The following is a 57,671-nucleotide window of genomic DNA, read 5'->3' as shown; positions in this document are numbered from 1 at the left end:
CAGGAAGATATTGAACTGCTTTGGGGTCCAACTGTAATCCAAGACCGATTGACAGAGAAATCGCAAAGATCACCATGTTGCGGCGGTTCCAGTTGACATCGGAGAGCATGGAAATACCCGCAGCCACCACCATGCCAAACATGACGATCACGCCACCCCCCAGCACCTCAATAGGAATTGTGCGGATGAGTGCACCAACTTTCGGTACCAGCCCGCACAGGATCAGGAATAGCGCTCCGATCGTCACCACATGACGGCTCATCACACCCGTCATGGCGATTAGGCCAACATTTTGGCTGAAGGATGTATTAGGCAACCCGCCGAAAACACCAGCGACCGCAGTACCAAAACCGTCGGCATAGGTTGCGCCCTGAATTTCCTTGTCCGTTGCCTCACGACCAGCACCACCCTTGGTGATCCCGGAAACATCGCCAACGGTTTCAACCGAACTCACAAACGCCATCAGACAAAAGCCGATCACTGCGGCCAGACTAAACTCAAAGCCGTAGACGAAAGGCATTGGCAGTGCGAAGGAAGCTGAACGGCTCACGCTTGCAGCAATGCTATCCACTGTCACCATTCCAACCATCATGGAATAAAAGTATCCGACCAGAATCCCAATCACCACTGCAGAAACAGCAAGAATTCCACGCGCATAAAACTTAAGAGCAAGCGTGACCAGAACAACAATGAGTGCAGCAGACCAATTGAGTAAGCTGCCATACTCCGGTGTGTTAATGGCAGGAACACCGCCCGCCGCGTACTGAATACCCACCTTGACCAGTGCTAGACCGATCATGGTTACCACGAGCCCGGTCACCAGCGGCGGCAACGCAAAGCGAATTCGGCCAATGAACATGCCAAGAAAGGCATGGAACAAACCGCCAATGAGCACGCCGCCAAACAACGCGGGCAGGGCCTCAACCCCCTTGCCTGCAACAAGGGGAATCATAATCGGAATAAAGGCAAAACTGGTGCCCTGAACAATGGGAAGTCGCGCCCCCACAACGCCCATGCCGATGGTTTGAAAGAGTGTGGCGATCCCGGCAAAGAGCATGGACATCTGGACCATGTAAGTCATATCCGGAAAACCCTGCGCTCCGGCATCAGACCCAAATCCGAACCCCGCAGCACCGGCAATAATGATCGCTGGCGTGACATTCGAGACAAACATGGCAAGTACATGCTGAATGCCAAGCGGAACCGCCTTGTGTAAGGCAGGCATATAGTCGGGATCACGCAGTTGCTCTGCGGTCCCGATGGAATTGCTGGTCATTTAGTCCCCTCCTACTAATGACGCACAGTGTTATTCCGTTATTAGGTAGGCCTCCTTCAGCCAGTGTTCTTCTAGGTTGTTTCCTTCCCCAATCCGATCCACAACGGCAAACAAGCCTGACCCGCTGATCGGGGTCAGAACGCCGTGCCACACATTGCGTTTGATATTGATAGACTGGGGGGCTCGCGCCATAAACGCACGAGGTGTTGAAGGTCGTCCGCCTTCATCCTCTGCGACAATGACGAGATACTCTGATTGATCCATGGGAATGAAGCATTGCGACCCCAAGGGGTGACGCTCAAGCATTGTCAGTATATGCGGAAGGCGGCGCAGCTCAGCCTGAAACAGACTTACGCCAGCACGTCCGCCGATAAATTCGATGCCTGCCAGATCGGAGAAACGCTCACATCTGCCCTCGTTGATCATAATGGGCGATTTGCTGCCAACCTCAAGCAATTCACCGAACGCACTGAAGGCCTCATTTGTGAGTTCTTCAATCCGTATCTGGCGCGTCTCTACAAGCTTCTCACTCATTGCTGGTCACCTCTGGAACGAGCCCAGTCGGGCATGACGGTTCACGTCTTTGTATAGCAAATATCGAAACCGCGTTGGACCACCAGCGTAGCAGGCTTGCGGGCAAAAGGCGCGCAACCACATAAAGTCGCCAGCCTCTACTTCCACCCAGTCAGAATTGAGCCGATAGACTGCTTTGCCTTCCAACACATAAAGCCCGTGTTCCATCACATGGGTTTCTGCAAAGGGAATACAGCCACCCGGCTCAAAGCTGACAATGTTCACATGCATGTCGTGCCGCATATCAGACGGGTCGACAAAGCGTGTGGTCGCCCAGGCCCCATTGGTATCGGGCATGGGTGCGACCACAGCATCTTTCTCGTGGGTGAAGAAGGCCTCTGGCTTGGGAATGCCCTCGACAGCCTCATAACGCTTACGCACCCAATGGAAGACTGCGGGTGCACCGCTCTTGTTACGCACTTCGTAAGCAGCTCCCGCAGGCAGGTAGGCATACCCGCCTTCTGTCAGGCTATGAGATTTCCCACCAAGGTCCACTGTGATTTCGCCTTGAACGACAAAAAACACACCTTCAGCCTCAGGGTCTGGTTCCGGTTTATGGGAACCACCCTCGGGTTGTACTTCCATTATGTATTGCGAGAATGTCTCCGCAAAGCCGGAGAGGGGGCGGGCGAGGATCCAGGCGCGTGTCCCATCCCAGAACGGAAGGTTTGAGGTAACAATATCGCGCATGACGCCTTTGGGAATAACGGCATACGCATCCGTAAACACAGCTCTGTCCGTCATAATCTGAGTTTGCGGCGGCAAGCCTCCACTGGGGGCATAATGGGTAGAAGCGGGCAGGTGTTGCGTACTCATGTGTATGGCCATTCCTGAAAGACATGCCAACTTCCAAAACGCGGCGTGCGCGGAAGCAGGGATGTGCTTAAGTTCCAAATCAGCGGGAGGTGCCTGCGCCGGATTGGGGAACGACGTGGCAGTGTTGAAGCGCTGGCACGGGTGCTGGCATCAACCGCGTTCTGAAAGCTTAGCAGCCGACAGATACACCAAACGCCTCCCATTGATAGCGTAACCTAATAAATGAACCAGATTATCAAAATAATCTTGAAAGTGCTTCTCGGATCTCTAAGGAAACTGAGGCTTCTCGCGGATGTAATGAGCGCTCTTGTCTTTTAAGCGTGCCTTCAACCGTTCACTAATGAACTCGAGAAATAATCGGATTTTAGGATCCTGATATCGCTTATGCGGGAACAGGCAGGCCAATTGCACATCCGTCGGAGGCGTTTCGGCACACACTGCAACGAGTTTCCCGCTCAGTAAATGATCCATCACATCAAACAAAGGCGCATTGATGATGCCGCGATGGTCCAAAGCCCAGTCAACCAGTACATCCCCGTCATCAGAGGTATAAGGTCCCGCAACCTCAAAGCTTTGCAGGCCATTTGGAGTTTGCAATGCCCACCTGTTTTCTGAGGAACCGGGAAACTGAAGCAACAGGCAATCATGCCTGCCGTGCTGCAGGTCAGCACCGTGGCTAGGCTCAGTGCGACGCTCAAGATAAGTCGGGGACGCACACAGCACCCGCGGGCAATCCGCCAGCTTCTTCAATCTCAGGTCCGAGTTTTGCAAATGGCCCAGAACAAAGGCCAGATCTAACCCTTCAATCGCAACATCGACGGGGCGGTCTGACAGTCTAAGCCGTACCAGCACCTCCGGATAAAGCTCGTGAAATACAGGAATCAAAGGTGCGATCAAACGTCGCCCTATCCCAAGCGGCGCAGAGACAAAGATCGAGCCGCGTGGCGTGTTCGTCACTTCGTGAACCGCGGCTTCTGCCTCTTCCATTGCTTCGAGCATTTTCCGGGCGCCGGGATAAAAAATACTACCTTGTTCAGTAGGTTGCATATTGCGGGTGGTGCGGTTGAACAGCCGGATTCCAAGGTGTTTCTCAAGCTCACCGATGCGGGAAGAAGCAACCGCAGGTGATACGTGCATATCTCTGGCCGCAGCAGACATGCTGCCAAGCTCAAACACGCGCACGAACATCCTAACGTTGTTGATGTAAGACATTGCTTTAACTTTGAAATCCCCGTCGCTCAAAGAAGCATACCAGCATCATCGGATTCTGGATAGGTGTATCTCTGCCCGCGGGCATACTCAGGTACACTATGATTTACGCCGAGTTATATCCTAAATTTACTAGTTTCATCATGTTCATCCTATGAGTTGCGCTACCTTTGGGTGCTAGTGCTCCTGAAATTCTAAGTGGATTTCTTTCCTGCTAGGATTCAGGACCAGACACTATGCATTCACTTGAGGGTGTTACACGCTCGGATCAATACAGGGCATTGGGTCTTAGTACCTTTGCTTTCACGATCTGCTTTGCAGTTTGGACCATTTTTTCAATTATCGGCGTGCGTATTAAGGGCGAACTGGGCCTGAACAACACCGAGTTCGGCCTCTTAGTTGCCACGCCAGTCCTAACAGGTTCAATCAGCCGCATCTTTCTGGGAGTATGGACCGAGCAGTTCGGCGGGCGAGTTATGTTCCCGCTGCAAATGCTCCTCACAGCAGTTTGTGTCTGGCTGCTCACGTCCGTGCACACCTACGAAGTATTCTTGTTGGCCGCACTAGGTCTCGGATTGGCTGGTGGCTCTTTTATCATTGGTGTCACCTACGTCTCCCGTTGGTTTGAGAAAGAAAAGCAGGGCACAGCACTGGGCATTTTCGGCGCTGGTAACGTTGGTGCAGCGGTTACGAACTTCGTGGCGCCCTTCCTCGTGGTTGCCGTCGGTTGGGAAGGCACGGCCCGCATCTACGCAGTTGTTTTAGCGCTCACGGCAGTGGTGTTCTTCGTGTTCAGTAAAACTGATCCAGCGCAACAAGAGCGCAAGAAAGAAGGCACCAAAGCGGTTTCTGCGAAAGAGCAACTTGCGCCGCTGAAGAACCTTCAGGTCTGGCGGTTTGCCACCTATTATTTCTTCGTCTTTGGTGCCTTCGTGGCCCTCGCATCCTTCCTCCCACGCTACTACACCGGAGCTTACGGCCTGGAGCTGACAACAGCCGGTGTGCTTGCAGGCCTTTATTCGTTGCCGGGATCTGTTTTCCGGGCTCTGGGCGGGTGGATGTCAGACAAATGGGGCGCACGCTCCGTTATGTACTTCACTTTCATCGTTTCGCTCATCTGCTTGTTCCTGCTCAGCTATCCAGAGGCCTCCTACGTGGTGGATGGCATTGAGGGACCAATAGAATTCAGATTGGGACTCAGCGTCGGTGAATTTGTCGCCATCACCGTTGTGCTTGGGTTCGTCATGAGCCTTGGCAAGGCAGCGGTCTATAAGCACATCCCGGTTTACTACCCCCGCCATGTTGGCGCCGTTGGCGGCCTTGTAGGCATGATTGGCGGCCTTGGTGGTTTCTTTCTTCCCATCGCCTTCGGAGCCCTGCTGGACTTAACTAATGTCTGGACTGCTCCTTTCATGCTTCTCTTCGGAATTGTCGCGATCTCCACCGTATGGATGCACGTTGCCATCCGCCGAATGGAACGTAAACGCTATCCAGAACTACAGGGAGAAAGGGATCTTTCTGACCTTCCTGATGAGCCGGTTGACGGCCCGGACGAACCAGCAATCGCAAACAAATACCCGTAACCGGTGAAGCCTTCTCCAGACCCAGTCTGGCGAGGGCGTACCGCTAAAAGGAAAATCTGTATGCTTGGTGACGATATTCAAAAAGGACACACGCTCATTGTGTGGCGGCCCGATGACCCGGAATTCTGGGAGAAGAAAGGGAAGGCGATTGCGACCCGAAATCTTTGGATCTCAATTCCTGCTCTCTTGCTGGCATTCTCTGTGTGGTTGGTCTGGAGTGTTGTCGTCGCGAGACTTCCGAGCATTGGTTTTGAATATACAACAAACGAGCTTTTCCTGCTGGCGGCATTGCCCGGGCTCTCCGGCGCAACCCTCAGGATTTTCTATTCCTTTATGGTGCCGATCTTCGGCGGTCGCCTTTGGACAACCCTGACCACCGCATCACTCCTCGTTCCGGCGCTCGGCATCGGCTACGCGGTTCAGGACACGGACACCCCGTATTTCATTTTTCTCATACTGGCTCTTCTGTGCGGTCTGGGCGGCGGTAACTTTGCTTCCTCAATGGCGAACATCGCCTACTTCTTTCCCAAGTCGGAGAAGGGCAACGCGCTGGCACTTAACGCCGGACTAGGCAATCTGGGCGTTTCCGTCATGCAGTTCGTGGTGCCGTTTGTTATTACGGTTGGTGTGTTTGGTGCCATTGGCGGAGACCCTCAAATACTTGAGGATGGTAGCCAACTCTGGATCCAGAATGCCGGGTTTGTATGGGTTCCGTTCCTAATCCTCTCTACACTGGCCGCATGGTTCGGAATGAATGACATCGCCCATGCAAAAGCGAGCTTCCAAGAGCAGTCCATCATCTTCAAGAGAAAGCACAACTGGATCATGTGCATTCTTTATACCGGAACGTTTGGCAGTTTCATTGGCTATTCCGCTGGCTTCCCGCTGCTTATAAACACTCAGTTCCCGGAAGTTAACGCATTCACCTATGCTTTCCTCGGCCCGCTTGTCGGAGCGCTGTCCCGCGCAGGTACGGGGTGGGTCTCAGATAAACTTGGCGGCGGTCGTGTGACCTTCTGGACCTTCCTGCTCATGATCCTCGCTGTAATTGGTGTCCTGTTTTTCTTGGATATCAAAACAGAGCCCGGTGCCTTTTGGGGGTTCTTTGCCTGCTTTATGGCGCTGTTCTTCCTGACAGGGGTCGGCAATGCGGCCACGTTCCAGATGATCCCAAGCATTATGCGTCAGCGGATACGCCTCCTCATGCCGCATCTGGATGAAAACGCTCACCAACGCCAGGCAGAACGGGAAGGCGCAGCAATCATCGCCTTTACCTCCGCAATCGCGGCTTACGGGGCCTTCTTTGTTCCCAAAGCCTATGGAACCGCCATCGCGTACACCGGTGATCCTGATTACGCCCTTTGGGCATTCGCGTTCTACTATGTGATCTGTCTGGTGATCACTTGGTACTTCTACACACGTAAGGGCGCCCCCGTCCCGTGCTGACTACAGAAAGTGAAGGGCATTTCAAATGTCTCTACTCCTCGACAAACTTAACTTCTTCGCAAAACAGGACACTGGTACCTTTGCAAACGGGCACGGTGTTACAACAAACGAGAACAGGAATTGGGAAGACAGCTATCGAAAACGATGGCAGTACGACAAAATCGTACGCTCGACCCACGGGGTAAACTGTACAGGGTCCTGTTCCTGGAAAATCTACGTGAAGGGCGGGATCATCACGTGGGAGACCCAACAGACTGATTACCCGCGCACCCGGCCGGACCTGCCCAACCATGAACCGCGTGGTTGCTCCCGTGGTGCCAGTTACAGCTGGTACATCTACTCCGCCAACCGTGTGAAGCACCCCTTGATCCGCTCCCGCCTGCTCAAAGCCTGGCGGAAAGAGCGGGCGACGAAATCACCTGTTGCAGCATGGACTGCCATTCAGGAAGATCCCGAGAAACGCCGCGACTACATCAAAGTTCGAGGACATGGCGGTTTTGTGCGTGCCACATGGGAAGAGGTCAACGAAATCATCGCGGCAGCCAACGCCTACACCACGAAAAAATGGGGCCCCGACCGCGTCACTGGATTTTCGCCAATTCCAGCCATGTCCATGATTTCCTATGCAGCAGGGACCCGCTACCTATCCCTGATCGGTGGCACCTGCATGTCGTTCTATGACTGGTACTGCGATCTTCCTCCCGCTTCCCCGCAAACATGGGGCGAACAAACCGACGTGCCGGAATCCGCTGACTGGTACAATGCTGGCTTCCTGATGTTGTGGGGCTCAAACGTGCCTCAAACCCGCACGCCGGATGCACACTTCTACACCGAGGCGCGCTATAAGGGCACCAAGTCCGTTGTCGTGTCACCGGATTACTCGGAAGCGGCCAAATTCTCCGACCTCTGGCTCCACCCCAAGCAGGGCACAGATGCAGCGCTGGCAATGGCATTGGGCCACGTGATCCTGCGTGAGTTCCACTTGGATAGGAAGGCAAAATACTTCGAAGATTATTGCCGCAAATATTCCGACATGCCTTTGCTCGTCCGCCTCGTCAAAAAAGACGGCAAGTACATACCCGAACGCCTCCTGCGTGCTTCTGAGTTTGATGACAAACTCGGTGAGACCAACAACCCGGAATGGAAGACTGTTGCAGTCGACCGCAAAGCGAAAAAGATTGTGGTCCCACACGGCTCCATCGGCTTCCGCTGGGGCGAAAAAGGCAAGTGGAACTTGGAGGAAAAAGAGGGCACAGGCAACGACACCGAGCTTGCCATGTCCCTCATTGACGAAGCTGATCATGACGAAATCGCTGATGTCGCCTTTCCATATTTCGGCAACCGCGCACATGACCACTTTAGCGGTACGAACCACGAAAGCGTGATGGTGCGTAAGGTCCCTGCCAAGAAGGTCAAACTGGCCGAGGGCGAGGCACTTGTTGCCTCTGTCTTTGATCTCTTCATCGCCAACTATGGTCTGGATCGCGGATTGGATGATCCAAACTCCGCCAAGTCCTACGATGAAGGGCTGCCCTACACCCCCGCATGGGCAGAAAAGATCACCGGTGTTCCAAAGGACCACATCATCACGGTGGCTCGTGAGTTCGCGACCAACGCCGAAAAGACCAACGGACGCTCCATGGTAATCCTCGGCGCTGGTCTGAACCACTGGTACCACATGGATATGAGCTATCGTGGCATCATCAACTTGCTGGTGATGTGCGGCTGTATCGGCCAATCTGGCGGTGGCTGGAGCCATTATGTGGGGCAGGAAAAACTCCGCCCGCAAACCGGCTGGACAGCACTCGCCTTCGCCTTGGATTGGGCACGGCCACCACGCCATATGAACTCAACCTCCTTCTTCTACGCGCACACCGACCAGTGGCGCTACGAAACGCTGAAGGTTGACGAAATCCTGTCGCCCACAGCTCCCGAGGGAGATTGGGACGCATCCCTGATTGACTACAATATCCGTGCAGAACGGATGGGGTGGCTGCCATCGGCTCCGCAATTGCAGACCAACTCTCTTGAGGTGGCCAAGGCGATTGAAGAAAGTGGCAAAGACGCCAAGGACTACGTGGCTCAGGAACTGAAGTCAGGCAATCTCAAGCTGTCCTGTGAAGACCCTGACCATGAAGCCAACTGGCCGCGCAATCTGTTCGTCTGGCGTTCCAACCTGCTGGGCTCCTCCGGCAAAGGCCATGAATACTTCCTCCGCCATTTACTCGGCACCGAACACGGTGTGCTGGGCAAGGATCTGGGCGAGGAAGGGCGCCAGCGGGCCAAGGAAGCTGTCTGGCACGACAAGGCTCCGGAAGGAAAACTGGACCTGCTCGTCACGCTGGACTTCCGCATGTCGACCACCTGCGTCTACTCGGACATCGTGCTGCCCACAGCGACGTGGTACGAGAAGAACGACCTTAATACCTCTGACATGCACCCGTTTATTCACCCGCTCTCCAGCGCAGCAGATCCTGCATGGGAAGCCCGCAGTGACTGGGAAATCTTCAAGGGTATCGCAAAAACATTCTCCGAGGTGTCTCAGGAGGTTCTGGGCAAGGAGAAGGATGCTGTCCTTGTTCCGATCCTGCATGACACCGCAGGTGAAATAGCTCAGCCGTTTGACGTTGAAGACTGGAAGAAGGATGACACCACACCACAACCCGGCAAAACCATGCCGAACGTTGTGGTGATCGAGCGAGACTATCCAAACATCTACAAGCGCTTCACCTCTCTTGGCCCATTGATGGACAAACTCGGCAACGGTGGCAAAGGCATCAGCTGGAACACCGAGCACGAAGTGGAACTCCTCAAAGGCCTCAACGGAAAGGTGCTCGAAGAAGGTCCAACCAAAGGCTTCGCAAAGATCGATACGGATATCGACGCAACCGAAGTTGTTCTGTCTCTTGCACCGGAAACCAATGGTGAAGTGGCCGTCAAAGCATGGGCAGCGCTCTCTGAATTCACAGGCAGAGACCACACCCACCTGGCCTTGCCAAAGGAAGAAGAGAAGATCCGCTTCCGCGATATTGTCGCCCAGCCACGCAAGATCATCTCGTCACCCACATGGTCCGGACTGGAGTCGGAGCACGTCTGTTACAACGCGGGCTACACCAACGTCCACGAGCTGATCCCGTGGCGGACGATCTCCGGTCGTCAGCAGCTTTATCAGGATCACCTCTGGATGCGTGCATTCGGTGAAGGCTTCTGTGTCTATAGGCCTCCTATCGACACCAAGGGTGTGAAACCGGTGATCGATGAGAAGTCAATGGGCAGAAAGCAACTGGTGCTCAACTTTATCACCCCGCACCAGAAGTGGGGCATCCACTCCACCTACACCGACAATCTGCTGATGCTGACGCTCAACCGAGGTGGACCGGTCGTCTGGATCTCCGAGGTGGATGCGAAGAAAGCCAAGATTGAGGACAACGACTGGGTCGAGGTCTTCAACATCAACGGCGCACTTGTCGCCCGTGTAGTGGTTTCTCAGCGCATGAAGGAAGGCACGATCTACATGTATCACGCTCAGGAAAAGATCGTGAATACACCGGGGTCAGAGCTCACCGGACAGCGCGGCGGTATCCATAACTCCGTTACCAGAGCGATCACCAAGCCAACCCACATGATTGGCGGTTATGCGCAGCAATCCTACGGCTTCAATTACTACGGAACAGTTGGCTCAAACCGGGATGAATTCGTTGTGGTTCACAAGCTGGAAGAAGTGAACTGGATGGAAGAACCACTGAAGGACAGTGGTCAGGAGGCAGCAGAATGAAAGTCCGCGCACAAATCGCAAAGGTGCTGAACCTGGATAAATGCATCGGCTGCCACACCTGTTCAGTGACCTGCAAAAACGTTTGGACCAACCGCGAAGGCGTGGAATACGCCTGGTTTAACAACGTGGAAACCAAACCCGGTATTGGCTACCCCAAAGACTGGGAAAACCAGGAGCGTTGGAATGGCGGCTGGGTGCGCAAGCGCAACGGCAAGATCATTCCCAAGATGGGCGCCAAATGGCGGATTCTGGCGAATATCTTTGCCAACCCGGACCTGCCTGAAATCGATGACTACTACGAGCCGTTTGATTTCGATTACGAGCACCTGCAGGGCGCGCCGGAAAGCGCTCAGTTTCCAACCGCCCGACCCAAATCAGCGATCACCGGAGAGCGTATCGAAAAGATTGAGTGGGGTCCGAACTGGGAAGAAATTCTTGGTGGTGAATTCGCCAAGCGGTCCAAGGATTACAACTTCGAAGGTGTCGAAAAGGAAATTTACGGCGAGTTCGAAAACACCTTCATGATGTACCTGCCACGCCTGTGTGAGCACTGCCTCAACCCAACCTGTGTCGCAGCGTGCCCATCGGGTGCAATCTACAAGCGTGAAGATGATGGTATCGTCCTGATCGATCAGGAAAAATGCCGTGGCTGGCGCATGTGTGTGTCTGGTTGCCCCTACAAGAAGATCTACTTCAACTGGTCCTCTGGAAAATCGGAAAAATGCATCTTCTGTTATCCGCGCATTGAAAGCGGGCAGCCAACTGTCTGTTCGGAAACCTGCGTCGGGCGTATCCGCTATCTGGGTGTAATCCTCTATGATGCGGATAAGATTGAAGAAGCAGCCTCCACGCAGGATGAGAAGGATCTTTACGAACAGCAGCTGAAGGTCTTTCTTGATCCCCATGATCCAAAGGTGATCGAGCAGGCCCGCAAAGATGGCGTGCCGGAGGACTGGTTACAGGCCGCGAAAATCTCTCCGGTCTACAAGATGGCTATCGACTGGAAAGTGGCATTCCCGCTCCATCCGGAATATCGCACCCTGCCAATGGTGTGGTACATCCCGCCGCTCTCTCCAATCCAGTCAGCTGCCGAAGCTGGCAAGATCGGGTGGGACGGTGAACTGCCTGATGTCCGTTCCATGCGCATCCCGGTGCGCTATCTCTCAAACCTGCTGACCGCCGGGAAGGACGAACCCATCGTGACCGCTCTGGAGCGGATGCTCGCCATGCGTTCATACATGCGCTCCAAGTCAGTGGATGGTGTCGTCAACGAAGCCATTGCCGAACGTGTTGGCCTGACGGCTGCACTGGTGGAAGACATGTACAAGATCATGGCAATCGCCAACTATGAGGATCGCTTCGTTATCCCAACCACACACCGCGAAGTCTCCGAGGATGCCTACGATGTGCGTGGCTCTTGCGGCTTCTCCTTCGGCAACGGTTGCTCCGGCGGCAGCGATGGTACTGACCTGTTTGGCGGCACCCGCAAGAAGGCCGTCACAACACCAACCGATGTGTTTAAGGAGATGCGCGGATGATCACCTCCTTAAAAATCCTCTCGCTCCTGCTCAACTACCCCACAAGGGAGTTGCTGGATGATCTTCCCGCGTTGAAAGAGGCGGTGAACGCAGACCGTTTGCTGTCCTCAAAAGGCCGGAAGATGATCTGCACTCTGTGTGATGATCTGGCTGGGCTGGACCTCTACGAAGTGCAGGAGCGCTACGTGTTCCTGTTTGATCGCACGCGCTCACATTCTCTGCACTTGTTTGAACATGTGCATGGTGAGAGCAGGGACCGCGGACAGGCCCTCGTTGATCTGCGTGAGATGTACCTGAACAACGGGTTTGCGGCAGAAACCACGGAGCTTCCGGACTACATTCCGCTTTTCCTTGAGTATCTGGCGCACCAGCCCTTCCCCGAGGCCAAGGAACTGCTTCACCAGACAGCTCACATCTTCGAGGCGCTGCGCTTGCGCCTCAAGAAGAAAGGCTCAATCTACGCCGATGCCTTTGCAGCTGTCGCAGAACTCAGCAAGGCCACTCCTTCCAAAGAGCTCCTCTCCAACATTCTTGCAGAGCCGGAAGACGATCCTAATGACCTGGAAGCCATGGACCGGGTTTGGCAGGAAGAGGTCGTCAAGTTTGGCGGCAATGCAGGGGAAGGCAGCTGCGGTCCTGACCGTTTGAGAATGCAAATGAGAGCGGCGGACAGACGCCCGCCCAATGAAACCCCACCGAATATCCAAGGGGATCAATAGCTATGTCTGGATTCTTCAATACGCTGTTCTTCGGAATATATCCGTATATCGCCCTCTCTGTTTTGATTGTAGGAACAATCGTGCGCTACGACAGGGAGCCCTACAGCTGGCGGGCAGGGTCCAGTCAGATGTTGCGCCGAAAGCAATTGGTCTGGGGCTCCATCCTGTTCCACGTGGGTGTACTTGTTGTTTTCCTTGGGCACTTCTTCGGTCTTCTCACTCCGATTGTGATCTTTGAGACAATTGGGATCGGACATGAAGCCAAGCAAATTCTGGCAATTGTTGTCGGAGGCATTGCGGGCCTCGTCGCAATCGTTGGTGCCGCAATGCTCATTCACCGTAGGCTCTACGATTCACGGGTGAGGGCAGCGTCCAGTCCGATGGATACCTTCATCATCTGCCTGCTTGGTTTCCAGCTCCTGTTGGGGCTGGCAACCATCCCGGTCTCCCTTCAGCACATTGAAGGGGAAGAGATGGTGAACTTCATGAACTGGGCACAAGGCATATTCACCTTCAGGCCTGATGTCGCAACGTATGTGGTGGGCTCTTCATGGATCTTCAAACTGCACCTCTTCGTTGGTCTGACGATCCTGCTCATCTTCCCGTTCACACGTCTGGTGCATATGCTCAGCGTCCCGGCAAGATACCTCTGGCGTCCCGGCTACCAGATCGTGCGCGAGCGCAACTCAACCAACTCTCGTAATCCGGCAGAGTGAGGGTAAATGGCCAATCTCTACACCAATCCAAACCTCGACGACGGTGCTTCGGCAGGCATAGACCTGCCAAGCACCAAGGTCCCGCCCAAGAGCCAGCCAGTCATCACAACTGTGTCGGTGAATGGGACGCAAATCAGTGAACAGGACATTCTCTCCGAGGCCCAAAACCACCCAGCCGCCAATCCGGGGCAGGCGGTAAGAGCCGCAGCAAGAGCGCTGGTCGTGCGGGAATTACTGCTACAACAAGCAAAGGCCCTGAACATCAAGGCCACGCCGGAGCAGCTGGAAGACGGCTGCGAGACCGCAGAAGATGCAGCGATCAGAGAGCTCATTGAGCAGGAGGTCGCAATCCCCTCGGCGTCCAGAGACGAGTGCCTGCGCTACTACGAAAACAACAAGGCCCGCTTCAGCTCAGAGCCAATCTATGAGGCCTGCCATATCCTGTTTGCCGCTGGCTCAGACCAACAAACTGCCCGCAGCATCGCCAAAGCCCGCGCCCATGATGTGCTCAAGGTACTTCAGACAAAACCTGAAGCCTTCTCCGATCTGGCATTGGAGTATTCCGCTTGTCCTTCAAAGGAAACCGGCGGCAATCTGGGACAGCTGACAAAGGGCAGCACCGTTCCGGAGTTTGAACAGGCACTCCAGTCCATGCAGGCAGGTGAGCTGTCAGAGCTGCCGGTCGAAACCAAGTTCGGCTATCACATCATCTTCCTGAACCGGAAAATCGAAGGCAACACACTTCCCTTCGAGCATGTTGAGGAAACCATCAAAGCGTGGTTGGAAGCGGCGAGCTGGTCCAAAGCAGTCTCCCAGTACATCACCATTCTGGCAGGTGCCGCAGACATTCAGGGCACAGATCTGTTTGGATCTGATGGCCCTCTCGTGCAGTAGGAGACAGGTTCGCACCCGGGCGAACCTTTCTCTATCGATTAGCTTGGATAAGCAATAAGCGCTTGATCTATGGTGTTTTCTCCTTGCCGGAATATGATTAGGGTTTAGTTTGGAATTCTTCCCGTGATGTTCTCGGGATCCTGTGTTCTGGAGAAAAACAATGTCGAAACTGAACTGGGGCTTTCTGGGAACGAGCTTCATCTCGTTGACTATGGCAGACGCGATTTGCAAGGAAGGATCCATGCGGATTCACTCCATTGCTGGCCGTTCTGAGGTGCCGTTGAAAGTCTTCGCAGAGAAGTACGATATTGAGCACACCTTTGATGACTTCAACGAGCTGATCGAAGATGAAGCCGTCGACATCATCTACATCGCCCTCCCAAATCATGTGCACCATGAATACGTGATCAAAGCAGCGAACGCCGGTAAGGCAATCCTCTGCGAAAAGTCGCTCTCCGTGGATATGGATAGGACGGATCAGGCGTTAAAAGCCGTTGCCGAAAACGGTGTCTTCTTCGCGGAAGGTCTGATGTACCTGAACCACCCTTTCACCGCCGCGATTCAGGAGGTGGTCACATCAGGGGAGCTAGGTGAAATCCAGTCCATCTCGGCCCAGTATTGCGCCTCCATTGCACACCTCGTGAACCCGGACAGCAAGGGTGTGCTCTACAATCTTGGCTGCTATCCGGTCTCACTGGTGCATCTGCTCATGCAAACTGCGTTCCCGAACCCCATCCTTGAAAACTATAAGATCTCGGCAATGGGACGTCGCGGTGCAGACGGGAATATTTGTGAAACCGCCGCTACGCTACGATTGAATAACGGCGTTCTCTGCCAGCTTCACACGGCAGAAGATTATGGCCTGCACGCTAGGTTCTCCGTCCTCGGCTCCAAGGCCAGTCTGGAATTGAACTCCAACCCATGGCTGCCAACAGCTGAGGGAAATACCTTCACAATCACCCCCTACGAGAAACAGGGAGACACGCGCACTGTGACCGCAGAGGGCGACGGGTTCCTTTATCAGGTCAGAGCAATCCGCGAAGCCATTGAAGCTGGAAAGACGGAACTGGAAAGCCCGGCCCCAAGCGCGGAAGACAGCCGTCACATCATGCAAATCCTGACAGACTGGGAAGCCGCAACGGTTATCGCCTGAGCAGAAAACCACGGGTGAGGCAGCAGGCACCCCGCTCTGGCGATCCTCATGTAAAACGCCCACACCAACGACTGCGTGCGCTGCAAGTTACTCCCCAGTGGCGATATGCCAAAGCGGGGACAGAACGGGCATAACCACGTTTGCGTTGAAATGTGCGTTGGTTTGCGTTCTTCACGTTTTTCCTGAGCTCATCCGTCCCGCAACCTACAGCGGGGCGCTTCGGCGCGGAGCAAACAAAGTTATCCCCCTCACCACCAAAGCTGGTTATGATGAACGCCTCTGATCAAGCAGGAGGAATGAGGGTGGAACGCATTCCGGCGCAGAAGTGGTACCGCACCACCAAACTGGCAGATGACATCACGCTGATTGATGAGCCCTACATCAAGCAGTTTTACCGCTGCAACATCTGGCATGTGCGCGGACGCCATAAGGACCTGTTGGTGGATAGTGGCATGGGCGTTGTCAGCCTGCGCAAGCATGTGGCGCTCACCGCCGAAAAGTCCATTATGGCTGTCGCCAGCCACACCCACTTCGATCATATCGGCTGCCAGCACGAGTTCCCGCATCGTTTGGTCCATAAGGCCGAAGCAGACTTGTTGGCTCACCCGACGCGCAAGAACACGCTGGCCGATCCGTACGTAACTGACGATATCTTCGATGCACTTCCGCCCGAGCCCTATCAATCCTCCGAGTATGCCGTCAAACCCGCCCCCGCCAGCCACCTGCTGGAAGATGGCGAAGTGCTCAGCACCGGAGATCGCCATTTTGAGGTGATCCATACACCCGGCCACTCACCGGGCGGTATCGCGCTTTGGGAGAAGGCAACCCAAACCCTGATTGCCGGAGATATCGTCTATGACGGACCACTGGTCACGGACTGCTACCACTCCAACATGGCGGACTATATCGCTAGCATGAAGCGCTTACTGGATATTCCCGTCCGCACAATCCATGGCGGCCATTTCCCAAGCTTCGACGGCAAACGTCTTCACGAGATCATCCATGCTTTCCTGAAGGAGCATGATACCTGAGCGAACCACAATTAGGCTCCGCCTTTGGTTTCTTTGTCAGGCGCGGCTTTAGGCACCCATGAGATGACATAGCGTGGCAGATCAGGAAACGGCCCGCTTCCGCGCTCATCAGGCGAGAGCTGTTCAAATCGTCCGGCTTTGCCAAGCGCGTCACACCCACACTCCCAGTTGGCCAGCCAGATGCCAAGGGCCACCATGGCGTAGTACCGCGAGTGTGTCGTCGCGCAAAAATCCACCCGCTCAATCCTCATATGCTCCGTAACAACAACACCGCGTGTTGGCTGAGCGTTGTAGGAGGAGGGCGACCACTGACACACCTCATAGCATCGCCCAAAAGTCCGATAAGGCCGCGCTTGTGTGTTCAGCGGCTTTTTGAAATCAGTATCCGCATAAAACAGCTCCTGCACATCCAGCCGATACCTCTGGGTTTTCACAATTGAGCGGATCGACAGCGGCATATAACGCGAGCGATACCCAAATGCGCAAACGCAGATGATGTGGTCGCGTTCAGGATCAAACCGCGCCCCCAGATGCTTAATGATGCTCTCATGGTCAGCACCCGGCCCAATCCAGCAGGTTGCCAGACCTTTCCGCGTGGCCTCAATCACCACCTTCTGCAAGCTGCGCCCCACATCCACCACGGCCATTTCATGATACTCGCGCGGTGCAATTGCTACCAGAAATTCTTTCGTCCCAACCGCAGGCCAAACCACCAGTGGTTTATCGATATACTCAAAGCGGATGGGGTGAGGGCTCAGGCAATTCTCCGGCTTGCTGTACTGCTCCGCCAGCGAAAGCACCAGTTCCCGATGCTCTTCGCTCATCAACCGGTCTTGAAAGGAGCGGCACGAAACCCGAGCCCTCATCAGTTCAAAAGCATCCAGATGCTCGTGGCTGGACGGCAGCGCTTCCGCTGGATGGAAGCCATACCGGACACTAAGAACATCGAAGATCAGATTGATAAGCAGCAGTACCGCAAGAAGAAGCGGCAGATCCTGCAAAAGAAAGGGCCACACATCAACCAGTGCGCCCAGACCGGAGAGCACCAGCAACAGCACCACCGCCACCGCATTGGGCAGATACTGCAACCAGCTTGTCCACTGCAGCCACATCTTCACACGCCACCACCATCGGGACTCAAACCAAGCTTCGTTGGGAGTGCGTTTTTCTTCTTGTTTTTTCTCGTTCATTCAGATGTTCCGCAGTCTGGCTGTTTCCAGCAAGGAAGAAACTGCGGAACATTTTAAGCGAGGGGTATTCCCGAAACGTAACCATGCCTCAGGAGTACCAAAGGACTGCGACTAGGTAGCGGCTTGTGCAGCTTTCGCTGGGCGGTAGAGGAACCGGTTAAAGGCATCCTCCGGCATCATCTGGACCAGACGCCCAATGAGCGCCATGGCCGCCACACAGAAGACGAACCGTCCTACCAGTGCACCGGACCAGTGCGCGCCAAAGGCCATCATCACCAGAGGGTCCTCAATCAATCCATGGCAGATGCCCATGAACGAGAGCGAGAGCACCACATCTCGGGACGACATCTTGCCTTCCTGTGCTTCCTTGATGATGAGACCACCACCGTAAGAAAGGCCGAGCAGAACCCCAACCATGGTGATTGGCGTGGCCGCCTTGCTGATGCCCATCAGGCGCAGCAGAGGCGATAGCAACCACCCAATCAGGTCAGTGATCTTTGCCAGCTCAAGCACCTTCAAAAAGATGATCAGCCCCAGAATGATCCAAAACAGGGTGAAGAGTAGGGAGGCGCTGGAGTATGTCCACTCCAGCCATGTTTCTTCAAGGGTCGGGGTAAAGGGCAACCACGAAAGCTCGAGCGGCTGCTGCAGCCAACCGCCAGCCGAATAAATCAGGTTCAGAACCAGCCCGTAACTGACACCCACCACAAACCGAAGGCCGGAGGAAAACACGAAACTAACGCCAGCGCGCCGTGAGATGCTCTGCTCTAGAGGCAGTGCGTGGGCAATAAGAACAACAGAAAGCAGCACGGTCACATCTGCGACGGTGAGCGACTCTACAGGCAACAGTGTAATCATCACGGCTACTGCAGCATACGTGTTGACCAACAAACCAACAGCCAGAACAAGGCCGGTTGCGGCAGGCAGACCCATCAGGCCCATCAGCGGTTCAAGCACCACGCCCAGATAATCAACCAGCCCAAGTTCCATCGCGATGCGCACGAGTATCATTACCGGAACCATGGTCTTTAACATGATCCAGAACAGGCCAACGGAGTCCTTCGCAATCTTCTGAGAAGCAGCGACAAAATTATTCATTCTTCTGACAAACCAATGCTGCGCGCGCTTTTGGGCACAAAAGCGCTGTGTGGAGGGAGGGTAGGAAACCGAAGGGGAGGGCCTTCGCTCTGTTACCAAGCAAAACTACTAGGATATTTCAGCGCTGGAGGAAATAGGGTTTTACTCAACCCCGATGCCTTTATTTCTCAAATGAAGCGTCCCATCTCCCCAAAATCCACTCAGAGCCAGAGGTGGGACCTGACGGACAACACCACAAATGCACTGGCTCATCCAGCACATAACTAGCTGGTAAGTTGCTTTACTAAAAAGTCTCTCGGAATGCTGCGGGCACAAGAAGTTTTAGATGAATAAATCTAATAATATTATTAAATTACAGGGCATCAAAAAGAACATCTGTGTCTACAGGAAATTACTACTAAATATATATGGGGCCTTATTTTCTTGACTATAAATAGTTTTTCTGCGCATATAAGTATCGCATGCATGAAGAGCTAAATTTGGTGCGTGCCAGACTTTCGGTTTGAATGATATAAATACCTGTTGTTGCCGTTTTATTTGCAACATAACTGACCTTATGATCTTCCCGACAATCTGCGAAACCAAAATTGCATGCACAACGTATGCTTGGTTTTGAAACCAAATCATCCTTGCAATAAGTACGGGAAGGACCCCATCTATGCATATTAGCGGTACAGTAAAATTCTTCGACCATTCACGCGGTTTTGGCTTCATCACGCCAGAAGACGGCAGCAAAGATGTGTTTGTTCACATCAGTGCACTTCAAAATGCTGGTATCCAGTCCATTGACGAAGGCGATAAGCTGCGTTTTGTGCCAGTCGATGACCCACGTGGTCGCGGAAAAACCGCTGCAGATCTTCAGACTGTATAAGCATACACCATAAATATTTAGCTCTCTCTGCGGAACTCTCAGAGAGAGCCCCATGTCTTCTTTTGGAAGACACCTAGTTAGAAAGGCTACGAATTTGAACTTAGTAAAATTTGGAACAGTAAAAAGTTTTGACCATTTGTCCGGCAAAGGCTGGATTACCCCTGAGGATGGTGGCCGTGACATTGCGGTAAACCGTGCCGCAGTAAAAAAAGCCCGCCTTGGGCAAATCTGTGAAGGCCAAACCTTGGGCTTCCAGGTGTCTGGTGGAACGCCATCAGCCACTAATCTTTGGGCAACCTGGTCCAACCGATAAATCTTGTACCTGCCGCGACCTTCACCAAAAGAGGGTCAGCACCGGAGAAGGTCGCTTGGATGCCTACCATAATGCATGCTGAATAGGCTCAGCCACCTTCTCTAATACCATCAAGAAAACCATATGTGCCCGCAAGAGCGTGTTCCGTTTGATTGAATTCAATCGAACGCGACATGCTCTAAGGCGAGCCGTGTTGCCAACAAGCGCTTTATTGAACAAAAAAAAAGCGCCTGCTGGGTGGGCAGGCGCTTACAAACCCCGAGCAAAGGGTAAGTTCAAACGAGGCTACTCTTATTCGGCAGCTTGTTTGACCTCTAAAAGACCAAAGAGATTGCGTGGATCAGCTGGTTCGGCAATCATCTCCAGGTCCTGAACAGTTTCGTCCTGCTTCACCAGATCATAGATGTAACGCAGGCCGGAAAAGTCCTCGATGGCAAAGCCAACGGAGTCGAACAGCGTGATGTCACGCTCGCTCGTACGGCCCTCAGTGCCGCCGGCAATCACTTCCCACAGCTCAACAACCGGATGCTCATCATCCAGCTGCTGGATCTCGCCTTCAATGCGGGTCTGCTCCGGATACTCAACGAAGATCTTGGAGCGCAGCAGAATGTCTTTGTGCAGCTCGGTCTTGCCAGGGCAGTCGCCGCCAATCGCGTTGATGTGCGCGCCAGCACCGACCATGTTGTCGGTCAGGATGGTGGCCTTTTGCTTGTCCGCCGTCACAGTGGTGATGATATCCGCACCGGCAACAGCTTCTTCCGAGCTCCGGCAAATGGTGATGTTAAAGCCCTTGCCATCAAGGTTCGCCGCGCACTTCCGGGTCGCTTCCGTATCCGTATCAAACAAACGCAGATTGGTAATGCCCATCACCGCCTTGAACGCCAGCGCCTGAAATTCGGACTGCGCCCCGTTGCCGATGATTGCCATGGTCGCCGAGTTAGGACGCGCCAGATATTTTGCCGCCATAGCCGATGTCGCAGCCGTGCGCAGCGCCGTCAGAACAGTCATCTCCGACAGGAAAAACGGATAGCCGGAATCCACATCAGACAACATACCGAATGCCGTAACCGTCTGCTTGCCTTCCTGCGTGTTCTTCGGATGACCATTGACGTACTTGAAGCTGTACAGCTGCCCGTCACTGGTCGGCATCAGCTCAATCACACCAACTTTGGAGTGGCTGGCAACCCGAGGTGTTTTGTCAAACAACGGCCAGCGGCGGTAATCCTCCTCCACATACTCGGTCATACCTTTCAAGATAGTCTCGACACCGTGTTTGTTGACCAAATCCAAAATTTTGGAAACGCTTACGAACTGGACCATTGGGGAATTCCTGTTTTACTTGTGTTGGGTGAGATCAAGCCCGGTTTGGGTGGTCCAGCACTTGTTTGCCGAACAAGCTGGAAACCAAATCTGTCATCAGGGTTGCTGTACGGCCTCGCACATCAAGGAATGGATTAAGCTCCACCAGATCAACGGAGGTGACCAGCTGGCTGTCACAAAGCATCTCCATGATCAGATGAGCTTCGCGGAAGGTTGCGCCACCCGGAACCGTTGTCCCCACCGCAGGGGCGATATCCGGGTCCAGAAAGTCCACATCAAAGCTCAGGTGCAAACGACCTTTGGCAGCCTTCACACGCTCAAGAAAGTCACTAAGCGGTCTGGCAACACCATTCTCGTCGATCCGGCGCATGTCGTGAGTTTCGATGCCGTTCTTCTGCAGCGCAGAGCGCTCTGCATTGTCCACGGATCGTAACCCCATCATGCAGATGTTCTCTGGCTTAATTGCGGTCTTCAGCTCCGGATAATACCCCTCAAAACCGGAGAGACCGCAAAAGTAAGCCGCTGGCGTACCATGCAAATTGCCGCTCATCGTCGTGCTTAGATTATGGAAGTCGGGATGCGCATCCAGCCACAGCACAAACTGCTCTTCGCCAGCTTCTGCCGCCGCATCGGCAATTCCGCTAACAGTGCCCGCAGCCATGGAGTGATCACCGCCCAAAAATACAGGCAGGTGACCCTGACGCAGTTCTTTCAAAGCAACGTCGTGTAGCGTCTCGGTCCAGCTGATTGTCTCACTCAAATGGTGGACAGCGCTGTTGGAGTGAACCCGGTCAGGGCTTGTCGCCGGCACAATGTTGCCTCGGTCAATAACGGAATAACCCAGTGCTTCTAGAGAATCTTGTAGTCCCGCAGTCCGCAGAGCATCCGGGCCCATAACACAGCCCTGAATATTGGTTCCTGTTTGTACAGGTGCCCCTACGAGCACAACGATATTTTTCATTCCCACGCCCCGAATTTTCCAATATGGGGTATTATCCGTGTACAAGTGGCGGTAAAAAGCCTTCATTGTGATCAAAATGGTGGCCGATACAGCCACTCTGATAAGTAGAGTTACTCACTTTGGATGAAATAGATCAAAAAATTATCGCGATTCTACGTAGAAATGCGCGGGCGAGCGTGTCTGATCTTGCTCTTGAGCTGAAGATCTCCCGCTCAACTGTGCGTGCTCGTATGGAGCGACTAAAATCGGCAGGCGATATTCTCGGCTACACGGTCGTACTGCGTGGGGATGTCTTTGAACAACCTGTTCGTGGCATTATGATGATCAAGATTGAGGGCAAAGGCACTCAGCGCATTGTCGACCACCTTTACAAGATGACCGAGGTCACGGCCCTTCACACCACCAACGGCAAATGGGACCTGATCGTGGAGATGGGAACCGATACGCTGGTCCACTTCGATGATGTCCTGCGCCGCATCCGCCTCATCGATGGCATTTCAGCCAGCGAAACCAACCTGCTGCTCTCCACCAAACGCGCCAGCGAAGCTCGCCGCAATGTCCTGCTGGACTAGGCTTGCACACAAAAAAGAGCCCTGAGCGTGTCTTGAAGACCGCTCAGGGCTCGGTAGTTCACCAGCCTTGGCTTAACGGGGTGAGTGCCTTACGCTTCTAATGGCGTAAGTGCTTGTTGTTGTTGTTTTCTCAGTTTCGCCAAGTGGTAAATATTGATGAACACGCACATGCCGTTGAGCAAGACAACCGGATAAGCATCAACTGCAACACCGTAGATGGTGAACAGGATACAGCCGATCATGTTGATCACACGAAGCCACAGGACGTTGCCCATCAGAAGAGATGTCATCACAGTGATTGAGGCCAGATAGCCCACGAGTTCCATATTCATTATGCTGCAGCCATTTCAGGTGTTGTTGCATATGCAGTTTCCAGAGCCAGTTCCATCATCTGGTTAAAGCTGTTCTGGCGTTCTTCGGAGGTGGTTTCCTCAGCGGTGATCAGGTGGTCGGAAACGGTCAGCACGCACAGCGCTTTCACGCGGAATTCCGCTGCGATTGCAAACAGTGCAGCAGCTTCCATTTCAACAGCCAGAACACCCATCTTCTGCATTGCAGGCAGCAGCGCCGGGTTGGAACCGTAAAACAGGTCGCCGGAAAGGATGTTGCCAAAGCGTGGGGACAGACCCAGCTCACCAGCAGCATCGGAACACGCCTTTAACAGTTCAAAGTCAGGAGCAGCAGCATAATCATAGCCGGCAAAGCGATCACGGATCATGGAGGAGTTGGTGCTGGCACCGGTTGCGACGATCAGGTCGCGCAGTTTCAGCTCTTCATCAACACCACCGCAGCTGCCGACGCGGATCAGTTTTTTTACACCATAAAAGTTGATCAGCTCATGTGCATAGATCGAAATGGACGGCATACCCATACCATGCGCCATAACGGAGACAGGCTTACCCTTGTATTCCCCAGTAAAACCAAGCACATTACGCACGTTTGTAACTTCGCGCACATTTTGCAGATAGGTTTCTGCAATATACTTTGCACGAAGCGGATCACCCGGCATGAGGACTGTTTCGGCAAAGTCTCCAGCCTGAGCGTTGATATGCGGTGTCATCGGTTTCTCCCTATGCATCTTCTTGGGAGGAACCTAGAAATATCGCTGGCCCAAAAACAGGACAAATGTCCGAATATCTGAATTAAATAATGCAAAAATGACAATTAAATCTCTCGCAGAAATTGGACACAGGCAAGTATTAGAATGGATCAAAACTGGTCCGTTTCTTCGGCGCCAAATGAAGCCGGGAGAATACTTACTCAGGCAAGGCCAGAACCTGGAGCACCTCTATTGGATCGAGGATGGTTTCTGCACGGTCAGCTTCACAGCGGCCAATGGCAGGCGCTTCAGTCACGGCAGATTTAGCGTTGAAGATCGCCTGTATGGTGAGATGGAGTTTTTCACCGGCAAACCCATCCAGTTCGATATTCGTTGTGACAGCCCGGTCAGTGTACGGGTGATCCCGAATGCAGATCTGGAAGCATTACTGGTGCAGTACCCGCATGTGGGAATCTGGCTCAGCCAGTCCTTGGCAGATACCTATCAGGAGGTGATGGATCGGATGACCTCTCACTTCATGTACCCGCTGGCCTACAACATCGCCAAGGACCTGCTGCTCCGCGAGCTGGGCAACAAGCCAGCCATCCAGTTTGAGCGTGTCTTTAAAGAAGCCGAGCGTTTCGGGTGTTCGGAGCGTGTCTACCGCCGTGCCGTCAGCCAGCTGATCGAGCAGGGGTTTGCCGAAAAACGGGGCCGCGAGCTCAAAGTCGCCAACAAAGACAAACTGGAACGCTATCTGGCCGAAGAGGAAGAGCGTTAAGCCCGCTCAGTGGCGCAGCGCTTCGCTGAACTTGACGTTGAAGGCGGCCGTGTCCCATGGGTCGAGCAGAATACGTACGATATTAACACCAGTGGGCTCGTCCAGCTTGTCCAGCACCTTGGCCATATCCTTTTCGGTGCGTGCAACAAAGCTCTTGCAGGTCTTACCCTCCACGCCTCCAAAGGCAGAACCCAGTTCCTCGTAGTTCCACAAAGGTGTGTTGTTGTAGGACCGCTCCTTACCGGGGTAAATCTGCCGCTCCGCACCATACCCCTTATTATCCAGAATAAAGACAACACAGTCGGTCTCATATTTGATCAACGTAGAAAGCTCCTGTGCGGTCATATGGAACGCACCGTCACCGGTGATCATGTAGCAACGTCGCCCCGCAGCTTCGTACGTAAAGATCCCGCCACAGAACAGCGCAAAGCCTGCGCCCAGTGATCCATAGTTACCGCAGCCATGGATATCGACACCAGCAGGGTACTCCGCCTGAGCAGCATTGATGTACCCGCCCGTATCTCCGTACATCACGTCTCCGGGCTTTGCATAATTGGCAAGTTGGATGAATAGACGATCGATTGTCAGTTTTGCATCAGTTGGCTTAAAGGCATCGCTTCGTTGAAAATGAAAGAGCCGGGCATCCTTGGGAATATCCAGTGTCCCGACTTGGTCAAGTTCGGCCTCTTTGGCCAGCTCTGGCAAAAAGTCCCGCAGATAGACCTGACCATAGACCTGATTGTTGATGATGACCTGATCAAAATCCATCCAGATGCAATCCTGATTTGCCCCGATCTTGCTGGTAAAGATGCCGGTGTCGAACTCGTTAAGCGTCATGCCAGCTACAATCGCCAGATCGGCTGTCTCAACGATGGTCCTTGTCGCATCACAGCTCATGGCCCCCATATAAAGGCCTGCTGCATTGGGGTGCCCTTCAAACGTAGGAATCTTTCCGACAAACGTTGTCGCAACACTGGCATTGAGGTCATCAATAAGGTTCTCGGTATCTTCAATCAGCTTCTCGCGTTGCAATAGATGGCCTGTTACAACACAGCGGGTTTTTGAGCTGTTGAGAAGACCAACCGCATGGCACAAGGCCTCTTTCAGGTTCACCCGAGAAGACTGCCTCAGCAAAAGATCAAACGGCTCGACTGGCAGGTCCACTTCTGCCAACTGAAGGTCGTAGGGAATCTCAAGATAGACCGGCTTCTTATCTTGCAGCGCAGTGCGAATGAGTTTGTCAATTTCAGCTGGAGCCGTCTCCAAACGTGTCAATCGATGAGAAGCTGCTGTAATTGGACGGAAAGAATCCAGACACGCATTGAAATTGGTATCAAGCACATGGTGCAGTTTGTGTGCGGTGGGCGTGTTCAAAACCTCCACGGTCGGTGTGCCAGCAATCACAATCATGGGCGTGCTGTCCGCGTAGGCGCCACCCACCGCATTTGCTGTGCTTAGCGAACCAACCCCATAGGTCACCGCAACCGCGCCAAATCCGGACATCTTGGAATACCCATCGGCGGCATAAGCGCCATTCAGCTCGTTGCAAACCAGTACATGGTCCACCCCATGGTCCTGATCAATCAGTTCATCAAAGAGCGGCAGAACATAGTCACCCGGAATCCCGAAGACGTGGTGGACACCAATTTCTTTGAGGCGAAGAAAGAGGTAAGTCGAAAGGGATACTTTCGTTGATGGGGATGACATAGAAACGCTCCTTTAAAGCAACCAGCTTCTCGCGTGCATTTAGCGATACGGAGCGTTTCCATCAGCTTTAAAAAAAGCCTGCATTTCTGCTGTCCAAGTAACCTATTCAGCAATCAACATGAGCATTTCATGGGGCGTATGCATAACGCCGTCGTGCTCCTCAAGGCGTTTGGTGATTTCCGCCCGCAGCTGCGCCTGCTGTGCGTCACTGGCCTCATTGCCAGGTGGGTAGGAGGTCAGCGTTGCAAACACAGTCTCCACATCATCAATGGCGTAGATGTCTTGATAGGTCAGCTTGCTCACGGACTGGAACCGCTGCGCAAGCCGTGCCTCAACTTCTTCCGGTGGCGCCATCACGACAGAAGGGGTTATCGGCGAGACATCAAACACGCGGCTGTTTAACTCATAAACCTGCTTCAGATCGGCTGCGCTGTTAAGCGTAATGACCAGCCGCCCACCCGGCTTCAATATACGCCGCATCTCATCCAATGCCTTGTCCGGATCACTGAGGTGGTAAACCATGTGCATTGCTATCACCACATCAAACGAAGCATCCTCAAAAGGCATGGCCTCTGCCTGATTCACATAACCCGCGACCTGCTTGATAGCAGAAAGCTTGCTCAGCGCCGCCTTGGCCTCGGCCACCATCTGTTCCGACTGATCAACGAGCGAAACCTCCAGTCCATCTGGCAACTGATGCTGATTGGAAGCCCAGAACCACCCCGCACCGCAACCGATATCAGCAACCGTACAGCCCTCGCTAAAGCCCATTCGCTCGCCAGCCCAACTAAACCAGCTGGTATTGGCATACCGTCGATGCAGGTTCGCCCGTGTTCTGAGGTTTGAACTGGTTTTATATTGCTTGGCGACATCTACAGACATGGGACCTCCAAATTTTATAAATAGAATTGAAGAAATACGAGCACCACACTATGAAGTGTAAAGGGCAACATCAAGCGCAAAGGGAGGGAAGGTTTGCAGCAAAATCAGACGAACAATCGACAGCCCGGTACCCTCGCGCAAATCTGGCAGCACGCCGGAGCACTCGGCACCTCCGGCCCAATCCTGCCCGATGGCTGCAGAGACCTGATTGTCGCGGAAATAGAGGGCAGGGCGCCTCTATGGCAGGTAACGGATCTGTACGACACGCCTCACCAAACCGGAGGCGCAGTCGTAAACCGCATGATCGGCTTTCGCCTGAAGCCGGGCGTCGAGGTCAACCAACCCGACCTGATCAAAGCACTGGGCACGATCGGCTCGTGGGATGAAACCACCATCTGTAATATTCTGTCTGATCACACAGCCCTCAACCCCAGAGTATCCGAGGCGCTGGGCTGCATCGCGGAGGAGCAACTATCCATCGCTGCCTCCGCTGGAGCGTTGGGGGTGACGCTCAAAACCCTGCAGCGCTTACTGGCGCAACACACCAACCGTGCACCGGTCTACTGGCGCCAGCTCGCCCGCATTCGCAAAACCTCCCGTCACATCGACACTGCCGAAAGCTGGGCCGACTTTGCTCTCGACAACGGCTTCTCGGATCAGGCCCACATGACCCGTGAGTTCCAGCGCTGGTTCGGCGTCTCGCCCATCCAATTCGCGGCAAATCCCGGCCTTAAGCAACAAGCCCAATCCATCGCGTTTGCATAGGCGCCAGCCTCAGGCCGGAGCTGTCACCGGCGAGCAGATCTCAATCAGAAAGCCATTCATGTCCTTCACATAGGACGTCGTCTGACCCCACGCCTCTTCCTTCACATCCTGCACAAGATCAGCCCCCGCAGCCAAAGCTTTTGCAAGTCCGCCAGCCACATCGTCAGTCTCAAACGCAATCTCAAAGCACGGTCGGCTTGCATCCGCACGTGAGGGAGACTTACCAAGGTTTTCCATTAGCTTGAGGGAGGAGAATGACAGTGTCGTCAATCCGGTCTTCACCTCACCATAATCCCCGTCTTCGGTGATAATCCCCGGCTTCAAATCAAACGCCTTGCAGTAAAAGCTGATCGTATCGCGCGGGCTTTCAACATACAGAATAACGTATTTCAAATTCATGGACTTACTCCTGTTTCAGTAAGTAAGACCTTACGGATGCGCTCAGGCCAAGTATTGAAAAAATGCGACAATGGACCATCAAGCAAGAACCCATCATGAGTGATCCTTGGTAGCGTTGGGGAAGGCCAGATTATTCGGGTTTACTGCCGAAAACTTGTGGCATGTTAATTGTCTGGTTGGAGATCGAAGTATCTATGCTCTTGAACATCTGCAGCATTTGTTCGACTACGTTCTCACTCGCAATTTCCTCCTGAATCAAACCGGCCTTGAGCTCGCGGGAAAGGGCCAGGGAAATCATCTTGAAATATTTCTCCTGATCAGGAGTAAAGACGAAATTTTCCGCACGAATATCCTGAAAGCCAATGGAAGCCATGAGGTCAGGTAAATGGCGCCGCGTAAAGAAAGGATGGCCGCCGCCTGAACGCACAATTTGCTCTAACCAAACCACAAATCTTTTCTGCCAAAGCTCATTGGCCGAACCTCGCACCGGCGTATATTCTTCTTCTACAAACAGCCAACCAGAAGGTTTAAGAGCCTTGTATATCTTGGAGACTATCGTGGCTGGATCGCGTAAGTGTATCAAGACGCAGCGGGTATGAATAAGATCATAGTGCTCCTCTGCATAATCGAAGTCAAAAGCATCTGCACAGACAAAACTGATATTCTGGATGCCCCGTTCTTCTGCATTCTTGCGCCCGACGGCCAAAAGTTCCTTGGAAATATCAAAAGCCGTGACATGGCCTTCAGGGCAAACTTCCTGCGCAAAGTAGCAGGCGGTATCACCAATACCGCAACCAACTTCTAATACCTTCATGTCCGCTCGCTGCGGCAAACTGGATATGCCCTGCTGCGTCGCTGGTAGCAAAACATCATTGAAAAGCTCGTAGCGTTCGAAAGAGTTTTCATCGCTACCATGTGTGTAATGGGGGCTACCGACCGATGTATGCATACGTAACTCCTATCCGAGGCTCTAGTTTTGTTATTTTTCTGATTTCGGTAGGTGGTCTTGCTGGAACTTAATATGGCACTATGACCAAAGTCAGCTCCGTTCGCTTTAAGTATCCATCGCTCAGGTAAGGACGCGGAAATCCCCTTGAGTAACTTATCTCCGGCTTAACACAATTAATACAGCGATACTGGATTGAAAGTTGCCAAGGCTACATGCGCGAAATTGATTTTTTACTTTTATATTTGTCAGCAAAGAAATGTACCTGTTGCAAAGTTCTAACGCGATATTTGTTTTGTCAGAACTTAGCTCAACCAGAGACGCAAACCACCGTGAATCTGCTAGGCTCCACCCAGCTCCCTGCAACCGCGAGGCCACATCATGCGTAATTTCCGCAAAGTCTTGTACGTGTTGATCACTTGCTTCCTCAGTGCTTACGGCGCCTACTTTGCTTATTCATCCTTTTATCAAGGCACGCTGTTCAACGTCGTTGCTGGCGTGTTCATTTGTGCAGTCGGCATCATAGGCCTCTACGGCACGTTTCGCGGCAATGGGAAGAAGCTAAAATGATGGGAGAGAATATTGAGCGATCTATCAACCTACAAGGCAAAGTCGGGGCGCTTTGAGCCTGTCTGGACCATCGAAATCCAAACCCTGCCAGAAGATACAGACCGTATATTGGATGCCGTGATGCAGGTGCATCCACTCAGCTTTGGCCGCTACCAGCGCAACGCAAGCATCTCCGCAGTCGGCAAAGAAACAGCTCAGCCCGAACCCAACTCCACCACCACAACCCATATCGAGGGGTTCAAGGCGGGCATGACCGAAACCTACCCCATGGTGGAACTCAAGATCTCCATTGAGCGTGACCTCAAGGTGCTCGAAAAAGTCATTGATGCAATCATCCAGGTCCACCACTACGAAGAACCCGTCATCTTCCTCCGCGAAGATTGGGCCAGCCGCGCCGCCTACAACCCCAACAGCACCAACCCCAACCGCTGGTGGAACAACGGCAAAGGCATGCCGGAGAGGGTAGAGTAACCGCACCCAGCCGAACGACCTTGCAACGCTCACAGCAGAAAGCCCCTGAACCGACTATCGGTCAGGGGCTTTGATCTGCGTAAACTAAGAAAAGTGTTCTCTAAAACTCCACGGGGAAGCTGCCACCGCTTGAGAGGCGGCATTGTCCGGTACCACCTGCTGAAAAGCCTGCGGGCGGACTAGCAAGCGTGACCACACAGCGCATGGTCCGGTCTCCGCTGAACAGAACGCCACGAGCGTAGGGGCTATAGGTGGTTGAGTAGGTCGCGACAAAGCCCGGATCGTCATCAAATCCGTCAAAGTCATCGAAGTCGTCGAAATCATCAAACCCGTATCCACCGAATGGATCTTCTTCAACACCGGTTGTCACCGACCGGGCTGTAATCATCTCTCCGGTGTACACGTCGCCATTAGGCAATGTAGCCGTTGTCTGAGCAGCTCCGTTACCAAAGAAACCCTCGGTTACCTGAAACTCCACAGTCCCGCCACCAAGACGGCCCTGACCGGGTGTTACCGTCTGACATCCAACCAGACCAGCAAGAGCAATCAGGCTCAGGCCTGTTGTAAACATGCGTCTCATTCTGTGTTCCAATCCCGAATTTAAAGGCATCGTATTGGCGCAGGATTACAGACAAATGTTGCAAAACCTATTCAAACACAGCTTGCAACACGCGCTGAAACATCAGCGTTTTCTTGTGTTTTGCTGCTTCAGCAATGCGATCATGAACTTCTGCTCTGCGCAAACGAATGTCTATGATGGTTACTTGCTGTTTGGCTTGCCTTCTCCGGGTATCTCACCTAGTAAAGCCTCGTTATTCGCGAACAAGGCTGCCAGATGTCTCAGAAACAACCCATTATCGTTATCGACCGTGAAACCGGCAAAGAGTTTGAAGAAACGGTTCTGGGGGAGAAGTGGATACGCTGGGCCTATCAGGATTCCAGCTCCGGCCTGATCGAAAAACTGATGTTCCGTTCTGCCGTTCTCAGTAAGGTCATGGGGTGGTTTTTCGATAACTCGCTCTCTAAAGGCCAAATCCAGAAGACCATTGACGAACTGAGCATCGACACTTCCGAGTTTGCAGACCCGCAGGAAAGCTTTGGCTCCTTCAACGAGTTCTTCTACCGACACCTGAAAGACGGCACCCGCCCGTATGATGAGGGCGCGGACACCATCGTCAGCCCGGCAGATGGCCGCGTGCTGGTGTTGCCGCAATTGGATGAAGACACCTTCATTCCGGTCAAGGGGCACCCGTTCTCCATCCGCAAGATGCTGCCCGGCATTGCGGATCGGTTTATCGGCGGAGCGCTTGCCATTGTGCGCCTGTGTCCGGCAGACTATCACCGCTACCACTTCCCATGCGCTGGCGAGATTGTTGATGCAAAAGATATTCCGGGCGCCTACCACTCCGTAAGCCCGATCGCGCTGGGCGCAGGGCCTGATGTGTTTGGCGAAAACAAACGCAGCTACACCCTCGTCAAAACAGAAAATGCAGGCACCATGTGCTACGTGGAAGTGGGCGCTTTTGGTGTAGGCAGCATCGTAAACACCAAAACTTCGGGCCATGTCGAAAAGATGGACGAAAAAGGCTACTTCAAGTTCGGAGGCTCTACCGTTGTCGTCGTGTTTGAGCCGGGTACGGTGAACTTCAGCGAAGACCTTGTTGCCAACAGTGCAGCAGGCAAGGAAACGCTGGTAAAGGTCGGCCAGCCCTTCGCAACGGTTGCCTGAATAAATCTCCCAGCCTCCCGGCATAAGTTGTATTTATCCCGAATAAAACTCGGTCCAGACTGTCAGCTTCGCTAACAGACTGGACGGGACTATGCGATCTTCATTTATCACTCAGGACCACATCGACACCTACCAGCGTGAGGGCGTCGTTCTGATCAAAGGCCTCTTCAAGGATCACGTAGATCAGATCAGGGCAGGGATTGAGCGAAACATGGCGGAGCCGGGTGAATACGCGGCAGAAAACCTGAAGGAAGGCGAGGGCGGTCGCTTCTTCGATGATTATTGCAACTGGCAGCGCATTCCAGAGTTTGTTGAGGTGGTGAACAACTCATCGGCAGCAGAGGCAGCAGCCGATCTGATGCAGTCTCAAACCGTTCAGATGTTCCACGACCATGTGCTGGTCAAGGAACCGGGAACCAACAAAGCCACACCATGGCATCAGGATGGCCCCTACTACTTTGTCGAGGGCAAGCAAACAGTCAGCTTCTGGTCTCCCATGGATCCTGTAACCGATGCCACGTTGCGCTGCGTTGCCGGGTCCCACCTCTGGGAAAAGCCCGTGCTACCAACCCGCTGGCTTTCGGAGCAAAACTTTTACCTTGACAGTGATGCATACATGCCGGTCCCAGATCCGGACGCGGAGGATATGCCGATCCGTGAGTGGGAGATGGAGCCGGGCGATGCGGTCGCATTCAACTACTACGTCCTGCACGGTGCACGCGGCAACACCACTGAAAAGCGCCGCCGCGCATTCTCCCTGCGTTTGCTGGGCGATGATGCCCGCTACATCGAACGACCGGGCCGTACCTCGCCCCCGTTCCCCGGCCACGACATGAAACCCGGACAGATCCTGCGCGAAGACTGGTTCCCGATCATCTACAAACGCTAGGGCCTATTCTCGAAAAATGTGTCCGGTTTTGGGAGAAGAAGACGCGCGAAAGAACCTTTAGAGCGTGGTGCGTGAAGTCACATAAACGCTGCATGCTCTAAATGCGAAAAGGCCCGAGTTCAGCTATTTATGAGGATGAGATCAATGTCTGCTCTGAACATCACGGTTCTTTGGAAGTCGCTTTAGATCTGCTCACCCAGCCGCTCGCCAAGCGTTTGGCTTCGGCCTCCATCATTGTCTCTTCCAATCCCGCCCACGCGAGCTTTCGGGAGAAGACGTCTTGGGTAGCAAAAAAATCAGCCAGATACAGATAGCGTTCTTTGGCGACATCCAGCAGCCTATCTAATTCGGCAAGCGGATCGTCGTGGTCATCCACCCGAATGTCGAGCCAAGGGTAGTCTTGCCCGCGATGGATAACGAGACCGGCCGACTGTCTGCCACGTTTGTCGCCACCAGCTGCCTCTCCTTCTTTCATCGCAGCCAGCATGCGCTCAGCAAAGGGGAGGGCATCAGATTCCTCATAGGTGGAAAAGACAGCCTCCACCACACTTTCTCCTTCCAGCATATTCCCGGCCACAGAATGGTACTTTCCCAAGCGATGCCCAGCCCAAACAACGCATTCGCCGCCCGTATGGCAGGCAAAGTCACCGTTCTTGTCCAGCATATGACACTGGCGCACTGCTTCTCCGGTATCTCTTTTAATGAGGTCTGCGAGGACATCTGCCGCATGCTCGCCGTTCGCAAGACGTGTCCGTCCTTCAACGCCCCAAACAGGATTTACAAAGGCTTGCGAGGCGACCGCAACAGACCGCCCGACATACGGAACAAGTGCGGCAGAGGCAAAGAATCGGCTCGCGACAGCGATACCAATCGCGCCGTCTTCAGGGTCCTTAGCTATGAGCGAAAAAGTCATGATCCATCTGGCTCCTGTACTTCCCGTGCGATGCACTCAAATAACCGGCAATTTATCTCGCGATCCCGAAAGCAGTGCGAACCTCCGAGAAATTTCTACTTCAGATTGGCAGCAAATTAAGACCCAAAAAAGAGCGCTTTCATATGAGTGCATCCGATAGACGGGATGTACTTAACTGCTGATACTAAATAACTCGCTGTTCAATTTTTCTGCCTGCGCGCGCAGCGAGCTCACCAAATGCAGCGCACACAGTCACGCCGCGCTCTTCATCATACACAAGACCTAGGGCTATTACGTATTTTGTCTATTGCTCCATTCAGAACGGTGTATGCTGCTCAAATTGATTTGCTCACGCGCTACTCTTTTTTGACTGTTTAAGCCTCAATGATTTCATTTAAGCATATGTACTTGCGGGCATTGCCGCTTTTCCTCACCGGCAGCGCCGCCTTGTTTACCAGTTGGATTGACACCTACGTCTCCAGCTTCTTCGGCGCACCCGCAGTTGCTGCAGTTGGCATTTGCAGCATGTTGTTCTTTGTTCTGTTTTCTTTCTCAAATGGCTTTTCAGTCGCAATCCAGTCGTTCACCGCCGGGTTCCTCACCAGCCGTAAGAACAATGAAATCCTCGACGCCTTCATTGTCTGTATGATCATGGGTGTGGGCTTAGCGGCCCTCCTGACTGCCGCCTCCATTTATTTCATGGAGGATATTCTTAGGTTCATGAACCCGGATGAGGAGGTCAGAGCTGCCGCGAGGCAGTATCTGGAGTTTCTTCTCTACACAACGCCATTCTACTATGTCTGCGGCAATACCAGAGGCCTGCTGATCTCCATCGGCAAATCCTGGATTGTCTTCTATATCGCCATTGCAATTCAGGTCATCAATGCTGTAGCCACAGTCCTGCTGGCCTTCGGTCTGGCTGGTGCGCCAAACCTTGGCATCGCGGGGATAGGTTTTGGCAGCTTCCTCAGTTTCGCAATCGGAGCAGCGCTCTATTCTGGCGCAGCTCTGCACGCGATCATCCAGCAAAATCTGAGGCTTGGTGCCCTGACACTTCCTCTGGTCCGTCAGATTTCGACCAAGGCCATCCTGTCAGCATCGCAGATCACACTCTACGCCCTCGGCCTATTCGCAAGCTACTGGATTGTCGGGCACCTGAGCGTGTTGGCTCTTGCGGTCTATCAGGTGATCACGCAGGCAACCCTCATTCCAATTTATGTAGCCAACGCACTGGGAAGTGTCGCGATCAATCAGGTCGGACAGGCTGTTGGTGGCAAAGATCAGGTGGGAGCTCAGCAGCTTGGCTTGAAGTTTATCTCGGGCGCAGTCTACCCAATGGTGATCTATGCTCTCTTCGTCATAGTCCTCTCGGAGGATATCTTGCTCCTGTTGCTCGGCGAAGCTATGGATGACTCGCAGCTCATCACAATCTTTGCGCTCTCCTGCCTCATCCTCCCGATCAATATCGCAGGCATCGTGACCAATTACGTCCTGCAAGGCGCCCAGCTCTTCGGGCGCGCCTGGGTCGTATCGGCAATCACACAATGGCTCGTCTTCCTGCCACTGGCGTACATATTCGGAATTTCTCTAAGCTACGGACTGGCAGGTGTAATTATTGCCGACTTCATCTACCGCGTTGTTATGTTCCTCACCCAATACCGGTTCTGGAAAACCTACTCAGAACCCGCATTGGCGTAGGCCTCACGAAGGACGATTAACCCGCTGCACGAAGCTTAGGACGTAGTGTCAAGCTTCGGTGCTTCATCAATCAGGATCGCGCGAAAGTCGTTGACGTTGGTCAGGGTAGGGCCGGTGATGATGCTGTCGCCAAGGGCCTCGAAGAAACCATGCCCGTCATTGTTGGCAAGAGAGAGCTGCGGATTGATTCCGTTGCGCCATGCTCTTTCAAGCGTAGTGGCATCACAGTAAGCCCCGGCAATCTCCTCCATTCCATCAACACCATCCGTATCGCCTGCCACCGCAAAGACGCCCTTTTGTCCGTCCAGAGCAAGCGCCAGAGAAAGCAGGAACTCCACATTCCTCCCACCGCGGCCTCTGCCGTTGATTGTCACCGTGGTTTCTCCACCAGACAGCAGCAGGCAAGGCGCGCTGAAAGGCTGACCGTGTGAGGCGACTTGCCGTGCAATCCCCGCCATCACAATACCTACATCAGAAGCTTCGCCCTCAATGCTGTCACCAAGAATGTAAGCCGGAATGCCTTGTTCCTTCGCAAGAGCAGCGGCAGTTTCCAAAGCCAGTTGTGGTGTCGCGATCATGTGTGTTTCCACATTCGCAAGACGCGGGTCGCTTGCATCAGGTGTCTCGCCTTCACCGGTTTCAAGGATCTCCAGGGCCCGTGTTGGAAGCTGGATCTTATAGCGCTGAACAATCGCCAGAGCATCCGCGCAGGTGGTTGGATCGGCAACGGTCGGACCGGAGGCAATGTTGATCGGGTCATCACCGGGAACGTCCGAGATCAGGAGGTTGATCACCTTGGCTGGATAACACGCCGCTGCCAGTCGCCCGCCTTTGATCAGAGAAAGGTGGCGGCGCACGCAGTTCATTTCGGTAATGGTCGCGCCGCAGCGAAGCAGCATCTTGTTAAGGGCCTGCTTGTCCTGCAAGGTAAGCCCTTCAAATGGCAAAGGCAAAAGCGAGGAGCCTCCACCGGAGATAAGGCAGAGAACCGTGTCGTTTTCGGAAAGACCAGAGACAAGCTCCAGCATACGCTGTGCGCCGGCCAAACCGGCTTCATCAGGAACTGGATGCGCCGCCTCAACAATCTCGATGGACTTGCACGCAACCTTGTAGCCGTAGCGGGTAACTACAAGACCGCTAAGCTCTCCCTCCCAATGCTCCTCCACTGCACGTGCCATAGCTGCGGAGGCTTTGCCTGCTCCAACCACAATGAGCCGCCCTTTGGGAGCTTTGGGCAGAAATTGCGGAATACACTTTTCTGGTTGTGCTCTCTCAATCGCCGCCTGAAACAGGTCACTCAGAAAACGCTTCGGGTCAACGACCATTGTGGACCTTTCCGGGTTGATGCTGAAACACTACAGCAGGTTATCTCAGCAAGAAACCGTCTTTGACCGGGTCGTCACCTTCCCGCCAGAACGAGGCCACACCGCTGTAATGTGCTTTGCCTTCCACCTTCGCGATGATTGCATCATGCTCGCCGCATTTTGTGTCCTCTAGATATGTGCACTCAAAGCTCGTGCCAATCAGGCTCTCAAAGCGGCGTTTCTGCCCTTTGCTGATCAGACCTCGCGCAGCTTGAGCTGCAATTCGTGCTGCTATCCCAGAACCCGTCGGGCTACGGTCCACCTGACTGTCGGCAAACACAAAGACATTGGCGGTTGGGTCAGCGCTGTAAGTGTCATTTCCGTCGGTCAGCATGGTGCCGTACAAAAATGCAAGGTCGGCGTCATCAGGATGCTGAAGGGTGACAACGGATCGGATGCCGGCGCTCACCGCATTGGCCGCATCAATAAGATACCGCGTCCGCGATTTCTGAACATTCAATCCGAACATATACGCTGGCACCACACCATAGAATGCACCGCCATAAGCCACATCAACGGACAGCTCACCGATCCCGTTTACCTCCACGGTCACATCACGTGAGTGCAGGAAGGCTGGTACGGAATTAAAAGAAACTGCACCAGTCACACCATCTTTGACCTGAACCGACGCAACCACCAAACCACAAGGACATTCAATGCGCACTTCCGTGACGGGCTCGGTCGCTTCCACTAAGCCATGATCAATCGCATACCGACCCAAGGCAAGTATCGCATGACCGCACATGGTGCTGTAGCCTTCGTTATGCATGAAGAGCACACCAAAATGTGCATCTGGATGGGATGCTTCAACCAGAACCGCGCCGTACATACCGACATGACCCCGTGGTTCAAACATTAGAAAGTGGCGGAGGTGATCCAGATTCTCACGAGCATAACGGCGCTTTTCCATAATGGTATCACCGGGGATCTCCGGATAGCCGCTTCGGACAATTCGAAGTGGTTCACCGCCCGCATGCATGTTGACGACAGTTATTTTCTGTTGCTTATCCATGATGTCCTCCGGAACTAATTGAAATGACTTATTTCCGAATTCATTATCTTCGAATAGAGCCCTTTCATAGTCCGCATGCGGGAAGTGCTCAAGACACTGTGAAATATTAGTAATAAAATAGTTTGGAGTTTTACTTAAGATGCTGGTGGCTCTTGGTGTTTATGGTGGCCTGTTTGCATTCTCATTTTTGACAGCCACCTTAGCTCCCGGGTCATCAGAAGCAGCACTCAGCGCACTGCTACTGGTTGGTGGTTGGAACCCGGCTATTTTGATTGTAGCTGCCTCGCTGGGCAATATCGCGGGCTCAGTGTTTAACTGGTACTGCGGACGCTTTCTCTCGCATTATAAAGACCGCGCTTGGTTTCCAGTAAAAGAGCGCCACTACAAAAAAGCTACGCGCTGGTTTAAGCGTTACGGGCAAATCTCTATGTTGTTTGCCTGGGTACCGATTATTGGGGACCCGCTTACAGTGATTGCAGGCGCACTGCGTATGAAGTTTATGAACTTTTTGGTGCTGGTCTCAATCGGCAAAGTCGCTCGGTATCTGTTCCTTTACTATGCAATCCTCTACTGGCAGAGCTAAACCGTGTTGCAGGCAGGCGGCTAAAACTAATCAATATTGCCTAATGGAAATGGCAAGAATCTAAGATTTCTCTGGGCAAAATCGATTTTATGTGTGCATGGCAGTTTATTATCGTCTTGCTGAAATATCGACAATGCGTAGGGCGGGTGTTAGAAAAAAACGATCATTGCTCCAACTGATATTTTGGAAATGCCGTCTTCCACGTCCAACGTCTCCATCGCCTATAGCAAACTGAAACAAGCGATCCTTGAGAACCGGCTTGGCCCGGGGACTCAGGTCCTTGAACAGGAAGCGGCGACCCAGCTGGAAATGAGCCGTACCCCGGTGCGCGAGGCCATGCTGATGCTGCAAAAGGACGGGCTTGTGGTCATGCGCTCCCGTCAGGGCATGCGCGTTCTTCCAATTACAGTGGGCGATATCACTGAGATCTACGAAGTCCTTGAAGTTATTGAAGGGCTTGCAATTCGAAAGCTTACTGAAAAGCCGATCGATGCACTGCAGGCCCATACTCTTGGAGATTCGATCGCCCTGATGGAAGAGGCTCTGGAACGTGGCGACCCATGCGTTTGGGCCTCCGCGGACACCAAGTTCCATGAGGATATCATAAAATTCAGCGGCAATGTGCACATGGGCACCGTCTTTCAGCCGCTGTGGGACCGGTCTCAGCGTGCCCGAAACCTTCTCTTGAAGAACCATGGCGTGCCAGCAAACTCAGCACAGGACCATTGGGAACTGTTGAAACTGATCAAAGCGGGCAGAGCAGCGGAAGCAGCCGAGTATCACAGGCACTCACGTGCGGTGGCGCTGCAGCAAATCTGCGATATGATCTTTGACAGCATGGATGGATTGATGCCGGCAAAATAAAAGCGGGACCAAAGTCCCGCTTTTTGCTTAATCTCACCGCCTAGTCAGCTTGCCAGAGATGCCCCGGCTTGCCGGTCACATACCCATTTGCCAGCGCGCCCGGCAAAGGTTGAGCCTGCAAGCGTGCTTCCGCTTCCGCGCTTTCAATATTGCCGGCAACAAGATCACGATAGATCTCCGCAATCGCAATCATATCAATATTGTGCGGTGATAGACGCAAGCGGCCAATACCCTTGGTGAGCAGCTCGTCGCGGCCAAGCGTAATCGCCTGAACGCTGTGCGACAGGGTCTGGATACCGTTCGCGGACAGGAACTTCTGGTCGTCCAATGTGGTTACATCCATACCGTCAAGATCACGGTCACAAATGAACTGGCAGTTGTCCTTGTGCAGTTTGTGAGCACGAGCATGGTAACAGCGACCGGACACTGCCAGTGGCAGGCGACCAAAGGCAAACAGCTCGATAGTCAGGTCTGGAAGCGCCTGCGCAATCGCCTCGACCGATGTCAACGGTAGCTCAACAGGCGGGCAGAATGTTTCCATGCCAAGGTTCATGAGAACCTTCGCCGTCTGTTCGTTGTAGATATTGAGGAACGGTCCACCAACAAACGGCTGGCCAGAGCGTTTGTGAACACTGGCAATGTCGTTGGCTTCAACCAGTTCGCTATCCGCAGAAAGGGCGTTGATTGATTTCCGGTCGCGAACCGTTACCGGCAGCGCAATGGTGGAGAACACAACGGTCTTGCCAGCGTTGGAAAGACGATCGTAAATCTCCGGCCATACCTTGTCATTAAACGGCATGCGTTTCCCGCAAATCACCTCACCGATATAGACACGCTCAACCGGCGCCTCATCCGCAATGCGGGCATAAAAGTCGACGAGTTTTTCGTTGGACCAGTTGAAGAAGTTTGGACCAATGGAAAGTTCGATCTTGCTCATGCTTGGTCCTTATCTCCAGATCTTTTTATAGGCTCCGGTGGTTTCACGCCCACCTTCGGTCATAGCGCTCAACATGGCGGATACTTCTTCTTCCGCATTTCCGCCCGCATCCAATGCATCCACAGCAGTGCGGAAGGCTTTCACCACCTGCGAAATATAGGCTTTACCGCGCTGGCGTCCTTCAATCTTACAAGCGGTCACGCCCGCTTTCTTAAGGCGTGGCAACAAGCTTGCTGCATTCAAGCTTACCGGATCTTCAAAGAGATAGGAGGTTTCGCCCTCAGCTTTGAAGCGGCCCTTACAAAGTGTTGGGTAGCCAGCAGTCTCGCCTTCACCAAACCCGTCAATGGTAAACCCGCCCAAACGGGCATATAGGTTGCTGCCTTCCTCATCATAGGAGACATCGCCCGGAGGCGAACAGACGCCGGTCAGGTTAGGAGACTTGCCTGTGGCATAGGAAGAGAGCGCGCAGCGTCCCTCTGTCATGACGCAAAGACCACCAAACACAAACACCTCGGTCTCGACCGTGATCTCTTTGTTTAGCTTAGCGATCTCTTCAACCGACATCACACGTGGCAGAACCACACGCTGAACGCCAAAGGTGTCCTGATAAAAACTGATGGATTCAGGTGTTGCCGCAGCAGCTTGCACGGAAAGATGCAGGCGCAGGTCCGGATGCTTCTCCTTCGCATAATCAAGCACCGCAATGTCAGCCGCGATAATCGCATCCGCGCCGGACGCAGCAACAGCATCCACCGCACGCTTCCAGATATGCGTGTCACCAGCCCGCGCAAATGTGTTCACAGCCACTAGCACATGCGAACCGTGTCTGTGCGCAAGGCGAACGCCTGCATTCAGCTCTTTCTCAGAGAAGTTCAGGCCAGGGAAGTTACGTGCGTTGGTTTCGTTTCGCAGTCCGCAATAGATGCTGTGGGCGCCAGCTTCGGCGGCAGCTTTCAGAGCAGCGGGTGTGCCGGCTGGGCAAACAAGTTCCAGCGACGGATTGTTATCGTTGCGCTGTCCAAGCATAAAACACCTTCCAGAAAATAACAGAGGGAACCACTTGGTTCGCGCAGGGCACAACGACCCTGCAGCGGCACTCAGGAAGTGGCAGTTGGTGCGTCGAGTAGTCGGCGCAAATGATCTAGTGTCTTGTTCGTTGCTCCATCGACGACTTCGCGTGAACGACCATTGAAACCCAGAAACTCGGCTGGCGAGAGATCGGCTTCTTCCATGGTGTTGCGAAGCGCAAGAACCGCATCCGTATCGCCTTCGATCACCAGATCGCGCGTAAAGAACACCGCATCACCATCATAGGTGCCGTCCACCAGCCCGAGCAGAACAATGAGCGGTCCGGAAATGCGTGCTGCACCTTCCGGCGCATCTTTGCGCTTGAACAGTTCAACACTCGCATGCTCCCCATTCGGGATCAGGCGGAAGACATGCGGAACGTCCACCGGGTCGATAATGAAATGCGAGCGTTTGTAGGTGTCCAGACGATCAAACAAATCCGGGCGCGTGCGGGCAAGTCGGCGTACAGCCTTGGTCAGAGCAAAGCCAAGCGGAGGAACCGGCAATATGCCGAGAGCTTTTTGCAGGGCAGGAGGAAACAGGCCTCGGTCCGGTTTAAAGAACATACTTTAATCTCCACTGATCAGTATCCTCTCCTATTAATCCTAGCGGGACTCATCATTGATGGAGGTCAAGGACCAGAGCGACAACACCCTTCAAATGTGTGATAACCCGGCGAACAGATCCCAAGTTTGCCCAGTAATCTGGATATGGAATGTATTGGCGTACGGAAAAGAAGTTTGAAACACTCTCCGGCTTTCTCAATGTTTTGGATGCTCAGCAGGAGCTCGTGAGAGTAAAGGCGCCAGTTTCTACGCAGTTTGAAGCAACAGAAATCCATCGTCAGGTGATAGAGCAGGGCGGTCCTGTTCTGCAGTTCGATAACGCCATCACCTGCGCAGGAACGAAGTCCAGCATGCCGCTCGTCACCAACGTGTTCGGAACCCGCGAACGCGTGGCCCTTGGCCTTGGCTGCGCACCTGATGAGCTTCCAGCTCTGGGTGAACTGCTGGCCTACCTGCGCTCTCCGCAGCCTCCAAAGGGTCTGAAGGGCTTCATCGACGCCTTGCCCGTCGCCAAAGCGGCGTGGGTGGCCCGCCCCAAACGCCTGCGGTCCTCCGCCTTGATCGACATGCCGGTTGATCTGGAACAGCTTCCTGTCCAGATGTGTTGGCCAAACGATGCAGGCCCCTTGATCACATGGGGTATCGTCATCACCCGCCCACCGGGTAAAGACGACCCCTCCCAGTACAATCTCGGCATCTACCGTGCGCAAGTCATCGGCAAAGACAAGGCGATCCTGCGCTGGCTCGCCATGCGTGGAGGGGCCGCCCATCACCGCCTGTGGCAAGCGCGCGGCGAGCGTATGCCAGTCGCTGTTGTCATTGGCGCTGACCCGGCAACGATCCTGTCTGCCGTTATTCCAACGCCCTCTGATGTCAGCGAACTGATGATCTCCGGAGTCCTGTCAGGAGGTCGGCCCGAGCTAATCCCCTGCAAGCACATCGACCTTCACGTGCCAGCCTCCTCAGAAATCGTGCTGGAAGGCTTCGCAGAGCCAACGGAAACTGCGGAAGAGGGCCCATTTGGCGATCATACCGGCTACTACAACGACCCTGACCAGTTCCCGGTCTTCAAAGTATCGGGTATCCGTGCCCGCAAGGACCCAGTTTACATGAGCACCTTCACCGGCAGAGCGCCAGACGAACCAGCAGTCCTTTCTGAAACCATGAACGATGTTTTCCTACCTCTGCTGAAGCAGCAAATCCCGGAGGTCGTCGATCTGTGGCTGCCGCCTGAGGCATGCTCCTACCGGATTGCTGTCCTCAAGATCAAGAAAAGCTATCCCGGTCAGGCCCGCCGCGTGATGATGGGCATGTGGTCGCTGTTGCCCCAGTTCACCATGACCAAGCTGATCATCACCGTTGATGAAGACATCGACTGTCGAAGCTGGAGCGATGTGATGTGGTCCGTTGCCACTCGCATGGACCCCTCCCGCGACTTGGTTGTGCTAGACCGCACACCTGTCGATACATTGGACTTTGCATCCGGCATGGAAGGTTTGGGCGGCAAACTCGGTATCGATGCAACCACCAAGATTGGCTCTGAAACGCGTACCGACTGGCCTGAAGTCATGCGCATGCCGGAGGAGTTGACCAAACAAGTGGAAGATCGTTGGGACGAGCTATTCCCCGGAGGTCTTCCAAAAAAACAAAGCTCCGAAAAGCCGGACAAAGAACACCCAAAGGATGCTATCACCCCTTCCGAACTGAAGAACTCTTCCGTAAGTAGTGAGAAAGCTGAATGAGCAAACGCATCATTGTTGGGGTATCTGGAGCATCGGGCGCACAGCTCGCGCTGAAAACGCTGGAGTTACTGAAGGCGCTGAGTGTGGAAACTTACCTCGTGTGCTCAAAAGGGGCAGTCGCTTCGGTTCAGCATGAGCTTGGAGAAGACGGCATTGAGCAACTGACAGCGCTGGCCTCTGTCACCTATGCACCCGATGAAATGACAGCAGCCATCGCTAGCGGCTCGTTTCACACAGATGGTATGATCATCACCCCATGCTCCATGCGCACCCTGTCAGGTGTAGCCTATTCTTTCTCTGACAATTTACTCACCCGTGCAGCTGACGTTATCCTCAAAGAGCGTCGCAAGCTCGTACTTGTCCCGCGCGAAACGCCGCTGCATGAAGGGCATTTGGAGGCCATGCTCAAAGTGACACGGATGGGCGGAATCATCACACCGCCAGTGCCTCCATTTTATGCAGAAATGCAAAACACCGAGGATATGCTTAAAGAAATAGCGGCCCGCGGAATTAATACACTGGGAATTGATCCGGGCTTGAGCATGACCAGGTGGGGGTAGATTAATCGTGATCTGCTTCAGCTTAATCTTATAAAAATACGCCGTTCCCTTTAGGGCCAAAGTTTACCCGCACCAGCTACGTTGACTTAGAAATTGGAAAGTGCACTTCGATTTAATTTTAGTCAAACAAAAGCTAAAGGTGAAGACAATGGCCCTGTGTTTGAAGCGTCCCCTCTGGTTTGCATTCTTCGCATTTTCGGCTCTTTTCCTCGTGTTGGCGCTAGGTGAGAAAGCCAATGCAACCTCAATCACTCTGGAAGGGAATGATATGAGGGTTTGCGAAGTTCAGGTCACAATCGGTCCTGATGCTCCCAATGGTCATATCTATCGTTTTACAGATATTGCCCGCGATGATCGCTATACCTTCCAGACAAATAGACTTTGCAATCGTCGCTCAATAGGGGGCGAGGCATGTCTGGATGACTACACCGAATGGACCTGCTGTGAAGCACAGGCTGGTGAAGATATCACCTGTAGAGTGCCTTGATTCTGGGCTTTTGGCCTCGGTGCACAAAAAACACCCTTCTCTAACCCTGCACAATTTGCCAACATAGTTTTAAAGATGAGTGTCCTATGTCGAGGAAACTATGAAAACTATTGGCTTATTAGGGGGAATGAGTTGGGAGAGCACAGCCACCTACTACAGACTGCTTAATCAGCAGTCACGTTTGCGGCTCGGCGGACTCCACTCCGCTGAGCTCATACTGTGGTCTTTCAATTTCTCTCGGATTGAGCTGCTTGTCGCACAAGGTGAATGGGACGAAGCGGGCAATGTCCTCAAGCAGGCCGCCCAGAAGTTAGAACATGCTGGCGCTGATTGCATCGTGGTCTGCTCCAACACAATGCACAAGGTCGCCTCGTTTGTTCAGGATGGCGTGCAGATCCCATTCATTCATATCGCTGACACAACGGCTAATGCCGTTCATCGGGCCAGGCGTAGCAGACCACTCCTGCTCGCAACGCGTTACATCATGGAGCAGGATTTTTACATCAAGCGCCTGCAGGAGAACCATGGGCTATCGCTGGTGATCCCGAACCGTGGCGCGCAGACCGTCATTCATGATATTGCTTATAACGAGTTGTGCCGCGGGCAGATCAACGAAGATTCCCGGCGCGCTCTGCTGCAAATTGTTAGAAAAGCGCAGGATCAGGGGGCTGATAGCGTCATTCTAGCTTCGACAGAGCTTGGACTGCTGGTGGGGCAGGAAGATATTTCGGCTCCTGTCATCGATAGCACCGCAGAACACGTGCGGGGAATTTTAGACTTTGCGGTCAAGAAAAAAGTCGAAATTGAGGAACTGGCATAATTGGCGGGAATTTGCCCGCCTGAGGAGGGAAAATAATGAAAAAACTATGGGTCTCTGCCGTGTTGGCAGCGGGGCTTGCTCTGCCTGTTCAGGCGCAGGAAGCTGCGGACAGTGTCGCGCCGGAAATGGCAAGCGGCGTCTCAGACAAACAAATGGTAACCGCACAAAAGTTTATGGTGGTTGCTGCAAACCCTCACGCATCGCAAGCGGGTTACGATGTATTGAAAGCCGGCGGCAACGCCATTGATGCAATGGTTGCTGTACAGCTTGTCTTGGGATTGGTCGAACCACAGTCCTCCGGTATCGGTGGTGGTGCCTTCCTCGTGTATTATGATGCTGAAGCGGGCGCACTGACCACATACGATGGCCGCGAAACGGCTCCTGAAGCCGCAACGCCGCTACTGTTCCAGGATGCAAACGGCGAACCGCTTAAGTTCTATGATGCGGTTGTCGGCGGTCGTTCTGTTGGTACGCCGGGTACAGTCAAGCTGCTCTATGATACACATGCAGAACTGGGTTCACTGCCATGGGAAGATCTGGTTGCACCGGCCATCAAGTTGGCAACAGATGGCTTTGAAGTATCTGAACGTCTGCACACTCTGATCACCAATGATCAGGAGCGCCTCTCACGGTTTGAAGCGACCAGAGACTACTTCCTGTCGGAAGGCACGCCTCTGCCAGTCGGGCATCTTCTCAAGAATCCTGAGTACGCTGCAACACTGACCGCAATCTCGCAAAATGGTGCTGACGCCTTCTATTCTGGCGATATTGCGCAGTCCATCGTCGAGACTGTTCAATCCGCTCCGGGCAATCCGGGAATCTTGGCCCTCGATGATCTTGCAGACTACGAGATCAAAGAGCGTCCGGCTGTCTGTGCAGAATACCGCGCTTACGACGTCTGTGGCATGGGGCCACCATCCTCCGGTGCCCTCACCGTGGGCCAGATCCTCGGCCAGTTGAACAACTTTGACCTGCCTTCAATGGATGCAAGCGACCCCAATGCCTGGCGCCTGATTGGTGATGCGTCCCGTCTCGCATTTGCGGATCGCGGTCGTTACATGGCGGATAGTGATTACGTTCCAGTGCCAACCAAAGGTCTTGTTGCACCAGCCTACCTGCAAGAGCGCGCAAAGCTTCTGGATACAGACAAAGCCTTGACTGTAGAACAGGTAGTACCGGGCAATCCAACATGGGATCACGCCATGTTGCTGGCCGATGATGAAAGCATCGAGCTTCCATCCACCAGCCACTTCTCGATTGTCGATGCAGATGGCAATGCTGTGTCTATGACAACCACCATTGAGAACGGCTTCGGCTCTCGCCTGATGACCAACGGCTTCCTGCTCAACAACGAGCTGACGGACTTCTCCTTCCGCACACATCGTGAGGGCGTGCCGATTGCCAACCGCGTTGAGCCGGGCAAGCGTCCACGCTCTTCAATGGCTCCGACAATCGTCATGAAGGACGACAAACCATTTGTTGTTGTCGGATCTCCGGGCGGTAGCCGCATCATCGGCTACGTGGTCTCAACTTTGGTTGCCAATCTGGACTGGGGTATGAACATTCAGGACGCCATCGACATGCCGCATCTGGTCAACCGCTTTGGCACCTATGACCTTGAGAAAGGGACTGCAGCGGAACTGCTGCAGCCTGCTCTGGAAGAGTTAGGTTACAAAACAAATATCCGCGATCTCAACTCCGGCATTCATGGAATTGTGATCACTGACGACGGTCTGCAAGGTGGAGTTGATCCACGCCGCGAAGGTGTTGCTCTCGGCCAATAAGCGCTGATTTGAATGAAGCCGGGGCCCGGGCGATCCGTAAAAGTATCGCTCGGGCCTTAGCACTCCGCTAAGCCAATACCAAGGCGCGCTCTTAAGCGCTTTTATGTCCCTGTGATAGCTAGAAACTCTTGAAATCGGCTAGCCTCATGGCTTTGGCCAAAGAGATGATAGTATCCAATGGCGCAGCCACCTCAAAATCCCACAAATGAGGAACATATTCCATCATCCATGCATCGATGGATGTTTTTGGCAGCTCTGAGTTTCATCCTCGGTCTGGCGCTGCTTGACGAAACCGTCGTCAGCCTGGCTCTGCCCACCATCACCGAAGAGTTTGGTATGACACTCACCCAATCCCATTGGGTGGTAAACTCCTATCTGCTGATGTTTGCAGCTTTGGTCGCGTTTGGCGGCAAGCTGGCAGATTGGGTAAACATCAACTACCTCATCATTTTAGGCATGAGCATCTTTGGTCTGGCATCGCTTGCCTGTGGCTTCGCCACTAATGGAAGCTTCCTTATCGCTGCCCGTGTGGTTCAGGGTGTCGGTGCTGCAATCATGTTCCCCCTCCCGGTCGTCGCCATTTCACGAATATTCCCACCGGAAGGCAGAGGATTTGCGCTCGGCATCTACGGCTCGGCCGCGACCGTTTTCATGTCCTTGGGACCATTAGTGAGCGGCTATCTCACGAGCTATTTTTCGTGGCACTGGATTTTCTGGATCAACCCGCCCTTTGTCGTGATTGTCTGCTTGGTGATTGCCTTTGCGCCATTAAGGGGACCTGTTGCTTACGGGCAGGATGAGAATATCTCCAAGGACTCGTTCGATTGGCTGGGTGTCACCTTTCTGCTCGTCGGGCTGTTCTTCTTCGTTCTGGCTATCATGCAAGCGCCAGATTGGGGGTGGACTTCACGAAAAGTCGTTCTCTCCTTTGTGATCGGGCTAGGCGGCCTTGCAATCTTCATCTGGAATGAACTGCGCAGAAGGGCGCCGCTGATCGAGGTAAGTTTGTTCGAAGCACCTTCCTTCACATCGGCAGCGTTCGTGGTCTTTCAGGCGCAATACGTCAAGATTGTCATGTTTATTTTTGGAGCATTATATTTTCAGCAGACCCTCGGCTTTGCCCCTTTCATTGCGGGGTTGGCACTGATGGCTGCTGTCACGATGAATGTAATGACAGCAGGCCTCGGCGGGCTCTGCACGGATAGATTTGGCGTTCGTGTCCCCAATATGTTGGGGCTCTTAACCATGTCCGGCTCATTGCTTTGGATTACAGCCCTCATTTCAGCGGATAATTACTGGTTGCTGTTTCCGGCACTTCTTGCATTTGGAGCATCTCTGCCTCTGCTGTTCCTGCCAGCAATGAAATCAGCTTTGGACTCGGTGGAGACATCAAAAAAGGGGCAGGCGAGTGGTGTGATGATCACCTCGCAAATGCTGGGTGGAACGGTCGGCATGTCCATCTCCAGCTCAATCTTCATCTTCACAATGAGCTACGAATTTGTGTTTGGCTCCGCCGCTGTGATCTCACTGATTTGCTGTTTGTGTTCCTATCTATATTTCGGAACTGGTGAGGTTGTAGAGGAAACTGAAGGTCAGGGCTGACCTCGCAATCAGCCCTTTTAACCGCTTAGCTTGCTTGCGAATAAACCCGCTTGCCATCCACATACGTTGCTGCAATCGCACGATCATCCCCCAGGATCATCTGAATAAACAACTGCTCAATCACCGTATTGGTATACGCCATGCGATGCCGGATAAGCGGCGTAGAGAGCGGATCAAGAATGGCAAAGTCAGCCTCCAGACCAACCTTGATATTACCGATCCGGTCCTCCTGATAGAGCGATTTTGCTGAGCCGACCGTTGCCAGATAAAACGCCTGAACCGGATGTAGCGAGTAGCCCTGTAATTGTGCCACCTCATAGGCGGTGCGCATGGTGGTCAACATAGAAAAACTCGAGCCGCCCCCCACATCTGTCGCCAACCCGACCCGGACCGGCTGATGCGTAAAATGCGCCCCCCTCACATCAAACAGTCCAGACCCGATAAAAGTGTTCGACGTCGGGCAGTGTGCAATGGACGTCCCTGTCTCGTGCAAAAGCTCTTTTTCGCGGTCATTCAGGTAGATGCCGTGTCCCAGTACGCAGCCTTCTCCCAGTAACCCGTAGTGCTCATAGACACCCACATAATCAGGATGCTCAGGATAAAGGTCTGCCACCCACTCCAGCTCCTGTCGGTTCTCAGAAGTATGCGTCTGCAGCAAGGCCTCAGGGTGCTCTTTCCAAAGCGCACCCGCTGCCTCTAATTGCTCCGGCGTAGAGGTGGGCGCAAAGCGCGGAGTGATAGAGTAAAGCGCACGGCCATTCCCATGCCACTTCTCCAGCAGCGCTTTGGACTGGTCGTATCCGGTTTGCGGCGTATCCAGCAGGTTGGCTGGCGCATTGCGATCCATCATCACTTTACCAGCGGCAATCCGCATATTGTAGCGGGACGCCTGCTCAAACAAAGCATCAACTGATTGCGGATGGATAGTGCAATAGACCGAGGCGCTGGTAATGCCATTGGCAAAGCTCTGCTGCAAATAAACATCCGCAGCACGGCGCGCATAGTCAATGTCGCCAAACTTGGCTTCTGCCGGGAAGGTGTAGGTATTCAGCCATTCAATAAGCTGGGCGCCGTAAGAGGCGATGACCTCTGTCTGAGGGTAGTGGACGTGGCAGTCAACAAAGCCCGGAAGAATAAACTTGCCGCGATGGTCATGGATAACCGCGTCCTCCGGCAACGTTGCCAGCAGCTCGCTCGCATCCCCTACTGCGGTGATTTTGCCATCTTCTGTGACGACCAGCCCGTCAGGCCAGTCTGTCAGAGCCTCTGCCGGATGATCACAGAACGGATCGCCGCTAAACTGGAATACATGGCCGCGAAGCGCTGTAATCTTCCGAACAGTTTCTTGCATCAGATCTCCCCCGAGAATTGTTCCCAACAGCCATAACTAGCGTAGATCCCTAAAGGGAGCGAGGGAAAATACCGAATTACCCGGGATAGATCTGAGAACAATATGATGCGTCTATGCGATCAGTCTTCGGCGATTGCTGCATCAGTGAGTTCAACATCAATCATCAGATCGGTAGCAATTGCTTCCAGAGCCTCAGAGACGTCTGCCGGTGACATATGTGGCGGAATAACTATACGGGCATTGGCACGGAACATCAGATCACCACTCATCGAACCCGGCTCAACCAGCGATTCCAGCGTCTCAATACTCACATGAAGATCAGCCAGCACGCTTGAAACGCGAGAGATCATACCCGGTTGGTCTTGTCCAAGTATATGGAGAAGGGCAAAAGCCCCGGCAGGAGCTTCACCTGTGTCGAGCTCATGAATACCAATCGTCAGCCCGATGGAATCAAGTTTGGTGAGAGCTGTCGAAAGGTCTTCGGCGCGTTCAGTTTCAACGTGCACACGAACAATCCCTGCGAACTGACCGCCCAGACGGGAGAGGGAACTGTCTATCCAGTTTGCTTTGTGATCAGCAACAACCTTGGAGATATCACCAACCAGACCCGGACGGTCATCGGCAACGACGGTGAGCACAAGCTCTTTCTTCATAACGCATTCTCCACAAAACGACCTCTGATACAGGCTGAGGCCCAACTACAATAGCAATGACAGATGGACGTCTAAGTCAAACAATTCGATCAAACTCTCCTTTTTTCCACCTAAGAAAACCTATGTTATCGACCAATTGCGCAAATTATCGTCTTGCTATCTCCCAAGGTGCCAACTAGCTTGCACAGCGTAGAACTATGGACGGCGTCCCGTGACGGACTGAAATGGATTTCGGGGGCGGTTGACCCACATCGGGGACCAGAATCGAAGCTGTCTGACGAAATAATGTGTGAAGCCGCGTGCCTCTGGCCCGTGGCCGATGTTCTATTTCGTTGGTCCATCTATTGTCTTTGCGACGTCTCCTTAAATGACAGCGAATGTCCCTCCTTTGTCCTTGGCAAGGGGTATAGCTGCATGTTGGAGATAGAATATGTCTTATTTTTTGAAGCCAGTACTTCTGGCTGGCGTGATGGGTCTTTCCTCATCCGCCGCCTTTGCACATGTCGGCCATCTGGGTGAGCTGGCAGGCCACAGCCACTGGGTTGGCGTGGCTGCTGTTGCCGGTGCTGCAGTTATCGCAGGCCTGGCCGCGAGAGCAAAAAAACGATCCCAAACTGCTGAAGAAAATACACCGGAAAGCGCCGAGAGTGATGGTACTCCGGCCCCAGGAAACGCAGAAGCAGAGCCAGCATAATGACAAAAAAAACAGAAGAAAAACTCGGCGTTATGATCTGTGGTCACGGCAGCCGAAACAAAGGTGCGGTTGGCGAATTTGCCCGCCTTGCAGAAGGCATGCGTAAGCGGTTCCCGGACCTGCCAGTCGACTACGGCTACCTTGAATTCGCAAACCCGGTCATCCACTCCGGTCTGGATAACCTGCGCGAACAAGGCTGCACACGTATTCTCGCCGTACCGGGAATGCTGTTTGCCGCAGGTCATGCGAAGAACGATATACCGTCCGTTCTGAACACCTATCAGGTCAAGCATCCTGAAGTGTCCATTGAATACGGCCGCGAACTTGCTGTTGACACCCGCATGGTGCAAGCCGCGGGCGCCCGCATTCAGGAAGCCATCGATGCCGCTGGCGGTGATGTCAAACCGGAAGAAACCCTGCTCATGGTCGTGGGCCGCGGTGCGTCAGACCCGGATGCAAATTCCAACGTCGCCAAGATCACCAGGATGCTATGGGAAGGCTTCGGCTTCGGCTGGGCCGAAACCTGCTACTCGGGCGTAACATTCCCGCTCGTGGAACCGGGTCTGGAGCATGCGGTAAAGCTTGGCTACAAGCGCATCATCGTGTTCCCGTACTTCCTGTTTACCGGCGTTCTGGTTCAGCGCATCTACAACTTCACCGATGAAGTTGCCGCCCGCCATCCGGATATCGAGTTTATCAAAGCAGGCTATCTCAACGACCATCCAAAGGTCATCGACACCATGAAAGAGCGTGTCACAGAGATCCTCGAAGGCTCGAACAACATGAACTGCCAGCTCTGCAAATACAGAGAGCAGGTTCTTGGGTTTGAGGCCGAGATTGGCCTGCCTCAGGAGAGCCACCACCACCACGTGGAAGGCTTGGGCGATGAAGCCGAGTGCAAGCTGTGTGACGTCACCTGTACTGGGGAATGCGACAACAAAGGCGCAGACGCCCACGATCATTCGCACGGTCACTCCCATGACCACAGTCACGGCCACGGCCATCACCACCACCATCATGATGGCGATGACCACGGCCATGACCATCATCATCACCCATATCCGCATGCAGGCCATCCGCTTGGGCCTAAGTCCATGCTGAAGGATAGCGCCTGAGAATGGGCCGGAACATGAACGAAAAGGTTCTGGCATCCTACGAGTATATTAAGGACCCTGCCGAAATTTATCGGCAGTCCTTTTCGATCGTACGGAACGAGGCTGATCTTGAAAGCCTGCCGGAGACCCTGCGGCCCGTAGCAATCCGCCTGATCCATTCCTGTGGGATGACCGACATTCCGCAGGATTTGGCATATTCGGAAGATGCTGTCGCAAAAGCAGGCGAAGCCCTACGTAGTGGCGCGCCGGTCCTCACCGACGTGGAAATGGTTGCCCATGGCATCATCCGTAAATACCTGCCAGCGGAAAATCAGGTCATCTGCACGTTGAACCAGCCGCAGGTGCCCGAGCTTGCGAAGCAGCTTGGCACAACCAGATCAGCTGCAGCCGTTGAACTCTGGAAGCCGCATCTGGAAGGTGCCGTGGTCGCTGTCGGCAATGCACCAACCGCGCTGTTCCACCTTCTGGAGATGGTCGCAAACGGTGCTCCTAAGCCCGCTGCCATCCTTGGTTTCCCCGTCGGCTTCGTCGGTGCAGCAGAATCCAAGCAGGCGCTGGCGGAAAACACGCTCGGAATACCATTTCTAACTCTTCTGGGACGCCGGGGCGGTTCTGCAATTGCAGCGGCGGCAGTCAACGCCATGGCAGCAGGCCTGCCAGAAGAAAAGGGTCAGGGGGAATCAAAATGAGCACCCAAACCCAACCTTGGCTAACAATTCTTGGCATTGGCGATGATGGTGTTGATGGCCTGTCCCAAGCCGCCCGATCAGCGTTGCAAGCTGCTTTGCGTATCTACGGCGGAGCCCGGCATCTGGAGCTTTTGCAAGGCGGCTCGGTTAGCGCAGACTGTGAAATGAAAGCGTGGCCCTCTCCCTTTTCAAAGGGCATTGAAGAGCTTGCCGCAAACCGAGGCCAGAACACGGTCGTTCTGGCAACAGGTGACCCGCAGTGGTTTGGTATCGGAGCAACACTCCACCGCCAGTTCAGCGCTCACGAGATCGAGGTCATACCCCATCTCTCCGCGTTCTCCTTAGCCGCAAGCCGTTTGGGCTGGCCGTTGCAGCATGTTGAAACAATCAGCCTGCACGGACGCCCGCTGGATACCCTGCGCGGTTTCCTTTATCCCGGTGCCCGCATCATCGCGCTCACCTCCAACGGAGCGGCACCCGGCGAAATCGCTGACCTTCTTGCAGATGAAGGTTACGGCGCAAGCCTATTGACTGTGCTGGAGCATCTTGGTGGCCCGCAGGAAAAAGTAACCGTCTGTGAAGCAGAAGAGTTTACCGGTGAAGCAGCTGAACTGAACACTGTCGCAATTGAAGCCAAACCGATCCCGAACACGCCGGTTCTGTCCCGCACACCCGGCCTGCCGGATTCTGCGTTCCGCCATGATGGCAAAATGACGAAGCAGGAAGTGCGGGCCGTCACGCTCGCCAAACTTGCCCCCATTCCGGGGCAGCTCCTCTGGGACATCGGCGCAGGCAGTGGTTCCATTGGTATCGAATGGCTGCGCGCGGCCATGAACACCAGAACAATCGCCATTGAACCGCTAGAAAAACGGCACGCGTTCATTCGAGGTAATGCAGCAGCTCTTGGCACGCCACAGCTTCAACTGGTTGAAGGCAAAGCGCCAGAAGCACTCGATGACTTGCCCCAGCCAGATGCGATCTTTGTTGGCGGCGGACTCACGTCTACAGACATAATCAAAACCTGCTTTGAGGCACTGCCATCCGGCGGTCGTCTGGTTGCCAACGCGGTTACGCTGGAAGGAGAACAGGTGCTGGCACAAGGCTGGAAGAAATACGGCGGCGAACTAAGCCGCCTCGCAATCTCCAGAGCAGACCCAATCGGAGGTCTTACAGGCTGGCGCCCAATGATGCCGGTAACACAATGGAGCTTGGTAAAATCATGACAGGTACGCTTTATGGCGTTGGTCTTGGACCAGGAGATCCTGAGCTTTTAACCATAAAAGCGCACCGGCTCATTTGTTCCGCCAAAACAATCGCATATCCCGCAGCCGTGGGTGTGCCCAGCTTCGCCCGGCAAATCGCATCGCAGTATATCCAAGAGGGAACAACAGAAATTCCCATTGAAATGCCAATGAAAGTCGAGCGCTTCCCGGCAAAGGAAATCTACGATCAGGCAGCAGAGACAATCTCGAGGAAGCTGCAAACCGGAGAGGATGTCGTCGTTCTGTGTGAAGGCGACCCATTTCTCTATGGCTCGTTCATGTACCTTTATGAGCGCCTGCGTTTTGACTTTAACTGTGAGATCGTTCCGGGAGTTTCCTCGATTAACGCCTGCGCCGCTGCTCTGGGCAGACCCTTGGCAGCGCGCAATGACGTGCTGACGATCATCCCCGGTCCGCTGGAGGATGAGCAGCTTCAACACCGGATCGAGCAGTCTGATGCCTTTGTCATCATGAAGGTGGGGCGCCATCTGCCCCGCGTGAAAACCCTGCTGGAAAAACTCGGATTACTCGGTGCTGCCGGATATGTCGAACGCGCGACCCTGCCGGAAATGGTGGTGACCCCGCTGGTTGACTATCCAAATGAAACGGCACCCTACTTTTCAATGATAATCGTATATAAGGGAGATGAGGCATGGACGTTGCACCCGCAATCGTTGTGATCAGCCCGGTCGCTTTGAAGACAGCCCAAAAGCTCTCAACTGTATTGGATGAAAGCCTGATCCATGGCTTCGCACGACCCGGCTCAAAGCCGAATGTCGACTATAACCTTTCCTTCTCTGAGCCAGTGGAGCACCTTCGCTCCCTGTTCCAATCCGGAACCCCGATCATCGGAATCTGTGCTGCCGGAATTCTCATTCGCGCGCTGGCACCCGTCTTGGGCGAAAAGCGGAATGAGCCGCCAGTTATCGCGGTTTCTGAAGACGGTTCAAGCGTTGTGCCTTTGCTGGGTGGCCATCGTGGCGCCAATGCTCTGGCGCAGATGATTGCAGGGACGCTAAACGGACATGCAGCTATCACAACCGCCGGCGACACTGCCTTTGGCGTCGCGCTTGATGACCCGCCAGAGGGCTGGACGCTCGCCAATCCGTCAGACGCTAAGTCTGTGATGGCCGATATGCTCGCAGGAGAGGCCGTAAAGCTTCATGGTGAGGCTGACTGGCTGGAAGCCGCAACCCTGCCGTTTGCTGATGAGGCGAACTTGCATATCGTCGCAACAGAACAGCCCCACGAGGGCCACGCAGGAAAGCTCGTCTTTCACCCGCAAACCCACGTGGTCGGCCTTGGGTGTTCACGCGGCTGCTCCCTTGAAGAGCTGGATGACCTTCTGAAACAAAGCCTTGAGCAGGCGAACATCTCAATCGGCGCCGTCGCAGCATTCGCCAGCATCGACCTGAAGGCGGACGAGGTGGCAATGAACAAACTTGCCGCCCGCCACAACAAACCTTTCCGCCTTTTCACCGCTGATGAGCTGAACGAACAAAAAGAACGGCTGCAAAACCCGTCTGATGTGGTCTTCGCAGAAGTCGGGTGCCATGGCGTGAGTGAGGGCTCTGCGTTGGCCGCGACTGGTTCGTCAGGTGAGTTGGTCCTGCCTAAACAGAAAACTGCAAATGCCACGGTCGCAATCGCCAAAGCCTCCGCACCGGTCGATCATGGAAAGATAGGCCGCAGCAGGGGCCGCTTGCACGTGATCGGCATCGGTCCAGGGCAAGACGCCTGGCGCACACCGGAAGCCTCCAGCTGGTTGGCAGAGGCAGATGAGGTTGTCGGCTACGGTCTCTATCTCGACCTTGTGTCTTCCCTCATAAGAGGCAAGCAACGCCACGCCTTCCCACTGGGAGCAGAAGAAGAGCGCGTCCGCTTTGCACTCGAAAGAGCAGGGCAGGGCCATAATGTAGCACTCGTCTGTTCAGGAGACTCCGGCGTCTACGCCATGGGCGCACTGGTCTTTGAATTGCTGGACCGCTCAGAGGACAACGGCGGCGTCAGCGACGCAGCCCGTCGTGTTGAAGTCGCGTCAGCACCGGGCATCTCCGCCATGATCGCCCTCAGCAACCGTATAGGCGCTCCTCTGGGCCACGACTTTTGCGCAATCTCGCTCTCTGACCTTCTCACACCGTGGGAAACGATCCAGCAACGTTTGGAAGGTGCAGCAATTGGTGACTTTGTGATTGGCTTCTACAACCCAGTTTCCAAACGCCGCCGCACCCAACTGGTATGGGCCCGCGAGAAACTGCTAGAGCACCGTCCGGAAGAGACCCCTGTTATCCTCGGCTCAAACATCGGGCGCGACAACGAGGTTATCACCACAACCACACTCAAGGATCTGAAAGTCGATGATGTCGACATGCTGACCACGGTGATTGTGGGCTGCAGTCAAAGCCGTCTGGGCGGCAATGGCCAGTCCTTGCACTTTGTGTATACACCGCGCGGCTACGCAAAAAGGATCGATGCACCAGAGAAAGAAACGGAGACAGCAGTATGACGGTTCATTTCATTGGAGCAGGCCCAGGTGATCCCGAGCTGATTACCGTCCGGGCACTCAGGCTCATCGAAACGTGCAAAGTCTGCCTCTACGCGGGCTCACTGGTTCCACCTGCCATCGTGGAAGCCGCACCTGATGATGCCTTGGTCATGGACACGGCGTCCAT

The 57,671-nt window shown here is 53.8% G+C and carries 55 protein-coding genes and 1 pseudogene (2 of these 56 cut by a window edge); 33 read left to right on the top strand and 23 right to left on the bottom strand.

The genetic code is table 11. From position 1 onward, the window contains the following. The 4 genes from IE076_RS05255 to IE076_RS05240 form a co-directional block, all read right to left on the bottom strand. Positions 1–1,276: the 5' portion of a uracil-xanthine permease family protein gene (locus IE076_RS05255; RefSeq protein WP_189435741.1), read on the bottom strand. Its footprint begins 170 nt before the window's first position; only the first 1,276 of its 1,446 coding nucleotides appear in the window; the start codon lies at positions 1,274–1,276; its stop codon lies off the left edge, out of view. Positions 1,277–1,306: 30 nt separating this feature from the next. Further along, a complete protein-coding gene (locus tag IE076_RS05250) occupies positions 1,307–1,810 on the bottom strand; it encodes an ureidoglycolate lyase (protein ID WP_189435740.1) in 504 nt (167 codons plus the stop codon). A gap of 6 nt (positions 1,811–1,816) precedes the next feature. Then, positions 1,817–2,665, bottom strand: a complete 849-nt coding sequence (locus IE076_RS05245; protein ID WP_189435739.1) for a bifunctional allantoicase/(S)-ureidoglycine aminohydrolase — start codon at positions 2,663–2,665, stop codon at positions 1,817–1,819. A gap of 267 nt (positions 2,666–2,932) precedes the next feature. Then, a complete protein-coding gene (locus IE076_RS05240) occupies positions 2,933–3,877 on the bottom strand; it encodes a LysR family transcriptional regulator (protein WP_189435738.1) in 945 nt (314 codons plus the stop codon). Between the two features lie 233 nt (positions 3,878–4,110). Here IE076_RS05240 and IE076_RS23055 point away from each other — a divergent pair. From IE076_RS23055 to IE076_RS05200, 8 genes and pseudogenes are all read left to right on the top strand, one after another. Beyond that, a pseudogene (locus IE076_RS23055) lies at positions 4,111–6,903 on the top strand (nitrate/nitrite transporter). A gap of 25 nt (positions 6,904–6,928) precedes the next feature. Next, positions 6,929–10,678 (top strand): nitrate reductase subunit alpha, encoded by a 3,750-nt coding sequence (locus IE076_RS05230; protein ID WP_189435737.1) that lies wholly within the window; start codon positions 6,929–6,931, stop codon positions 10,676–10,678. Next, a complete protein-coding gene (gene narH, locus IE076_RS05225) occupies positions 10,675–12,216 on the top strand; it encodes a nitrate reductase subunit beta (protein WP_189435736.1) in 1,542 nt (513 codons plus the stop codon). The genes IE076_RS05230 and narH overlap by 4 nt, the downstream gene beginning before the upstream one ends. Then, positions 12,213–12,935: a nitrate reductase molybdenum cofactor assembly chaperone gene (gene narJ, locus IE076_RS05220; protein WP_189435735.1), complete on the top strand. Its 723-nt coding sequence runs from the start codon at positions 12,213–12,215 to the stop codon at positions 12,933–12,935. Before narH ends, narJ begins: the two co-directional genes overlap by 4 nt. A 2-nt stretch (positions 12,936–12,937) precedes the next feature. Next, positions 12,938–13,651, top strand: a complete 714-nt coding sequence (narI, locus tag IE076_RS05215; protein WP_189435734.1) for a respiratory nitrate reductase subunit gamma — start codon at positions 12,938–12,940, stop codon at positions 13,649–13,651. 6 nt (positions 13,652–13,657) lie between these two features. Next, complete coding sequence (locus IE076_RS05210; RefSeq protein ID WP_189435733.1) at positions 13,658–14,545, top strand: peptidylprolyl isomerase; 888 nt, start codon at positions 13,658–13,660, stop codon at positions 14,543–14,545. Positions 14,546–14,705: 160 nt separating this feature from the next. Next, a complete protein-coding gene (locus tag IE076_RS05205) occupies positions 14,706–15,698 on the top strand; it encodes a Gfo/Idh/MocA family protein (RefSeq protein ID WP_209008879.1) in 993 nt (330 codons plus the stop codon). A 302-nt stretch (positions 15,699–16,000) separates the two neighbouring features. Further along, positions 16,001–16,729 carry an MBL fold metallo-hydrolase gene (locus IE076_RS05200; protein ID WP_189435732.1) on the top strand — a complete coding sequence of 243 codons (729 nt, stop codon included), beginning with the start codon at positions 16,001–16,003 and terminating at the stop codon, positions 16,727–16,729. A gap of 11 nt (positions 16,730–16,740) precedes the next feature. Here the strand turns inward: IE076_RS05200 and IE076_RS05195 are convergent, their stop codons facing one another. Then, a complete protein-coding gene (locus IE076_RS05195; RefSeq protein ID WP_189435731.1) occupies positions 16,741–17,919 on the bottom strand; it encodes a nitroreductase family protein in 1,179 nt (392 codons plus the stop codon). A 111-nt stretch (positions 17,920–18,030) separates the two neighbouring features. After that, positions 18,031–19,017: a nucleoside recognition domain-containing protein gene (locus IE076_RS05190; protein WP_189435730.1), complete on the bottom strand. Its 987-nt coding sequence runs from the start codon at positions 19,015–19,017 to the stop codon at positions 18,031–18,033. Between the two features lie 658 nt (positions 19,018–19,675). Here IE076_RS05190 and IE076_RS05185 point away from each other — a divergent pair. Beyond that, on the top strand, positions 19,676–19,888 hold the full coding sequence (locus tag IE076_RS05185) for a cold-shock protein (RefSeq protein WP_189435729.1): 213 nt from the start codon (positions 19,676–19,678) through the stop codon (positions 19,886–19,888). 52 nt (positions 19,889–19,940) lie between these two features. Next, complete coding sequence (locus tag IE076_RS05180) at positions 19,941–20,201, top strand: cold shock domain-containing protein (RefSeq protein ID WP_189435728.1); 261 nt, start codon at positions 19,941–19,943, stop codon at positions 20,199–20,201. Positions 20,202–20,492: 291 nt separating this feature from the next. Here the strand turns inward: IE076_RS05180 and ocd are convergent, their stop codons facing one another. Both ocd and rocF read right to left on the bottom strand, forming a co-directional pair. Continuing rightward, positions 20,493–21,521: an ornithine cyclodeaminase gene (ocd, locus tag IE076_RS05175; protein ID WP_189435727.1), complete on the bottom strand. Its 1,029-nt coding sequence runs from the start codon at positions 21,519–21,521 to the stop codon at positions 20,493–20,495. A 34-nt stretch (positions 21,522–21,555) separates the two neighbouring features. Further along, on the bottom strand, positions 21,556–22,482 hold the full coding sequence (rocF, locus tag IE076_RS05170) for an arginase (protein WP_189435726.1): 927 nt from the start codon (positions 22,480–22,482) through the stop codon (positions 21,556–21,558). Positions 22,483–22,601: 119 nt separating this feature from the next. Between rocF and IE076_RS05165 the strand changes: the two genes are divergently transcribed. Continuing rightward, the gene (locus IE076_RS05165) at positions 22,602–23,054 is read left to right on the top strand and encodes an Lrp/AsnC family transcriptional regulator (protein WP_189435725.1); all 453 of its coding nucleotides are present in this window, start codon (positions 22,602–22,604) and stop codon (positions 23,052–23,054) included. Between the two features lie 89 nt (positions 23,055–23,143). On the opposite strand, the gene IE076_RS05160 is transcribed toward IE076_RS05165, so the two are convergent. Beyond that, the gene (locus IE076_RS05160) at positions 23,144–23,386 is read right to left on the bottom strand and encodes a YgjV family protein (protein ID WP_189435724.1); all 243 of its coding nucleotides are present in this window, start codon (positions 23,384–23,386) and stop codon (positions 23,144–23,146) included. Then, the gene (deoD, locus tag IE076_RS05155; protein WP_189435723.1) at positions 23,386–24,114 is read right to left on the bottom strand and encodes a purine-nucleoside phosphorylase; all 729 of its coding nucleotides are present in this window, start codon (positions 24,112–24,114) and stop codon (positions 23,386–23,388) included. The genes IE076_RS05160 and deoD overlap by 1 nt, the downstream gene beginning before the upstream one ends. Before the next feature lie 97 nt (positions 24,115–24,211). On the opposite strand from deoD, the gene IE076_RS05150 reads away from it, so the two are divergent. After that, the gene (locus IE076_RS05150) at positions 24,212–24,874 is read left to right on the top strand and encodes a Crp/Fnr family transcriptional regulator (RefSeq protein ID WP_189435722.1); all 663 of its coding nucleotides are present in this window, start codon (positions 24,212–24,214) and stop codon (positions 24,872–24,874) included. 6 nt (positions 24,875–24,880) lie between these two features. On the opposite strand, the gene IE076_RS05145 is transcribed toward IE076_RS05150, so the two are convergent. Continuing rightward, positions 24,881–26,581 (bottom strand): thiamine pyrophosphate-binding protein, encoded by a 1,701-nt coding sequence (locus IE076_RS05145; RefSeq protein WP_189435721.1) that lies wholly within the window; start codon positions 26,579–26,581, stop codon positions 24,881–24,883. A gap of 102 nt (positions 26,582–26,683) precedes the next feature. Then, positions 26,684–27,463 (bottom strand): class I SAM-dependent methyltransferase, encoded by a 780-nt coding sequence (locus tag IE076_RS05140; protein WP_189435720.1) that lies wholly within the window; start codon positions 27,461–27,463, stop codon positions 26,684–26,686. 93 nt (positions 27,464–27,556) lie between these two features. Between IE076_RS05140 and IE076_RS05135 the strand changes: the two genes are divergently transcribed. Next, positions 27,557–28,228, top strand: a complete 672-nt coding sequence (locus tag IE076_RS05135; protein WP_189435719.1) for a helix-turn-helix domain-containing protein — start codon at positions 27,557–27,559, stop codon at positions 28,226–28,228. A gap of 9 nt (positions 28,229–28,237) precedes the next feature. On the opposite strand, the gene IE076_RS05130 is transcribed toward IE076_RS05135, so the two are convergent. Both IE076_RS05130 and IE076_RS05125 read right to left on the bottom strand, forming a co-directional pair. Next, positions 28,238–28,627, bottom strand: a complete 390-nt coding sequence (locus IE076_RS05130; protein ID WP_189435718.1) for a VOC family protein — start codon at positions 28,625–28,627, stop codon at positions 28,238–28,240. 130 nt (positions 28,628–28,757) lie between these two features. Continuing rightward, complete coding sequence (locus IE076_RS05125) at positions 28,758–29,576, bottom strand: class I SAM-dependent methyltransferase (RefSeq protein WP_189435717.1); 819 nt, start codon at positions 29,574–29,576, stop codon at positions 28,758–28,760. A gap of 378 nt (positions 29,577–29,954) precedes the next feature. Here IE076_RS05125 and IE076_RS05120 point away from each other — a divergent pair, with 378 nt between their 5' ends. Further along, positions 29,955–30,143, top strand: coding sequence for a hypothetical protein (locus IE076_RS05120; protein ID WP_189435716.1), 189 nt, complete (start codon positions 29,955–29,957; stop codon positions 30,141–30,143). Positions 30,144–30,155: 12 nt separating this feature from the next. Next, a complete protein-coding gene (locus IE076_RS05115; protein ID WP_209008877.1) occupies positions 30,156–30,614 on the top strand; it encodes a hypothetical protein in 459 nt (152 codons plus the stop codon). A gap of 100 nt (positions 30,615–30,714) precedes the next feature. On the opposite strand, the gene IE076_RS05110 is transcribed toward IE076_RS05115, so the two are convergent. Continuing rightward, entirely contained in the window at positions 30,715–31,194 is a 480-nt protein-coding gene (locus IE076_RS05110; protein ID WP_189435715.1) for a hypothetical protein, read from the bottom strand. A 255-nt stretch (positions 31,195–31,449) separates the two neighbouring features. On the opposite strand from IE076_RS05110, the gene asd reads away from it, so the two are divergent. Both asd and IE076_RS05100 read left to right on the top strand, forming a co-directional pair. Next, positions 31,450–32,343: an archaetidylserine decarboxylase gene (gene asd / locus IE076_RS05105; RefSeq protein ID WP_189435714.1), complete on the top strand. Its 894-nt coding sequence runs from the start codon at positions 31,450–31,452 to the stop codon at positions 32,341–32,343. A 91-nt stretch (positions 32,344–32,434) separates the two neighbouring features. Further along, positions 32,435–33,232, top strand: a complete 798-nt coding sequence (locus IE076_RS05100) for a phytanoyl-CoA dioxygenase family protein (RefSeq protein ID WP_189435713.1) — start codon at positions 32,435–32,437, stop codon at positions 33,230–33,232. A gap of 160 nt (positions 33,233–33,392) precedes the next feature. Here the strand turns inward: IE076_RS05100 and IE076_RS05095 are convergent, their stop codons facing one another. Further along, on the bottom strand, positions 33,393–34,145 hold the full coding sequence (locus IE076_RS05095) for a DUF1028 domain-containing protein (protein ID WP_189435712.1): 753 nt from the start codon (positions 34,143–34,145) through the stop codon (positions 33,393–33,395). Between the two features lie 384 nt (positions 34,146–34,529). On the opposite strand from IE076_RS05095, the gene IE076_RS05090 reads away from it, so the two are divergent. After that, positions 34,530–35,843 (top strand): MATE family efflux transporter, encoded by a 1,314-nt coding sequence (locus IE076_RS05090; RefSeq protein ID WP_189435711.1) that lies wholly within the window; start codon positions 34,530–34,532, stop codon positions 35,841–35,843. 35 nt (positions 35,844–35,878) lie between these two features. Here the strand turns inward: IE076_RS05090 and IE076_RS05085 are convergent, their stop codons facing one another. Together IE076_RS05085 and IE076_RS05080 are read right to left on the bottom strand one after the other, a co-directional pair. Then, complete coding sequence (locus tag IE076_RS05085) at positions 35,879–37,168, bottom strand: glycerate kinase type-2 family protein (protein WP_189435710.1); 1,290 nt, start codon at positions 37,166–37,168, stop codon at positions 35,879–35,881. 40 nt (positions 37,169–37,208) lie between these two features. Continuing rightward, positions 37,209–38,219: a proline racemase family protein gene (locus tag IE076_RS05080; RefSeq protein ID WP_189435709.1), complete on the bottom strand. Its 1,011-nt coding sequence runs from the start codon at positions 38,217–38,219 to the stop codon at positions 37,209–37,211. 139 nt (positions 38,220–38,358) lie between these two features. On the opposite strand from IE076_RS05080, the gene IE076_RS05075 reads away from it, so the two are divergent. Next, positions 38,359–38,802: a YqaA family protein gene (locus tag IE076_RS05075; RefSeq protein WP_189435708.1), complete on the top strand. Its 444-nt coding sequence runs from the start codon at positions 38,359–38,361 to the stop codon at positions 38,800–38,802. A 189-nt stretch (positions 38,803–38,991) separates the two neighbouring features. Next, entirely contained in the window at positions 38,992–39,666 is a 675-nt protein-coding gene (locus IE076_RS05070; protein ID WP_189435707.1) for a GntR family transcriptional regulator, read from the top strand. A gap of 40 nt (positions 39,667–39,706) precedes the next feature. Here IE076_RS05070 and ubiV read toward each other — a convergent pair whose 3' ends face one another. The 3 genes from ubiV to ubiT all read right to left on the bottom strand — a co-directional run bounded on the left by ubiV (position 39,707) and on the right by ubiT (position 42,240). After that, positions 39,707–40,603, bottom strand: a complete 897-nt coding sequence (ubiV, locus tag IE076_RS05065; RefSeq protein WP_189435706.1) for a ubiquinone anaerobic biosynthesis protein UbiV — start codon at positions 40,601–40,603, stop codon at positions 39,707–39,709. A gap of 9 nt (positions 40,604–40,612) precedes the next feature. Next, a complete protein-coding gene (gene ubiU, locus IE076_RS05060) occupies positions 40,613–41,632 on the bottom strand; it encodes a ubiquinone anaerobic biosynthesis protein UbiU (RefSeq protein WP_189435705.1) in 1,020 nt (339 codons plus the stop codon). A gap of 71 nt (positions 41,633–41,703) precedes the next feature. After that, entirely contained in the window at positions 41,704–42,240 is a 537-nt protein-coding gene (ubiT, locus tag IE076_RS05055) for a ubiquinone anaerobic biosynthesis accessory factor UbiT (protein ID WP_189435704.1), read from the bottom strand. Between the two features lie 149 nt (positions 42,241–42,389). Here ubiT and IE076_RS05050 point away from each other — a divergent pair, with 149 nt between their 5' ends. The 6 genes from IE076_RS05050 (at position 42,390) to IE076_RS05025 (ending at position 49,235) form a co-directional block, all read left to right on the top strand. Further along, complete coding sequence (locus tag IE076_RS05050; protein ID WP_189435703.1) at positions 42,390–43,982, top strand: UbiD family decarboxylase; 1,593 nt, start codon at positions 42,390–42,392, stop codon at positions 43,980–43,982. Further along, positions 43,979–44,542 carry a UbiX family flavin prenyltransferase gene (locus IE076_RS05045; protein WP_189435702.1) on the top strand — a complete coding sequence of 188 codons (564 nt, stop codon included), beginning with the start codon at positions 43,979–43,981 and terminating at the stop codon, positions 44,540–44,542. The genes IE076_RS05050 and IE076_RS05045 overlap by 4 nt, the downstream gene beginning before the upstream one ends. A gap of 148 nt (positions 44,543–44,690) precedes the next feature. Beyond that, positions 44,691–45,029 carry a hypothetical protein gene (locus tag IE076_RS05040; RefSeq protein ID WP_209008876.1) on the top strand — a complete coding sequence of 113 codons (339 nt, stop codon included), beginning with the start codon at positions 44,691–44,693 and terminating at the stop codon, positions 45,027–45,029. 100 nt (positions 45,030–45,129) lie between these two features. Beyond that, positions 45,130–45,849, top strand: a complete 720-nt coding sequence (locus IE076_RS05035) for an aspartate/glutamate racemase family protein (RefSeq protein WP_189435701.1) — start codon at positions 45,130–45,132, stop codon at positions 45,847–45,849. A gap of 35 nt (positions 45,850–45,884) precedes the next feature. After that, entirely contained in the window at positions 45,885–47,633 is a 1,749-nt protein-coding gene (ggt, locus tag IE076_RS05030; RefSeq protein ID WP_189435700.1) for a gamma-glutamyltransferase, read from the top strand. Between the two features lie 177 nt (positions 47,634–47,810). Beyond that, complete coding sequence (locus IE076_RS05025; RefSeq protein ID WP_209008875.1) at positions 47,811–49,235, top strand: MFS transporter; 1,425 nt, start codon at positions 47,811–47,813, stop codon at positions 49,233–49,235. A 25-nt stretch (positions 49,236–49,260) separates the two neighbouring features. Here the strand turns inward: IE076_RS05025 and guaD are convergent, their stop codons facing one another. Further along, positions 49,261–50,586, bottom strand: coding sequence for a guanine deaminase (gene guaD, locus IE076_RS05020; protein WP_189435699.1), 1,326 nt, complete (start codon positions 50,584–50,586; stop codon positions 49,261–49,263). Positions 50,587–50,705: 119 nt separating this feature from the next. Further along, positions 50,706–51,239: a glycine cleavage system transcriptional repressor gene (locus IE076_RS05015; RefSeq protein WP_189435698.1), complete on the bottom strand. Its 534-nt coding sequence runs from the start codon at positions 51,237–51,239 to the stop codon at positions 50,706–50,708. Positions 51,240–51,669: 430 nt separating this feature from the next. Here IE076_RS05015 and IE076_RS05010 point away from each other — a divergent pair, with 430 nt between their 5' ends. The 7 genes in view from IE076_RS05010 to cobM are tightly spaced (at most 2 nt apart) and all read left to right on the top strand, a layout consistent with a single transcriptional unit that may run on beyond the window. Further along, on the top strand, positions 51,670–51,933 hold the full coding sequence (locus IE076_RS05010; RefSeq protein WP_189435697.1) for a DUF6732 family protein: 264 nt from the start codon (positions 51,670–51,672) through the stop codon (positions 51,931–51,933). After that, a complete protein-coding gene (locus tag IE076_RS05005) occupies positions 51,933–53,048 on the top strand; it encodes a sirohydrochlorin chelatase (RefSeq protein ID WP_189435696.1) in 1,116 nt (371 codons plus the stop codon). Before IE076_RS05010 ends, IE076_RS05005 begins: the two co-directional genes overlap by 1 nt. Before the next feature lie 2 nt (positions 53,049–53,050). Then, positions 53,051–53,737: a precorrin-8X methylmutase gene (locus tag IE076_RS05000; protein ID WP_189435695.1), complete on the top strand. Its 687-nt coding sequence runs from the start codon at positions 53,051–53,053 to the stop codon at positions 53,735–53,737. Beyond that, complete coding sequence (gene cbiE, locus IE076_RS04995; protein ID WP_189435694.1) at positions 53,734–54,960, top strand: precorrin-6y C5,15-methyltransferase (decarboxylating) subunit CbiE; 1,227 nt, start codon at positions 53,734–53,736, stop codon at positions 54,958–54,960. The genes IE076_RS05000 and cbiE overlap by 4 nt, the downstream gene beginning before the upstream one ends. After that, complete coding sequence (cobI, locus tag IE076_RS04990; protein ID WP_209008873.1) at positions 54,957–55,679, top strand: precorrin-2 C(20)-methyltransferase; 723 nt, start codon at positions 54,957–54,959, stop codon at positions 55,677–55,679. Before cbiE ends, cobI begins: the two co-directional genes overlap by 4 nt. Continuing rightward, positions 55,652–57,505 (top strand): precorrin-3B C(17)-methyltransferase, encoded by a 1,854-nt coding sequence (gene cobJ / locus IE076_RS04985; RefSeq protein WP_189435692.1) that lies wholly within the window; start codon positions 55,652–55,654, stop codon positions 57,503–57,505. The genes cobI and cobJ overlap by 28 nt, the downstream gene beginning before the upstream one ends. After that, a protein-coding gene (gene cobM, locus IE076_RS04980; protein ID WP_189435691.1) for a precorrin-4 C(11)-methyltransferase crosses the window boundary here: on the top strand, positions 57,502–57,671 show its start. It continues 610 nt past the right edge of the window; only the first 170 of its 780 coding nucleotides appear in the window; its start codon is at positions 57,502–57,504; its stop codon lies beyond the right edge, outside the window. Before cobJ ends, cobM begins: the two co-directional genes overlap by 4 nt.

It is taken from the genome of Pseudovibrio japonicus (assembly GCF_014651595.1).
Lineage (GTDB): Bacteria > Pseudomonadota > Alphaproteobacteria > Rhizobiales > Stappiaceae > Pseudovibrio > Pseudovibrio japonicus.
This window is presented reverse-complemented; position numbering and strand designations above follow the sequence as displayed.

Bases quoted from the DNA above. Each gene is read 5' to 3' on its own strand.
- IE076_RS05040 (WP_209008876.1), top strand. From the start codon at position 44,691: ATGGCCCTGTGTTTGAAGCGTCCCCTCTGGTTTGCATTCTTCGCATTT.
- cobJ (WP_189435692.1), top strand. From the start codon at position 55,652: ATGGACGTTGCACCCGCAATCGTTGTGATCAGCCCGGTCGCTTTGAAG.
- IE076_RS05230 (WP_189435737.1), top strand. From the start codon at position 6,929: ATGTCTCTACTCCTCGACAAACTTAACTTCTTCGCAAAACAGGACACT.
- deoD (WP_189435723.1), bottom strand. From the start codon at position 24,114: ATGACACCGCATATCAACGCTCAGGCTGGAGACTTTGCCGAAACAGTC.
- cbiE (WP_189435694.1), top strand. From the start codon at position 53,734: ATGAGCACCCAAACCCAACCTTGGCTAACAATTCTTGGCATTGGCGAT.
- guaD (WP_189435699.1), bottom strand. From the start codon at position 50,586: ATGCAAGAAACTGTTCGGAAGATTACAGCGCTTCGCGGCCATGTATTC.
- ubiT (WP_189435704.1), bottom strand. From the start codon at position 42,240: ATGTTCTTTAAACCGGACCGAGGCCTGTTTCCTCCTGCCCTGCAAAAA.
- narH (WP_189435736.1), top strand. From the start codon at position 10,675: ATGAAAGTCCGCGCACAAATCGCAAAGGTGCTGAACCTGGATAAATGC.
- IE076_RS05160 (WP_189435724.1), bottom strand. From the start codon at position 23,386: ATGAATATGGAACTCGTGGGCTATCTGGCCTCAATCACTGTGATGACA.
- IE076_RS05005 (WP_189435696.1), top strand. From the start codon at position 51,933: ATGACAAAAAAAACAGAAGAAAAACTCGGCGTTATGATCTGTGGTCAC.
- ubiU (WP_189435705.1), bottom strand. From the start codon at position 41,632: ATGCTTGGACAGCGCAACGATAACAATCCGTCGCTGGAACTTGTTTGC.
- IE076_RS05050 (WP_189435703.1), top strand. From the start codon at position 42,390: ATGTATTGGCGTACGGAAAAGAAGTTTGAAACACTCTCCGGCTTTCTC.
- IE076_RS05250 (WP_189435740.1), bottom strand. From the start codon at position 1,810: ATGAGTGAGAAGCTTGTAGAGACGCGCCAGATACGGATTGAAGAACTC.
- IE076_RS05185 (WP_189435729.1), top strand. From the start codon at position 19,676: ATGCATATTAGCGGTACAGTAAAATTCTTCGACCATTCACGCGGTTTT.
- IE076_RS05120 (WP_189435716.1), top strand. From the start codon at position 29,955: ATGCGTAATTTCCGCAAAGTCTTGTACGTGTTGATCACTTGCTTCCTC.
- ubiV (WP_189435706.1), bottom strand. From the start codon at position 40,603: ATGAGCAAGATCGAACTTTCCATTGGTCCAAACTTCTTCAACTGGTCC.
- IE076_RS05090 (WP_189435711.1), top strand. From the start codon at position 34,530: ATGATTTCATTTAAGCATATGTACTTGCGGGCATTGCCGCTTTTCCTC.
- IE076_RS05035 (WP_189435701.1), top strand. From the start codon at position 45,130: ATGAAAACTATTGGCTTATTAGGGGGAATGAGTTGGGAGAGCACAGCC.
- IE076_RS05150 (WP_189435722.1), top strand. From the start codon at position 24,212: ATGACAATTAAATCTCTCGCAGAAATTGGACACAGGCAAGTATTAGAA.
- IE076_RS05190 (WP_189435730.1), bottom strand. From the start codon at position 19,017: ATGAATAATTTTGTCGCTGCTTCTCAGAAGATTGCGAAGGACTCCGTT.
- IE076_RS05075 (WP_189435708.1), top strand. From the start codon at position 38,359: ATGCTGGTGGCTCTTGGTGTTTATGGTGGCCTGTTTGCATTCTCATTT.
- IE076_RS05130 (WP_189435718.1), bottom strand. From the start codon at position 28,627: ATGAATTTGAAATACGTTATTCTGTATGTTGAAAGCCCGCGCGATACG.
- cobI (WP_209008873.1), top strand. From the start codon at position 54,957: ATGACAGGTACGCTTTATGGCGTTGGTCTTGGACCAGGAGATCCTGAG.
- IE076_RS05110 (WP_189435715.1), bottom strand. From the start codon at position 31,194: ATGAGACGCATGTTTACAACAGGCCTGAGCCTGATTGCTCTTGCTGGT.
- IE076_RS05195 (WP_189435731.1), bottom strand. From the start codon at position 17,919: ATGAACGAGAAAAAACAAGAAGAAAAACGCACTCCCAACGAAGCTTGG.
- IE076_RS05205 (WP_209008879.1), top strand. From the start codon at position 14,706: ATGTCGAAACTGAACTGGGGCTTTCTGGGAACGAGCTTCATCTCGTTG.
- IE076_RS05125 (WP_189435717.1), bottom strand. From the start codon at position 29,576: ATGCATACATCGGTCGGTAGCCCCCATTACACACATGGTAGCGATGAA.
- IE076_RS05010 (WP_189435697.1), top strand. From the start codon at position 51,670: ATGTCTTATTTTTTGAAGCCAGTACTTCTGGCTGGCGTGATGGGTCTT.
- IE076_RS05080 (WP_189435709.1), bottom strand. From the start codon at position 38,219: ATGGATAAGCAACAGAAAATAACTGTCGTCAACATGCATGCGGGCGGT.
- IE076_RS05045 (WP_189435702.1), top strand. From the start codon at position 43,979: ATGAGCAAACGCATCATTGTTGGGGTATCTGGAGCATCGGGCGCACAG.
- IE076_RS05085 (WP_189435710.1), bottom strand. From the start codon at position 37,168: ATGGTCGTTGACCCGAAGCGTTTTCTGAGTGACCTGTTTCAGGCGGCG.
- IE076_RS05145 (WP_189435721.1), bottom strand. From the start codon at position 26,581: ATGTCATCCCCATCAACGAAAGTATCCCTTTCGACTTACCTCTTTCTT.
- IE076_RS05100 (WP_189435713.1), top strand. From the start codon at position 32,435: ATGCGATCTTCATTTATCACTCAGGACCACATCGACACCTACCAGCGT.
- IE076_RS05240 (WP_189435738.1), bottom strand. From the start codon at position 3,877: ATGTCTTACATCAACAACGTTAGGATGTTCGTGCGCGTGTTTGAGCTT.
- IE076_RS05025 (WP_209008875.1), top strand. From the start codon at position 47,811: ATGGCGCAGCCACCTCAAAATCCCACAAATGAGGAACATATTCCATCA.
- rocF (WP_189435726.1), bottom strand. From the start codon at position 22,482: ATGAAAAATATCGTTGTGCTCGTAGGGGCACCTGTACAAACAGGAACC.
- IE076_RS05210 (WP_189435733.1), top strand. From the start codon at position 13,658: ATGGCCAATCTCTACACCAATCCAAACCTCGACGACGGTGCTTCGGCA.
- IE076_RS05095 (WP_189435712.1), bottom strand. From the start codon at position 34,145: ATGACTTTTTCGCTCATAGCTAAGGACCCTGAAGACGGCGCGATTGGT.
- IE076_RS05140 (WP_189435720.1), bottom strand. From the start codon at position 27,463: ATGTCTGTAGATGTCGCCAAGCAATATAAAACCAGTTCAAACCTCAGA.
- IE076_RS05245 (WP_189435739.1), bottom strand. From the start codon at position 2,665: ATGAGTACGCAACACCTGCCCGCTTCTACCCATTATGCCCCCAGTGGA.
- IE076_RS05000 (WP_189435695.1), top strand. From the start codon at position 53,051: ATGGGCCGGAACATGAACGAAAAGGTTCTGGCATCCTACGAGTATATT.
- ocd (WP_189435727.1), bottom strand. From the start codon at position 21,521: ATGGTCCAGTTCGTAAGCGTTTCCAAAATTTTGGATTTGGTCAACAAA.
- narI (WP_189435734.1), top strand. From the start codon at position 12,938: ATGTCTGGATTCTTCAATACGCTGTTCTTCGGAATATATCCGTATATC.
- IE076_RS05015 (WP_189435698.1), bottom strand. From the start codon at position 51,239: ATGAAGAAAGAGCTTGTGCTCACCGTCGTTGCCGATGACCGTCCGGGT.
- ggt (WP_189435700.1), top strand. From the start codon at position 45,885: ATGAAAAAACTATGGGTCTCTGCCGTGTTGGCAGCGGGGCTTGCTCTG.
- IE076_RS05180 (WP_189435728.1), top strand. From the start codon at position 19,941: ATGTCTTCTTTTGGAAGACACCTAGTTAGAAAGGCTACGAATTTGAAC.
- asd (WP_189435714.1), top strand. From the start codon at position 31,450: ATGTCTCAGAAACAACCCATTATCGTTATCGACCGTGAAACCGGCAAA.
- IE076_RS05070 (WP_189435707.1), top strand. From the start codon at position 38,992: ATGCCGTCTTCCACGTCCAACGTCTCCATCGCCTATAGCAAACTGAAA.
- narJ (WP_189435735.1), top strand. From the start codon at position 12,213: ATGATCACCTCCTTAAAAATCCTCTCGCTCCTGCTCAACTACCCCACA.